This window comes from Pseudoclavibacter sp. RFBI5 (assembly GCF_002931395.1).
In the GTDB taxonomy this organism is placed as follows: domain Bacteria; phylum Actinomycetota; class Actinomycetes; order Actinomycetales; family Microbacteriaceae; genus Pseudoclavibacter.
On sequence record NZ_PSYA01000013.1, the window covers coordinates 1 to 54,744 of the forward strand.

At 68.4% G+C, this 54,744-nt stretch carries 59 protein-coding genes (1 of these 59 only partly in view); 27 read left to right on the forward strand and 32 right to left on the reverse strand.

Annotated elements, in window-relative coordinates; translation table 11 throughout:
* Positions 1 to 39 precede the first annotated feature (39 nt).
* From C5E06_RS15520 to rpmB, 5 genes are all read right to left on the reverse strand, one after another.
* On the reverse strand, positions 40 to 276 hold the full coding sequence (locus C5E06_RS15520; RefSeq protein ID WP_104307505.1) for a helix-turn-helix transcriptional regulator: 237 nt from the start codon (positions 274 to 276) through the stop codon (positions 40 to 42).
* Positions 276 to 899, reverse strand: coding sequence for a DUF2975 domain-containing protein (locus C5E06_RS15525; protein WP_104243804.1), 624 nt, complete (start codon positions 897 to 899; stop codon positions 276 to 278). The genes C5E06_RS15520 and C5E06_RS15525 overlap by 1 nt, the downstream gene beginning before the upstream one ends.
* 445 nt (positions 900 to 1,344) lie before the next feature.
* Positions 1,345 to 1,650 (reverse strand): 30S ribosomal protein S14, encoded by a 306-nt coding sequence (gene rpsN, locus C5E06_RS15530; RefSeq protein WP_068483923.1) that lies wholly within the window; start codon positions 1,648 to 1,650, stop codon positions 1,345 to 1,347.
* Positions 1,651 to 1,652: 2 nt separating this feature from the next.
* Positions 1,653 to 1,823 carry a 50S ribosomal protein L33 gene (gene rpmG, locus C5E06_RS15535; protein WP_068483925.1) on the reverse strand — a complete coding sequence of 57 codons (171 nt, stop codon included), beginning with the start codon at positions 1,821 to 1,823 and terminating at the stop codon, positions 1,653 to 1,655.
* Positions 1,823 to 2,059 carry a 50S ribosomal protein L28 gene (rpmB, locus tag C5E06_RS15540; RefSeq protein WP_068483927.1) on the reverse strand — a complete coding sequence of 79 codons (237 nt, stop codon included), beginning with the start codon at positions 2,057 to 2,059 and terminating at the stop codon, positions 1,823 to 1,825. Before rpmB ends, rpmG begins: the two co-directional genes overlap by 1 nt.
* 195 nt (positions 2,060 to 2,254) lie before the next feature.
* Here rpmB and C5E06_RS15545 point away from each other — a divergent pair, with 195 nt between their 5' ends.
* Complete coding sequence (locus tag C5E06_RS15545; protein WP_104307633.1) at positions 2,255 to 3,610, forward strand: carboxylesterase family protein; 1,356 nt, start codon at positions 2,255 to 2,257, stop codon at positions 3,608 to 3,610.
* Positions 3,611 to 3,634: 24 nt separating this feature from the next.
* On the opposite strand, the gene C5E06_RS15550 is transcribed toward C5E06_RS15545, so the two are convergent.
* Positions 3,635 to 4,363, reverse strand: a complete 729-nt coding sequence (locus tag C5E06_RS15550) for a DUF554 domain-containing protein (RefSeq protein ID WP_104300169.1) — start codon at positions 4,361 to 4,363, stop codon at positions 3,635 to 3,637.
* 299 nt (positions 4,364 to 4,662) lie between these two features.
* Here C5E06_RS15550 and C5E06_RS15555 point away from each other — a divergent pair, with 299 nt between their 5' ends.
* Positions 4,663 to 5,178, forward strand: a complete 516-nt coding sequence (locus tag C5E06_RS15555; protein WP_146081404.1) for a hypothetical protein — start codon at positions 4,663 to 4,665, stop codon at positions 5,176 to 5,178.
* A gap of 129 nt (positions 5,179 to 5,307) precedes the next feature.
* Here the strand turns inward: C5E06_RS15555 and C5E06_RS15560 are convergent, their stop codons facing one another.
* Positions 5,308 to 5,640 carry a VOC family protein gene (locus C5E06_RS15560; protein ID WP_104300171.1) on the reverse strand — a complete coding sequence of 111 codons (333 nt, stop codon included), beginning with the start codon at positions 5,638 to 5,640 and terminating at the stop codon, positions 5,308 to 5,310.
* 156 nt (positions 5,641 to 5,796) lie between these two features.
* Here C5E06_RS15560 and C5E06_RS15565 point away from each other — a divergent pair, with 156 nt between their 5' ends.
* Complete coding sequence (locus C5E06_RS15565; protein ID WP_104307507.1) at positions 5,797 to 6,555, forward strand: hypothetical protein; 759 nt, start codon at positions 5,797 to 5,799, stop codon at positions 6,553 to 6,555.
* On the opposite strand, the gene C5E06_RS15570 is transcribed toward C5E06_RS15565, so the two are convergent.
* Positions 6,531 to 6,767, reverse strand: a complete 237-nt coding sequence (locus tag C5E06_RS15570; RefSeq protein ID WP_104243814.1) for an MbtH family NRPS accessory protein — start codon at positions 6,765 to 6,767, stop codon at positions 6,531 to 6,533. The two genes, C5E06_RS15565 and C5E06_RS15570, sit on opposite strands and share 25 nt — an antisense overlap.
* A 235-nt stretch (positions 6,768 to 7,002) precedes the next feature.
* Here C5E06_RS15570 and C5E06_RS15575 point away from each other — a divergent pair, with 235 nt between their 5' ends.
* The 4 genes from C5E06_RS15575 (at position 7,003) to C5E06_RS15590 (ending at position 11,217) form a co-directional block, all read left to right on the forward strand.
* A complete protein-coding gene (locus C5E06_RS15575) occupies positions 7,003 to 8,469 on the forward strand; it encodes a YdiU family protein (protein ID WP_104307508.1) in 1,467 nt (488 codons plus the stop codon).
* A 66-nt stretch (positions 8,470 to 8,535) separates the two neighbouring features.
* On the forward strand, positions 8,536 to 9,852 hold the full coding sequence (locus tag C5E06_RS15580; protein WP_104307509.1) for a sensor histidine kinase: 1,317 nt from the start codon (positions 8,536 to 8,538) through the stop codon (positions 9,850 to 9,852).
* A complete protein-coding gene (locus tag C5E06_RS15585) occupies positions 9,846 to 10,562 on the forward strand; it encodes a response regulator transcription factor (RefSeq protein ID WP_219820228.1) in 717 nt (238 codons plus the stop codon). Before C5E06_RS15580 ends, C5E06_RS15585 begins: the two co-directional genes overlap by 7 nt.
* Before the next feature lie 115 nt (positions 10,563 to 10,677).
* Positions 10,678 to 11,217 carry a MarR family winged helix-turn-helix transcriptional regulator gene (locus tag C5E06_RS15590; protein ID WP_258067695.1) on the forward strand — a complete coding sequence of 180 codons (540 nt, stop codon included), beginning with the start codon at positions 10,678 to 10,680 and terminating at the stop codon, positions 11,215 to 11,217.
* On the opposite strand, the gene C5E06_RS15595 is transcribed toward C5E06_RS15590, so the two are convergent.
* A complete protein-coding gene (locus C5E06_RS15595; protein WP_104243822.1) occupies positions 11,214 to 11,597 on the reverse strand; it encodes a hypothetical protein in 384 nt (127 codons plus the stop codon). The genes C5E06_RS15590 and C5E06_RS15595 overlap by 4 nt on opposite strands.
* 171 nt (positions 11,598 to 11,768) lie before the next feature.
* On the opposite strand from C5E06_RS15595, the gene trmB reads away from it, so the two are divergent.
* Positions 11,769 to 12,509 (forward strand): tRNA (guanosine(46)-N7)-methyltransferase TrmB, encoded by a 741-nt coding sequence (gene trmB, locus C5E06_RS15600; protein WP_104300181.1) that lies wholly within the window; start codon positions 11,769 to 11,771, stop codon positions 12,507 to 12,509.
* Here the strand turns inward: trmB and C5E06_RS15605 are convergent.
* Entirely contained in the window at positions 12,487 to 14,103 is a 1,617-nt protein-coding gene (locus C5E06_RS15605; protein WP_104307510.1) for a DHA2 family efflux MFS transporter permease subunit, read from the reverse strand. The genes trmB and C5E06_RS15605 overlap by 23 nt on opposite strands.
* Before the next feature lie 276 nt (positions 14,104 to 14,379).
* On the opposite strand from C5E06_RS15605, the gene C5E06_RS15610 reads away from it, so the two are divergent.
* From C5E06_RS15610 to C5E06_RS15620, 3 genes are all read left to right on the forward strand, one after another.
* Positions 14,380 to 15,894 carry a dicarboxylate/amino acid:cation symporter gene (locus tag C5E06_RS15610; RefSeq protein WP_104243828.1) on the forward strand — a complete coding sequence of 505 codons (1,515 nt, stop codon included), beginning with the start codon at positions 14,380 to 14,382 and terminating at the stop codon, positions 15,892 to 15,894.
* 656 nt (positions 15,895 to 16,550) lie between these two features.
* Entirely contained in the window at positions 16,551 to 16,922 is a 372-nt protein-coding gene (locus C5E06_RS15615) for a DUF2834 domain-containing protein (RefSeq protein WP_104307511.1), read from the forward strand.
* Positions 16,923 to 17,177: 255 nt separating this feature from the next.
* Complete coding sequence (locus tag C5E06_RS15620; RefSeq protein ID WP_104307512.1) at positions 17,178 to 17,627, forward strand: hypothetical protein; 450 nt, start codon at positions 17,178 to 17,180, stop codon at positions 17,625 to 17,627.
* Here the strand turns inward: C5E06_RS15620 and C5E06_RS15625 are convergent.
* Together C5E06_RS15625 and C5E06_RS15630 are read right to left on the reverse strand one after the other, a co-directional pair.
* Positions 17,566 to 18,594, reverse strand: a complete 1,029-nt coding sequence (locus C5E06_RS15625) for a S41 family peptidase (protein ID WP_104307513.1) — start codon at positions 18,592 to 18,594, stop codon at positions 17,566 to 17,568. The two genes, C5E06_RS15620 and C5E06_RS15625, sit on opposite strands and share 62 nt — an antisense overlap.
* A gap of 96 nt (positions 18,595 to 18,690) precedes the next feature.
* Positions 18,691 to 19,668 carry an aldo/keto reductase gene (locus tag C5E06_RS15630; RefSeq protein ID WP_104307514.1) on the reverse strand — a complete coding sequence of 326 codons (978 nt, stop codon included), beginning with the start codon at positions 19,666 to 19,668 and terminating at the stop codon, positions 18,691 to 18,693.
* Between the two features lie 102 nt (positions 19,669 to 19,770).
* Between C5E06_RS15630 and C5E06_RS15635 the strand changes: the two genes are divergently transcribed.
* The 3 genes from C5E06_RS15635 to C5E06_RS15645 all read left to right on the forward strand — a co-directional run bounded on the left by C5E06_RS15635 (position 19,771) and on the right by C5E06_RS15645 (position 23,394).
* Positions 19,771 to 20,661, forward strand: coding sequence for a helix-turn-helix transcriptional regulator (locus tag C5E06_RS15635; protein WP_104300617.1), 891 nt, complete (start codon positions 19,771 to 19,773; stop codon positions 20,659 to 20,661).
* Positions 20,662 to 20,770: 109 nt separating this feature from the next.
* The gene (locus C5E06_RS15640; protein WP_104307515.1) at positions 20,771 to 22,384 is read left to right on the forward strand and encodes an FGGY family carbohydrate kinase; all 1,614 of its coding nucleotides are present in this window, start codon (positions 20,771 to 20,773) and stop codon (positions 22,382 to 22,384) included.
* Positions 22,381 to 23,394: an NAD(P)-dependent oxidoreductase gene (locus C5E06_RS15645; RefSeq protein WP_181059545.1), complete on the forward strand. Its 1,014-nt coding sequence runs from the start codon at positions 22,381 to 22,383 to the stop codon at positions 23,392 to 23,394. The genes C5E06_RS15640 and C5E06_RS15645 overlap by 4 nt, the downstream gene beginning before the upstream one ends.
* A gap of 53 nt (positions 23,395 to 23,447) precedes the next feature.
* On the opposite strand, the gene C5E06_RS15650 is transcribed toward C5E06_RS15645, so the two are convergent.
* Entirely contained in the window at positions 23,448 to 24,443 is a 996-nt protein-coding gene (locus C5E06_RS15650; RefSeq protein WP_104243842.1) for a sugar-binding transcriptional regulator, read from the reverse strand.
* Between the two features lie 77 nt (positions 24,444 to 24,520).
* On the opposite strand from C5E06_RS15650, the gene C5E06_RS15655 reads away from it, so the two are divergent.
* From C5E06_RS15655 to C5E06_RS15675, 5 genes are all read left to right on the forward strand, one after another.
* Entirely contained in the window at positions 24,521 to 25,825 is a 1,305-nt protein-coding gene (locus C5E06_RS15655; protein ID WP_104307517.1) for an MFS transporter, read from the forward strand.
* A gap of 34 nt (positions 25,826 to 25,859) precedes the next feature.
* Entirely contained in the window at positions 25,860 to 26,492 is a 633-nt protein-coding gene (locus C5E06_RS15660) for a class II aldolase/adducin family protein (protein ID WP_104307518.1), read from the forward strand.
* A gap of 25 nt (positions 26,493 to 26,517) precedes the next feature.
* Complete coding sequence (locus tag C5E06_RS15665; RefSeq protein WP_104243848.1) at positions 26,518 to 28,053, forward strand: aldehyde dehydrogenase; 1,536 nt, start codon at positions 26,518 to 26,520, stop codon at positions 28,051 to 28,053.
* Complete coding sequence (locus C5E06_RS15670; RefSeq protein ID WP_104307519.1) at positions 28,035 to 29,246, forward strand: MFS transporter; 1,212 nt, start codon at positions 28,035 to 28,037, stop codon at positions 29,244 to 29,246. The genes C5E06_RS15665 and C5E06_RS15670 overlap by 19 nt, the downstream gene beginning before the upstream one ends.
* A gap of 114 nt (positions 29,247 to 29,360) precedes the next feature.
* Entirely contained in the window at positions 29,361 to 30,056 is a 696-nt protein-coding gene (locus C5E06_RS15675; protein WP_104307520.1) for an alpha/beta fold hydrolase, read from the forward strand.
* Positions 30,057 to 30,240: 184 nt separating this feature from the next.
* Here the strand turns inward: C5E06_RS15675 and C5E06_RS15680 are convergent, their stop codons facing one another.
* Positions 30,241 to 30,513 (reverse strand): hypothetical protein, encoded by a 273-nt coding sequence (locus tag C5E06_RS15680; protein ID WP_104243854.1) that lies wholly within the window; start codon positions 30,511 to 30,513, stop codon positions 30,241 to 30,243.
* Between the two features lie 125 nt (positions 30,514 to 30,638).
* Here C5E06_RS15680 and C5E06_RS15685 point away from each other — a divergent pair, with 125 nt between their 5' ends.
* Positions 30,639 to 31,019 carry a multidrug efflux SMR transporter gene (locus C5E06_RS15685; protein ID WP_104307521.1) on the forward strand — a complete coding sequence of 127 codons (381 nt, stop codon included), beginning with the start codon at positions 30,639 to 30,641 and terminating at the stop codon, positions 31,017 to 31,019.
* Positions 31,016 to 31,342 carry a multidrug efflux SMR transporter gene (locus tag C5E06_RS15690; RefSeq protein ID WP_104243859.1) on the forward strand — a complete coding sequence of 109 codons (327 nt, stop codon included), beginning with the start codon at positions 31,016 to 31,018 and terminating at the stop codon, positions 31,340 to 31,342. The genes C5E06_RS15685 and C5E06_RS15690 overlap by 4 nt, the downstream gene beginning before the upstream one ends.
* Positions 31,343 to 31,361: 19 nt before the next feature.
* Here C5E06_RS15690 and C5E06_RS15695 read toward each other — a convergent pair whose 3' ends face one another.
* Positions 31,362 to 33,362, reverse strand: coding sequence for a glucose PTS transporter subunit IIA (locus C5E06_RS15695; RefSeq protein ID WP_219820229.1), 2,001 nt, complete (start codon positions 33,360 to 33,362; stop codon positions 31,362 to 31,364).
* Between the two features lie 154 nt (positions 33,363 to 33,516).
* Positions 33,517 to 34,398, reverse strand: coding sequence for a MurR/RpiR family transcriptional regulator (locus C5E06_RS15700; RefSeq protein ID WP_104307523.1), 882 nt, complete (start codon positions 34,396 to 34,398; stop codon positions 33,517 to 33,519).
* A gap of 138 nt (positions 34,399 to 34,536) precedes the next feature.
* Between C5E06_RS15700 and murQ the strand changes: the two genes are divergently transcribed.
* Positions 34,537 to 35,457, forward strand: coding sequence for an N-acetylmuramic acid 6-phosphate etherase (gene murQ, locus C5E06_RS15705; protein WP_104307636.1), 921 nt, complete (start codon positions 34,537 to 34,539; stop codon positions 35,455 to 35,457).
* 68 nt (positions 35,458 to 35,525) lie between these two features.
* Here murQ and C5E06_RS15710 read toward each other — a convergent pair whose 3' ends face one another.
* From C5E06_RS15710 to C5E06_RS19405, 5 genes are read right to left on the reverse strand one after another with little or no spacing between them, the layout of a single operon-like run.
* The gene (locus C5E06_RS15710; RefSeq protein ID WP_104307524.1) at positions 35,526 to 36,359 is read right to left on the reverse strand and encodes an SDR family NAD(P)-dependent oxidoreductase; all 834 of its coding nucleotides are present in this window, start codon (positions 36,357 to 36,359) and stop codon (positions 35,526 to 35,528) included.
* Positions 36,352 to 37,005, reverse strand: a complete 654-nt coding sequence (locus tag C5E06_RS15715) for a TetR/AcrR family transcriptional regulator C-terminal domain-containing protein (RefSeq protein WP_104307525.1) — start codon at positions 37,003 to 37,005, stop codon at positions 36,352 to 36,354. The genes C5E06_RS15710 and C5E06_RS15715 overlap by 8 nt, the downstream gene beginning before the upstream one ends.
* Positions 37,006 to 37,055: 50 nt before the next feature.
* Positions 37,056 to 38,147, reverse strand: coding sequence for an alcohol dehydrogenase catalytic domain-containing protein (locus tag C5E06_RS15720; protein ID WP_104307526.1), 1,092 nt, complete (start codon positions 38,145 to 38,147; stop codon positions 37,056 to 37,058).
* 2 nt (positions 38,148 to 38,149) lie between these two features.
* On the reverse strand, positions 38,150 to 39,637 hold the full coding sequence (locus C5E06_RS15725) for a cytosine permease (protein WP_181062583.1): 1,488 nt from the start codon (positions 39,635 to 39,637) through the stop codon (positions 38,150 to 38,152).
* Entirely contained in the window at positions 39,634 to 39,807 is a 174-nt protein-coding gene (locus tag C5E06_RS19405; RefSeq protein ID WP_181058060.1) for a hypothetical protein, read from the reverse strand. The genes C5E06_RS15725 and C5E06_RS19405 overlap by 4 nt, the downstream gene beginning before the upstream one ends.
* Positions 39,808 to 39,960: 153 nt before the next feature.
* Between C5E06_RS19405 and C5E06_RS15730 the strand changes: the two genes are divergently transcribed.
* Positions 39,961 to 40,791, forward strand: a complete 831-nt coding sequence (locus tag C5E06_RS15730) for a nitrilase-related carbon-nitrogen hydrolase (RefSeq protein ID WP_104243873.1) — start codon at positions 39,961 to 39,963, stop codon at positions 40,789 to 40,791.
* Between the two features lie 27 nt (positions 40,792 to 40,818).
* Here C5E06_RS15730 and C5E06_RS15735 read toward each other — a convergent pair whose 3' ends face one another.
* Positions 40,819 to 41,088 (reverse strand): hypothetical protein, encoded by a 270-nt coding sequence (locus C5E06_RS15735; RefSeq protein ID WP_104307528.1) that lies wholly within the window; start codon positions 41,086 to 41,088, stop codon positions 40,819 to 40,821.
* 114 nt (positions 41,089 to 41,202) lie between these two features.
* Between C5E06_RS15735 and C5E06_RS15740 the strand changes: the two genes are divergently transcribed.
* Entirely contained in the window at positions 41,203 to 42,183 is a 981-nt protein-coding gene (locus C5E06_RS15740; protein ID WP_104307529.1) for an aldo/keto reductase, read from the forward strand.
* Between the two features lie 43 nt (positions 42,184 to 42,226).
* On the opposite strand, the gene C5E06_RS15745 is transcribed toward C5E06_RS15740, so the two are convergent.
* The 8 genes from C5E06_RS15745 to C5E06_RS15780 all read right to left on the reverse strand — a co-directional run bounded on the left by C5E06_RS15745 (position 42,227) and on the right by C5E06_RS15780 (position 50,450).
* Positions 42,227 to 42,685 (reverse strand): Fur family transcriptional regulator, encoded by a 459-nt coding sequence (locus C5E06_RS15745; RefSeq protein WP_104307530.1) that lies wholly within the window; start codon positions 42,683 to 42,685, stop codon positions 42,227 to 42,229.
* 1 nt (position 42,686) lies between these two features.
* The gene (locus C5E06_RS15750; protein WP_104243881.1) at positions 42,687 to 43,523 is read right to left on the reverse strand and encodes a metal ABC transporter permease; all 837 of its coding nucleotides are present in this window, start codon (positions 43,521 to 43,523) and stop codon (positions 42,687 to 42,689) included.
* Between the two features lie 2 nt (positions 43,524 to 43,525).
* Entirely contained in the window at positions 43,526 to 44,434 is a 909-nt protein-coding gene (locus tag C5E06_RS15755; RefSeq protein ID WP_181063005.1) for a metal ABC transporter permease, read from the reverse strand.
* Entirely contained in the window at positions 44,431 to 45,240 is an 810-nt protein-coding gene (locus tag C5E06_RS15760) for a metal ABC transporter ATP-binding protein (protein WP_104307532.1), read from the reverse strand. Before C5E06_RS15760 ends, C5E06_RS15755 begins: the two co-directional genes overlap by 4 nt.
* The gene (locus C5E06_RS15765) at positions 45,237 to 46,334 is read right to left on the reverse strand and encodes a metal ABC transporter substrate-binding protein (RefSeq protein ID WP_258067702.1); all 1,098 of its coding nucleotides are present in this window, start codon (positions 46,332 to 46,334) and stop codon (positions 45,237 to 45,239) included. The genes C5E06_RS15760 and C5E06_RS15765 overlap by 4 nt, the downstream gene beginning before the upstream one ends.
* Positions 46,335 to 46,827: 493 nt before the next feature.
* Entirely contained in the window at positions 46,828 to 48,258 is a 1,431-nt protein-coding gene (locus tag C5E06_RS15770; RefSeq protein WP_104243889.1) for a dihydrolipoamide acetyltransferase family protein, read from the reverse strand.
* Positions 48,259 to 48,291: 33 nt separating this feature from the next.
* Positions 48,292 to 49,257, reverse strand: a complete 966-nt coding sequence (locus tag C5E06_RS15775) for an alpha-ketoacid dehydrogenase subunit beta (protein WP_104244172.1) — start codon at positions 49,255 to 49,257, stop codon at positions 48,292 to 48,294.
* Positions 49,258 to 49,319: 62 nt separating this feature from the next.
* On the reverse strand, positions 49,320 to 50,450 hold the full coding sequence (locus C5E06_RS15780; protein ID WP_258064849.1) for a thiamine pyrophosphate-dependent dehydrogenase E1 component subunit alpha: 1,131 nt from the start codon (positions 50,448 to 50,450) through the stop codon (positions 49,320 to 49,322).
* A gap of 189 nt (positions 50,451 to 50,639) precedes the next feature.
* Between C5E06_RS15780 and C5E06_RS15785 the strand changes: the two genes are divergently transcribed.
* Positions 50,640 to 51,062 carry a phage holin family protein gene (locus tag C5E06_RS15785; RefSeq protein ID WP_104243893.1) on the forward strand — a complete coding sequence of 141 codons (423 nt, stop codon included), beginning with the start codon at positions 50,640 to 50,642 and terminating at the stop codon, positions 51,060 to 51,062.
* A 9-nt stretch (positions 51,063 to 51,071) separates the two neighbouring features.
* Here C5E06_RS15785 and C5E06_RS15790 read toward each other — a convergent pair whose 3' ends face one another.
* Positions 51,072 to 52,538: a hypothetical protein gene (locus C5E06_RS15790; RefSeq protein ID WP_104307535.1), complete on the reverse strand. Its 1,467-nt coding sequence runs from the start codon at positions 52,536 to 52,538 to the stop codon at positions 51,072 to 51,074.
* On the reverse strand, positions 52,535 to 52,888 hold the full coding sequence (locus C5E06_RS15795) for a hypothetical protein (RefSeq protein WP_104307536.1): 354 nt from the start codon (positions 52,886 to 52,888) through the stop codon (positions 52,535 to 52,537). The genes C5E06_RS15790 and C5E06_RS15795 overlap by 4 nt, the downstream gene beginning before the upstream one ends.
* 198 nt (positions 52,889 to 53,086) lie before the next feature.
* Between C5E06_RS15795 and C5E06_RS15800 the strand changes: the two genes are divergently transcribed.
* Both C5E06_RS15800 and purB read left to right on the forward strand, forming a co-directional pair.
* The gene (locus C5E06_RS15800) at positions 53,087 to 53,641 is read left to right on the forward strand and encodes a low molecular weight protein-tyrosine-phosphatase (protein ID WP_308471438.1); all 555 of its coding nucleotides are present in this window, start codon (positions 53,087 to 53,089) and stop codon (positions 53,639 to 53,641) included.
* On the forward strand, positions 53,638 to 54,744 hold the 5' portion of the coding sequence (purB, locus tag C5E06_RS15805) for an adenylosuccinate lyase (RefSeq protein ID WP_104243901.1). The gene runs 276 nt beyond the window's last position; 1,107 of the gene's 1,383 nt are visible here — the first part of the coding sequence; it begins with the start codon at positions 53,638 to 53,640; its stop codon lies beyond the right edge, outside the window. Before C5E06_RS15800 ends, purB begins: the two co-directional genes overlap by 4 nt.

Here is a 54,744-nt window from a genome sequence, read left to right on the forward strand (position 1 = left end):
GGCTGGAGGAAACTGCCCTAATCACGGACCGGGCGGGGCTCAGCTTGGCGGGAGGTAGTCGAGCAGCTCGCCCGGCTTGCACTCGAGGACCGCGCAGAGCCTCGCGAGCGTCTCGAAGCGCACCGCCTTGGCGCGGTTGTTCTTGAGGACTGACAGATTGACCACGCTGATCCCCACACGTTCCGAGAGCTCCACGAGCGTGATCCCGCGCCTCGCCATGATCTCCCCGAGGTGGCACACGATGTGGTTCGGCTCCTGGAAGGGGTCCGGCACCATCAGACGAGCCCTTCCTGGTCCTGCTGCAGGCGAGCGCCGCGGCGCATGATGAGGTTCACGACGAGCACGATCACGAGGATGAGCAGGAACGTCCACGTCTGGTCGAGGACCGTCGGCTCCGGGGCGTCTCGTCCGTCCCAGCCGAGCTTCGCAATCGTCCAGTTCGTGCCGAGGAGTTCGAAGAACCCCGGTGCGGCGAGGGCCGCGATGACGAGCCCCGACGACCAGTCGAGGAGGCGGATGCTCTTGCCGCCGAAGAAGTCGCCCTTCGCGAGGTTCCTGGCGAAGAGGAGGAGCATCCACACGGCGGCGAGGCTCAGGAGCGCACCGATGACCTGGCCGATGAGCAGCAGCACGAGGGCGCCGGTGGGGATGAGGTCGCTCGCGACGAGGATCGTCGAGGCCCCGTCAAGCGGGACGTCGGCACCGACAGGAGTGGGGAGCGAAACTGCCGCTCCCTCGAACGATGCGTTGACACGCACCTGGCCGTCGACGAGGAAGCCGATGACGTTCTCGAGCGGCTTGAGGACGACGAGTCCGGCGGCGGCGATGCCGAGCGGCCACAGGTAGCCGAGTTCCTTCGCTTCGCGGTCCGAACCTGTCGCGTTCTGTCGTGCGTTCATGATCTTCCTCCATATCGTTTCTCGATATGCATAACGATAAACGATATGGCTGGATGCGCAACCCCGGCCTCGTAGCTCGTTTCGGGATGCCCTCCACACTTCCGGATGCATTGCAACCCATCCGGAGGCGCGCAAGCCATCTCGAGAGCGAGAGTGCGCCGGAGGTACGCGGCGCGCCGGAGGGCTGCGTGAGCCCGACAGGGAACGTGCGTGAGCCCGCGAGGGATCGCAAGTGGCGGGAGGGGGCCCGAGAGTTGCCCAGGCCAGGATGCGAGAGCCCCGGGCACGAGACCGAAAAACGCGACCGGGCCGCCGTTCCGCGCCCAAGCACGCAAAACAAGCACGCACGAAACTCCAGCGGCCCAACCCCCGCACGCACGAAACCCCCGAGCGAAGACGCTCGGGGGTTTCGGAAAGCACTACGCCATTGCTGGCGGGCCGGTGGTTACCAGCTCGACTTCGTGATTCCTGGCAGCTCGCCACGGTGTGCCATGTCGCGGAAGCGGACACGCGAGATGCCGAACTTCGAGACGTGGCCGCGGGGGCGTCCGTCGATGCTGTCGCGGTTGCGAACGCGGACCGGCGAAGCGTTGCGGGGAAGCTTCTGGAGGCCGACGCGAGCTGCCTCGCGCGACTCGTCGGTGCCGTTCGGGTCGACAAGCGCCTTCTTCAGCTCTGCGCGGCGTTCCGCGTAGCGCTCGACGATGACCTTGCGCTGCTCGTTCTTGGCGATCTTGCTCTTCTTGGCCATGTTTAGCGCTCCTCTCGGAATTCGACGTGCTTGCGGATGACCGGGTCGTACTTCTTCAGCACGAGGCGGTCAGGCGTGTTGCGACGGTTCTTCTTCGTCACGTAGGTGTAGCCCGTTCCAGCGGTGGAGCGGAGCTTGATGATCGGACGTACGTCCTGGCTCTTCTTCGCCATTAGAACTTGACTCCCTTCGCACGAAGCTCAGCGACGACGGACTCGATGCCGCGTGCGTCGATGACCTTGATGCCCTTAGCCGAAAGCGTCAGCGTGATCGTGCGCTTCATGGAAGGCACGAAGTACTTCTTCTTCTGGATGTTCGGGTCGAACCGACGGTTGGTCCGTCGGTGCGAGTGCGAGATGTTGTGACCGAATCCGGGAACCGCCCCGGTCACCTGGCACACTGCTGCCATTGTTTCCTCCGTAGATACCGCGGGAACCAGAAGGCCCCGCCCAAGATCTCTTGTCTGCGTCGATGGCGGTTGCACACCAACACGGTCGCGCCAGAGGGGAACCCCGGCGCACCAAGGGTCGAGCTTAGGCGACACGCCCGGGGAAGCGCAAGCCTGCATCGGGAGAAGCGCTACGACGGGATGCAAGACTCGAGCATGGTCTCCTCCCCCGGCTTCTCCCCTCCCTGCGGCCCGATCACCGGCTGGACGGAGGACTGGCCCGGTGGCCGGCAGATCGTGCGGGCAACGGGCATCCGCTACGCGAGGGCCGACAGGTTCGGGGCCCCGCGGCCAGAACCCGACCACGGCGAGACCTTCGCTGCGACGAGCTGGGCGCCCGCGTGCCCGCAGGCGCCCATGCCCGTGCTCGAGGAGGTGCTGGGGAGCGGCATCGACGAGCTCGGCGTCGACGAGGACTGCCAACGGCTTTCGATCACGCTGCCCGATGATGTGGGGCCCGGGGAGCAGCTGCCCGTGATGGTGTGGATCCACGGCGGCTCGTATGTCTCTGCCGCCGGCGACGCTGCGGCGATGGACCCGGCACCGATCGTCGCCGAGCAGCGTGTGGTCGCCGTCAACGTCACGTTCCGACTCGGCCTGTTCGGGTTCCTCGGGGGCACGGATGCACGCCCCGCGAACCTGGGGCTGCTCGACATCCTCGAGGCGTTCCGCTGGGTGCAGCGCAACATCGCGGCGTTCGGCGGCGATCCGCGTCAGGTGACCGCCTACGGGCAGTCGGCCGGCGCGCACGCGATCGTGCAGCTGATGGCGCTGCCGGAGGCGGCGAGCCTGTTCCGGCGGGCCATCATCCAGAGCGCGCCCCTCAACGTGGCGGGCGGGCGGGAGGAGATGCAGGGCAGGATGCTCGACGCGACGGGCGACCTCACGACCGCGAGCCCCGTCAGCGAGGTGGTGCGGGCGCAAGCAGCCGCGCTGCGTGCCTCGTCCGCGTACGGATTGCAGGGGGCGATGTCGTTCAGCCCGCAGCACGGTCAGCATCCGCTGCCCGACGATGCCGGCGTGCTCGCCGGGCGGGACGCGAACGCTGCGGCGATCGACCTGCTCATCGGCTTCACCGCGGAGGAGGCACTCCTCTTCGTGCCGCGCATCCCGGCCACCAAGCGCCTGAGCGAGCTGCCGATCGTCGGGAAGCCGCTCACGAGGGCCGTCGTCGCTGCGCTCACGTGGCTCGTCTACCGACGCGACGCGGCGACGTTCGCGAAGCGGCACGTGCGCGCAGGCGGCCGAGCATCGACGTACGTCGTGAGCTGGAAGGCGCCGCACAACGTGTGGGGTGCCTGCCACATGATCGAGCTGCCGCTGCTGTTCGGCAGCGAGAAGACGTGGCATCGGGCACCGCTCGTGCGCGGCGCGAGCTGGGCGGAGATCGATCGCGAGGGCAAGCGGCTGCGCGCCGTCTGGGGCGACTTCGCCCGCGGAACCCTGCCGACCGGCACCGACAGCATTCCCGGGGTTGCGACCTTCCGGCGCCTCGCGACCCGCGGGGGCTGACCGCAGCCCACGGGGCGCGCACCGTTAGGAGAGGAAGGCCAAGGCCACGGGGGCGATGACCAGCGCTGGCAGCAGGTCGCCGACGGGGATGGGCTTCAGGGGGACCAGGCGGACGCCGAGCGCGATCAGGATGAGGCCACCCACCGCCGAAAGCCCGTCGATCTGGGCGTCACTGAAGACGTCGCCCGCGAGGAATCCCACGAGCGTGAACGCGCCTTGCAGGATCGCGACCGGGATGGCGGCGAAGAGCACGCCCTTCCCGAAGGTCGAGGCGAAGGCCATCGCAGCGAAGCCGTCGAGCACGGCCTTCACGTAGAGCTGGTCGGCGCCGAGTCCCAGACCGTCGGAGATGGATCCGAGGATGGAGAGCGGGCCGACGCAGAAGAGCAGCGTCGCGGTCACCATCCCGTCGACGAAGCGACCGTCGCCGTTCGCGTCCGAGGTGAGGCGGCGTCGCACCCAGCCGGCGACGCCTTCGAGCCGGTCCTCGATGCGCAGCCAGGAGCCGAAGAGCGCGCCGAACACGAGCGACAGCAGGATGACGATCATCGCGAACGGACCAGCCGCGTCCGCGAGCGCCTGAGAGCCCATGTCGGCGACGCTCATCCCTCCGAGGACGATCACGAACAGCCCGAGGACGGCGGTGACGGTCGCCTTCGTCCGATCCTTGAGGCGGTCGCCGAGGAGGATGCCGAGCAGGCCGCCGACGAGGATGAGTGCGACGTTCAAGAGCGTCCCGGACCCGATGATCACGGTCCGATTATCGCGATGCCGTGCGCCGTTTCCGAATCGCGAGCCCCTTGACCCAGCTGGAGCGGCTGCCGCCGTGCCGAAAGTGATCCAGCGAAAGAGAAATATTCCTCAACGGATCGAAGAATATTCGCTAACTCGCGCTGGACTCACTCGCTGTTGAGAATCCTGACAGACTCGGCGTCGGGGCCTCGACGTCGACGCATCGGCGGGGGAGGTCTCGCGAATTCGGGGGGATTTTCATGACCGATGCGGCTTCAGATCGTCGCGCCCTGCTGCACGCCGGAGCGTGGGGCGTCCCGGTGCTCGCCGTCGCGGCGGCGGCGCCACAAGCGGCGGCAAGTGCCGGCACCGGTGGCGGCTGCAACGACTTCAGCACGGGAGTGTGCAACGTCGATTTCGCGTTCGTCACCGACCCGCCTGGCATCAACGAGATCGGCATTCGGAATCTCACCGACGTTGGACAACGCGTCGAGCTGCGGCACTACTCGTCAAGCGAGCCGGTCACCTTCACCGTCAGGGACACGTTCGGCGAGCTCATGGAGTTCACTCCGTTCCTGCCGGAGACGGCATCGTGGAGCCATGCCTTCGCCAGTGGTGCGTGCGTCAGCTTCGAGACGATCGCCATCGAGACCGGTATCGGCCTGTACACGCTGGATCTGCCGCCGGGAGCAGAGCTCATCCTCGGCGGCAGCATCGACATGCCCTCCAACGCACCGTTGTGCCTGTACACCGGGAAGGTCTGGTTGCGGGGCGACGACCCGTTCACCTGTGTCGCCAATTACTGGCTGGAGTGCACTGCGGACGACGACGTCTGATCCAGGGAGAGGGGACTCCTGCCCTTCAGCTTGCCGGTCGGCGCTCCTCCGGCGGGCTTCACCGCGACGGTGCGGCCCGTGGGGACGGTCTGAGTCAGCTGACAGCTGGGCGGATCGCTGCGGCCGGGGTCATGGCCCGGGCTCGATCACCGAGAACACGTAGTAGGTGTGGCCGGGCGCCGAGACCTCGACGACCCTCCCGCCCGGGATGTCGCGTGGCTCGCCCGTCACAACCGTCGGATGCTCGGCTCGCCACGCAGCCACGTCGTCGACGAAGTACATGGGGCCCGCTGCGCCCCAACCGGGCTCGTCGTCGAGCATCAGCTCGATCTCGAGCTCCGGCATCTGCAGCGACACCGTGTGCTCGCCCTCGCGCCACGCCTCCTCCCAGCCGAGGTCGAGGTAGTGCTGCACGGCGGCTTCGAGGTCGTCGACGGGTTGGAACTGGAACGTCAGGATCACGGTGCTCTCCCCGGTGGGCGTGCTGGCTCGGTGCTCCGAATGTAGCCGTCGATGCGCGAGGGGCGCCATGCGCCGATTCCGAATCGTGATGCACGCGAGGAGCGTCGATATGGTTCCGTGACCGGATGCGGGCCGCCGGGTTCGTAGGGTCGGTGCATGCCTTCTCGACGTCTCACTCCAGCGACGATCGTCTGCGCCGCGCTCGCGGTGCTGCTCGTCGGATGCGCGCCCGCGGACGCCCCGAGCGTCGTGGGTTCCGCATCCACCCCGGCGCAGACCGCGAGCGCCAGTGTCGAGTCGGCGCCCTCGGAGACTGCACCCTCCCAGGCGTCGCTCGAGGGCATCCCGATGCAGGAGATGACCCAGCAGCCGGTGTCCGTGCAGATGACGCAGTGCCTCACGCAGCACGCGAAGTGGATCGACCTTCCCGCGGGCACGACGTCGCCTGACCTGTACACGCGCATCTCGGCGTATGAGCAGGAGCTGCTCTTCCTCCTGCCCGATGCGGTCGGCGGCTTCGACAACGTGGACGTCGCGGCCGACCCCAGCCCGCGCGGCACGGTATCCGTCTTCGTCGTCGGATCCGCGGAGGCCGGCGACGAGGCTGCAGCCGCATGGACGGCGCTGCGCGACGCATCACCGGAAGTGGAGGCCGCCGCGGCCGGCATCGAAGCGGAGGGCGCATCCTTCGCACCGGAGCTCGTCGAGTACTCCTACGCGGAGCTCTGCACGTCGAACCTGGCGATCCTGTCCGTCTGGATGGAGAACGACAAGGGGCTCGTCTCCGCCCGCATGGACGTCGAGCTGAATCGCAACATCCTCGGCATCGAGCCTGAGCACTTCTCGGACGAGTACCGACAGGAGCTGCTTGCCCTTGGGCCTGCTGGCATCTACGAGTTCGAAGAGGTCCGGTAGTCGCGACCCGGCGGTTGTCTCGCCACGTAGGCGCGGCAGTCCTCCGCGGTCGCCGGGCCGAAGACGCGGACCCACCCGGTGGGGGTCTGGGCGAAGTCCGGCCAGAGCGAGTGCTGCCGGTGCTCGTTCCTGACCACGAACACCTGCTCGCCCGAGTCCTCCCAGGCGCTCACCACGCGCGGAGGGACGTGCAGGAGTGGCGGACGTCGCATCGATCGTGCATTCCGGACCTCGGTTCAGCGTTCACTCGTGCTCCGAGACGGAGCGTGGCACTGTGCCGCAGCGGGGGCTGCGCAGGGGAGCGCGACCGTACGCCCGGAGCCAATGAGTGGGGTGTGAAGTAGGCAGGCGGGCTACCCTCGAGGCGGCCTGCCGATCGCAGCTCTCAGCGCCACCCAGCCGCGCGCTCCCACGCAGCACCCCGCCGCTGCGCCTACTGTGTCCCGCATGACTGCGACAACGCACGAGGGCCTCCTCTTCGGGAATCGCTTCGCGCGCGAGTTCCCCGAGCTCGCCCTTCCCTGGGAGGCCGAACCAGCCCCTGCACCGCGATTGCTGCTCCTCAACGAGGACCTCGCCGGGGAGCTCGGCTTCGAGCCGGCGTTCCTCAGCTCGGAGGACGGCGTCGCGATCCTGCTCGGCACCTCCGTTCCCGAAGGGGCCACCCCGGTCGCGCAGGCCTACGCGGGCCACCAGTTCGGGCAGTACTCGCCGCGCCTCGGCGACGGCCGTGCGCTGCTCCTGGGAGAGGTGACGGATGTGCGCGGACGGCTGCACGACATCCACCTCAAGGGCTCCGGCCGCACCCCGTTCTCTCGCGGCGGCGATGGGCGCGCCGTGCTCGGTCCCATGCTGCGCGAGTACCTCGTGAGCGAGGCGATGCACGCCCTCGGCATCCCGACGACCCGCGCGCTCGCGGTGACCGCGACGGGACGCCACGTCCAGCGCGACGACATCGAGCCTGGCGCGGTGCTCACGAGGGTGGCCAGCAGCCACCTGCGCGTGGGCTCGTTCCAGTACGCGCGGGCCACCGACGACCTGCAGCTGCTGCGTCGCCTCGCCGATCACGCCATCGCCCGGCATTACCCGTCCGTGGCGGGCGCCGAGGCCCCCTATCTCGAGTTCTTCGAGCAGGTGGTGGCCGCACAGGCGAGGCTCGTCGCGCAGTGGATGCTCGTCGGCTTCGTGCACGGGGTCATGAACACGGACAACATGACGATCTCGGGCGAGACGATCGACTACGGGCCGTGCGCGTTCATCGACACGTTCGATCCAGAGGCGGTCTTCAGCTCCATCGATCACCGCGGGCGGTACGCCTTCCGGAACCAGCCGCCGGCCGCTGCCTGGAACCTCGCGAGGTTCGCGGAAGCCCTCCTGCCACTCTTCGCCGAGGACGAGGACGAGGCCATCGCTCTTGCTGAGCGCAGCGTCTCAGCGTTCGGCCCTGCCTACGAGGATGCCTGGAACGCAGGGATGCGGCGCAAGCTCGGCCTGGGCGAGGAGGTCGACTCGGAGGCGAGCGATCGTCTCGTCACCGAGCTGCTCGCGCTGCTGCAGAAGAGCGGGGCCGACTCCACCTCCACCTTCCGTGCGCTCAGCGCGTACGCGCGCGGCGACCGCGCACCCGCTCTCGCCGCGTTCGGTGAGGCTGCCCCCTCGTTCCGCACCTGGGCTCAGGCCTGGCTGGCGCTCGCGCCGAGCGCGGGCGCGATGGACCAGGTCAACCCCGTGTACATCCCCCGCAATCATCTTGTCGAGGAGGCCCTCGCCGCCGCAGACGCCGACGACCTCCAGCCGCTCGCCGATCTCCTCGAGGTCGTGACCAGTCCCTACGACATTCGAGCGGGCCGCGAGCGCTACGCGGCCGGGGCGCCGGCGGACTTCGGCGCCTACCGCACCTTCTGCGGCACCTGAGTCGGGCTGCCCGAGTTCAACCGAACGGCCGATCCGCATGTCGGTGGTGGTTCCTAGACTCGCTGCATGACCGTTCCGCTGCCGAAAGCTCCGCCCCTCGTGGACGAACTGGCCCTCGACGGCGTGGAGACGGCTGGTGGGCTGACGCAGAGCGACCTGCGGTCGGCTGAAACTCCGGTGGAGAACCGACGCTGGAAGCCGTGGATGCGCGCGGTGACCATCTCGCTCGGCTCGTTCCTCGGCGGGGCGCTCCTGTTCGTGCTCACGCTCGCGCTCCAGGTGGAGGATCCCGCAACAGATTCGGAATCCGGCGCATTCATCGGGTTCCTGATCGTCAACGTGGTCGTCGGCCTCGCGGCCTGCATCGCCATCGGCCCGGTTCGCGGGTCCCGCGCTGGAAACCTGTGGATCGTCGCGGTCGGCATGGCGAGCTCGTTCGCATTCGCAGCCTGGCTCGTCGCCGTCATGCGGCTCGGAGCCAGGCGTTCGCTGCCCATGGATGTCTCGGTCGTCGCGATCGTCGTGGTCGGCGGAATCCTCTGGGACTGGCTCGAATCGAGCATCACCGGCCGCGCGCCCATGGACGCACCGATCTTCTACATCGTCGTCGTCGCGCTCTCTACGATCATCGCCCTGCTCTTCGGCCGGTCACGGGGCACGCGAGCCGCGCTCATCACGTCGCTGCGGGCCCAGGCCGCCTCGGCTGAGCGCGAACGCGCGGCCCTGGCCCAGAGCCGCGCCTCCGACATCGAGCGCGCACGCGCCGAGGAGCGCGCCGCCATCGCCCGCGACATGCACGACTCCATCTCCCACGACCTCGCGGTCGTCGCCACGCAGGCCGGCGCGCTCGCCTACCGCAGCGATCTGTCACCCGAGCTGGTCAGGGAGACGGCCGCCACGGTTCGCGAGTCCGCTGCGCGAGCGAACACGCAACTCCGGGAGGTGCTGCAGGGCATGCGCGAGCCGAGCGAGACCGGGCGAGACGACACGCCACTCCCTGACCTGGACGGGCTCGCGTCCCTCCTCGTCGACGGCATCCCCGCACACGCGCCGCCTCAGATGACCTGGCTCACCGTCGGGCCAGGAGACCTCTCGAAGCTCTCCGAGGAGCGCATCCGCGCGCTCCACCGCACCCTCTCCGAGCTGTTCGTCAACGCTGGGAAGCACGCACCGGGAGCGGAGGTGCGCGTCGAGCTCGCCGGCGGCGACACCGAGATGGCCATCTCGGTCGCGAACGCCGTCCAGCAGGGGCAGGCTCCCGCGCCGGGCACCGGCTACGGACTCATCGGCGCTCGGGAGCGCATCCACCTCGTGGGCGGCACGCTCGAGGCAGGAACTCGCGCAGACGGCGACTTCGTGGTGGAGGTGAGGCTCCCGTGGTGAACCCCGACAGCATCCGCGTGCTCATCGTCGACGACGAGGCGGGCATCCGTCTCGGCCTGCGCCTGCTCATCGATGGCGCAGAGGGCATTCGTGTCGTCGGCGAGGGCACCAACGGCGAAGAGGCGCTTGCGCTCGCCGCCGAACAGCACCCCGACGTGATCCTCATGGACGTTCGGATGCCCGGGCTCACCGGCATCGACGCCGTCGAGCGACTCACCGCCTCCGGTTCGAGGGCGAAGGTCGTCATGCTCACGGCGTTCGACACCGAGGAGTTCCTCCTGGATGCGCTCCGGGCAGGCGCGGTCTCCTTCCTGCTGAAGGACGCCCCACCCGAGGACATCGTCGGGGCGGTGCTCGACGCCGCGCGAGGCAAGGCCGTCTTCTCGCCGAGCGCCCTCGACCGGCTCGTACGCGCGGCCGCGAACGGCTCGAAGGATGGCGCTCACCACGGCGACAGCGTCGGCACAGGTCAGCGCCCCGCTCGCGACGCACGGGGCGACGAGCTCCTCGCGAGCGTCACGAGCCGAGAGCGGGAGATCGCCCGCTACGTCGCGCAGGGCATGACCAACGCGGAGATCGCTGCCGCGCTCTACGTCAGCCAGGCGACGGTCAAGACGCACCTCGCGAGCCTGTTCTCGAAGCTCCACGTCACCAACCGCGTCCAACTCGCGCTGCTCACCCTGGAGTGGGACGCCGCCGGCAGAGTCTGAGCGACCGGCTGGCGGCGCCTGACCGGGGGCTGACCGGCGCCTGACCGTGACGGGTGGCCGCATGCTCCCTGCGTGTACTCTGGGCGGCACCACGGAGATCAAGGGGAGCGCTGCCATGCCGAACATCTCTGCCGCCGAGCGCGACGGCCAGGACGACGGCCAGAGCCCCACCCCGACGGCCGAGCAGAGCCCGGCGCTGCTGCTGAGCATGGCGCTCACCGAGTATGCCGAAGCACGATCCGCGTCGCAGAGCGGGGCACGCCGCTCGCTCGGCATCGGCGAGATGGATGCTCGTGCCCTCGCCTACCTCACGGAGAACCCGGGCGCCAGGCCCAGCGCCCTTCGCGCGCACCTCGGGCTCACGTCCGCCGGTGTCTCCACCCTGTGCGACCGCCTCATCGAGCGGGGCACGATCCATCGCGACACCGACCCGAGCGACCGCCGCGCGAGCCTGCTGACCGTCATCGTCGACCTCGACGCGGAGCCGTGGAATCGCCTCGGCGAATTCGACCGCGACCTCGCCGCGGCCATCGCGGCCGAGGCCGAGCCAGAGACGCTCCTGCGCCTGGCGGAGCTGCTGACACACGCCCTCAGCGTCGGCAACGAATCGAGCGCAGATGCCGGCGCAGACGCCGCCGCACACGGCCAGAGCTAGGAGGTCGCCTCAGCCGACACGGGAGTGCGCCCGGTCTGCGAGTGGAGTTCGGCGACCAGCACGATCGACTTCGCCTGCAGGAAGGTGCAGAGCGCTGAGACGACCGCGAGCTCCTGCGAGAGCGCGTGCACGTCGGCGGCAGACAGGTGGAGCGTGTGCTCGCGCGGTTCCATGGTGACCGACCAGCGCGGGCTCTCCCGCGTGCCCGGCTGCAGGTAGACGTCAGTGGGCACGTGCGTCAGCTGCACCCGGACGAGGCCGGTGTCGTGCCCTTCATCGCCGTCCTGCACGATGACGTTGACGACGCCGGGCTCGACATAGCCGAGGCCCTCGAACTCGCGAGCCCATGACTCGAGCACTTCCTTGCTGCGATACGGCATCCTGAACCTCCGAACCGGGGTGATCTCTTCCACTCCCCAGCATCCACCATCCGCGGCGTCTTCACCGCCTTCCCGCCTGCCCCTGGCGGAGGCTGGCACACTTTGCCGCGTCAGGGAGCCTTCGAAGGCGCCGACTCTCGGGCCGCCGCCCGCATCGCCTAGGTTGGTCGGGTGTCAGACGAAGCAACCACCCAGCCGGCGCAGGATCCCTCGCATCGACCGATCTTCTCGTTCTCGCGACGCAGCGGCCGCCTCACCGACGGCCAGCAGACGTCGTGGGAGTCGCTCGGCCCGAAGTACCTCGTCGAGGTCGAGCGCGCGGAGCTGGACTTCTCCGTGAGCCCGACCTTCCGGGTCGACCCGGCCGAGCTGTTCGGCCGGGATGCGCCGCTTGTCGTCGAGGTCGGCTCGGGCACCGGTGAAGCGGTTGTGGCGGCGGCCGCCGCGCATCCCGAATGGAACTTCCTGGCGGTCGAGGTGTTCGTGGCGGGTCTCGCGCGCACCCTTCGGCGCGTCGAGGACGCGGGACTCTCGAACGTGCGACTCGTCGAGGCGAACGCCGTCGAGGTGCTCGAGCACATGCTTCCCGCGGGCAGTGTCGAGGAGCTCTGGATCTTCTTCCCCGACCCGTGGCACAAGGCGAAGCACACGAAGCGTCGGCTGGTGCGCGATGGCTTCGGTGCCGTCGCAGCAAGGTCCCTCCGCGCCGGCGGCCGCATGCGGCTCGCGACGGACTGGGAGGACTACGCGTTCCAGATGCGCGAGGTGCTGGATGCGGCTCCCGAGTTCACGAGCGAGCACCCGGGCAGCTGGGCCCCGCGCTTCGAAGGCAGGACCCTCACGGTGTTCGAGCGGAAGGCCGAGAAGGCCGGGAGGCGCATCCACGACCTCAGCTACGTGACGGCGGGCTAGCTTCCGCCTGAGACGACTCCTCGTCCTCTCGCTTCCCCGATCCGAGCCGGATCGTCGCGGCGAGTCCGAGGGCCAGGAACGCGGCGGCGGTGAACGCTGACGCGCGGGTGCCGTCGGAGAGCGCTGCCTTGGCGTCGTCGGCGAAGTCGGCCGTTGCTGGGTTCTCGCCGAGGCCCGCGATCGCGCCGCCGGCAGAGTCGACGACCGCCGAGACCACCTGATCTCGCTGCTCGGCGGGCACCTGGGCGTCGTCGAGCGAAGCGCCAAGGGAGGCGCCCGTCGTGGTGAACAGGATGGTGCCGAGGATGGCGACGCCGAGCGCCGAGCCCACCTGCCGGGACGTGGACTGCGTGCCGGACCCCTGCCCGGAGAGCTCGACGGGCACATCCTGCAGCACGACACCCGTCAGCTGCGCCGTGGCGAGCCCGACACCGAAGCCGTACACGAACAAGGCGGGGATGAGCCAGCCCCACTGCGCATCCGGGGCGATGATGAACCCCGCCCAGGCAATGCCGACGATCTCCGCGAGGATGCCGACGCGCACGATGACCACCGCGCTGACCTTGCCACTGCTCGCCCCCGCGAAGCCGCTCGCGACGAACGAGCCGGCCGCGAGCGCCAGGAGCACGAACCCGGTCTGCAGTGCATCGAAACCGAGCACGAACTGCAGCCACAGCGGCAGCGACAGGATGATACCGAACTCCCCGAGGGCGACGACAAGGGCCGCCACGTTGCCGTTGCGGAACGACGAGATGCGGAAGAGGGAGAACTCGAGGAGCGTCGACTCGCCCCGACGGGAACGGGACACGCCTCGCACGATGAAGAGGGCGAGCGCCACGGCCGAGATGGCGAACGCCACCGGCACCGGCGAGATGGGGAGGGGCCACTCGAACGACCCGATCGTGAACGTCTCGTCGACCGCCCACCAGCCGTAGGTGCGCCCCTCGATGAGCCCGAAGACGAGCGCCCCGAACGTGACCACGGAGAGGGCCGCGCCGACGAGGTCGATGCGCTTCTGCGTCGGCTCCCGCGACTCGTTCACGAAGAGCAGGACGCCGACGACGATGATGATGCCGAGCGGCACGTTGATGCCGAACGCCCACCGCCACGAGAACGCAGTCGTGAGCCAGCCGCCGAGCAGCGGCCCGACGGCCGCCATGCCGCCGATCGTCGACCCCCAGACGGCGAACGCGATGCCCCGCTCCCGGCCGCGGAAGGTCGCGTTGATGATCGACAGCGTGGTCGGCAGGATCATGGCGCCGCCCACACCCTGCACGAGGCGGGCGAGGATGAGCAGCCCGCCGGTCGGCGCGAGCGCGGCAGCCACCGAGGCGAGCGCGAAGATCACGACCCCGATCAGCATCAGCCGCCGTCGCCCGACGCGGTCGGCGAGGCTGCCGAACAGGAGCAGCAGCGACGCGAACACCAGCGTGTACGCCTCCTGCACCCACTGGACCTCGGTCGACGTGATGCCGAGCTCCGTCACGATCGACGGCACGGCGACGTTCACGATCGTCGAGTCGACGATGATGAGCGCGACCGCGACGCTGATGAAGACCAGACCAACCCACCGACGACGCGCTGACTCCGCCATGATGCTCACTTCTTCTGCTGTGGAACGAGGAGGACGAGGTGAGACTACGCCCGCGATTCTGGAACTTTGCTCAATTGTTTAACTACTTTCGAGGCCGAGATGAATGAGGTGATGGTGCCGTTTCATTCCCTCCCTGACCGTTCATGACATCCTCCGGCGCACCATTTGTTGCGTGTCACGAAGCGTCACACCCTGGCCAGACCAATGGTCCAGGCGTAGCCTCGCTCAGTTCGTGAGAAATCTCGCGAGCTGAGAAATCGCATCGGGAGATCTTCCATGTCGGCCAACACCCCAGGCACACCCACCTCCGAGGTGGCATCCAACGCCACCGGAGCAGAGGACACGCCGCGCCCCAAGAGCCGCGCGCGCAAGCTCCTCACCTCGTTCGGATTCCAGATCCTCGCCGCCCTCGTTCTGGGTGTTGTCCTCGGACTCGTCGCCCGCAACCTCGGCGACGACGCTGAAGGCAACCCGAACGGGCTCGCGGCGACGCTCGACACCATCGGCAGCTCGTACGTCACGATCCTGACGGCCGCCGTCGTCCCGCTCATCCTGACCGCCGTCATCTCGAGCATCGCGCAGCTGCGACTCGTGACGAACGCGGCGAGGCTCGCGGGCCAGACGCTGCTCTGGTTCGGCATCACGGCACTCATCGCCGTGACGATCGGCATCACGCTCGGCGTCACCATTCAGCCGGGCAACCGCGTCGACCAGTCGCAGCTCGAGACGGGCGAGCCCTCCTCCGTCGGCACCTGGTGGAACTTCCTCACGGGCCTCGTGCCGCAGAACTTCCTCGGCATGGGCGTTCGCTCGCGCGTCGACGCCGAGACGGGCGACGTGACCTCGACGATCGCGTTCAACGTGCTGCAGGTCATCGTCATCGCTGTCGTCATCGGCATCGCGGCCCTTCGCCTCGGCAAGCGCGCCGAGCCGTTCCTGGAGTTCACGGCCTCTGCCCTCGCGGTCATCCAGAAGGTCCTGTGGTGGATCATCCGCATCGCCCCACTCGGCACGCTCGGGCTCATCGCGAGCGCCGTCGTCGACTACGGCTGGGAGAAGCTCACGAGCCTCGCCTGGTTCGCGATCGCCATCTACGTGGGCCTCGCCCTCGTGCTGTTCGTCGTGTACCCGATCCTCGTGAAGGCGCACGGCCTCTCGGTCGGCCGCTTCTTCTCCGGCGTGTGGCCGGCCGTGCAGCTCGCGTTCGTGAGCCGCTCGTCCATCGGCACGCTCCCCCTCACGCAGCGCGTCACCGAGCGCAACCTCGGCGTGCCCCGCGAGTACGCATCCTTCGCCGTGCCGTTCGGCGCGACCACGAAGATGGACGGATGCGCCGCGATCTACCCGGCCATCGCCGCGATCTTCGTCGCCCAGTTCTTCGGCATCGAGCTGTCGATCATGCAGTACATCCTCATCGTGGTCGTCTCCGTCGTCGGTTCGGCCGCGACGGCCGGCACGACGGGTGCGACCGTCATGCTCACGCTCACCCTGTCGACGCTCGGCCTGCCCCTCGAGGGCGTTGGCCTGCTGCTCGCCATCGACCCGATCCTCGACATGGGCCGCACCGCGACCAACGTCGCCGGCCAGGCACTCGTGCCGATGATCGTCGCGAAGCGCGAGGGCATCCTCAACGAGAAGCTCTACAACGCGCCCCGCGGCGACGTCGCCTTCTCCGACGAGACCGACGAGGAGGTGGAGGAGACCATCAAGCGCTCCACCGCCTCGACGTCGGACCGCGAGCAGGACGAGTTCGAAGGCGCGACGCTGCAGGACGCGGAACGCCGCAGCTAGCAGCACCGCAGCGATCAACGGGCGCTTGCCCTCGGAACCCCCAGCGGGCTTCCGGGAGCGGGCGCCCGTTCTGCGTCTGCGCCGCCAGCCCGCGCAGCGCAAGCGCCGGCCCGCCCAGCCCCGACCGCCTGCCCGCGCCATCCCCCACCGCGCCGCCTGCCCGCGCCATCCCCCACCGCCGAGAGCTGACTTGTGGTCGCTTCCAGCAAGTCTTGACGACCACAACTCAGCCCTCGGCCGCGGGACTCGCATCGAGGCCCGGGATGAGGTCGGGACAGGTTCGGGATGCGCGGGGCCGGGCCATCCCCCACCGCCCAGAGCCGGCTTATGGTCGCTTCCAGCAAGTCTTGACGACCACAACTCAGCCCTCGGCCGCCGCGCTCGCATCGAGGCCCGGGATGAGGTCGGGACAGGTTCGGGATGCGCGGGGCCATGACAGATTTGGGATGCGCAGACGCGGGATGCGCGCGGCCGCGCCATCCCCCGCCGCCCAGAGCCGACTTATGGTCGCTTCCAGCGAGTCTTGACGACCACAACTCAGCCCTCGGCCGCGGGACTCGCATCGAGGCCCGGGATGAGGTCGGGACACGTTCGGGGTGCGCGGGGCCGGGACGGGGGCTCTGGATGCGCGGCGCCGGGCGTGCGATTCTTGCCGCATGCGCGCATCCACCTGGACTCCCCTCGCGATCGTCTACCTCCTGCTCGCCATCGTCGGCGGTGCCGTGACGTGGACCTTCAACGTCATCGCTGGCATGGAGGGCAGCGCCTTCATCGGCGACTACTTCGGCAGCGGTCCCGCCGTCACGTCGATCGTGATCGACGTGCTCGTCGCCGCCACGGTTGGCGTCGTGTTCATCATCGTCGAGGGCCGCCGCCAGGGCATGCGGCGCCTGTGGGTATACATCCTGTGCTTCGGCGTGGCGTTCGCGTTCGCCCTGCCGCTGTTCCTCGCGATGCGGGAGCGGCACCTGGCGTCGAGACGCCGCGCACCTGGTCTGACCGGCCGTGCGGACTTTTCGCAACGGTGATGGGTTTTTACCCATCACCGGTTGCCGAAACCCCGCACGCGCATCCGCAGAACCCATCACCGTTGCGAGCACCCAGCACGAGGTGACACCTCCCACTGGGACGCAGCCCAGTCGTCACGGGACAGGAGCACGGCTCGTTCCCCCTCGGGCTCCGCAACGTCAAACCGGTGCTTCCGCCCTGGAAAAGCGGCTCATGGCACCGGACCCAGCACCTCTCGTGCGCAGTGCACGGACGGGCCGTCGTGGCGAGTGTCGATGGAGGCCGCACTCGTCGATGGAGGCCATGTTCGCGGCATCGCGCCTGGTACCCGCGGTGAGCTGGAGCGCGTCGCGACGGGCGATCTGCGACTCGGTGAGCACAATCACGTCGGCGGCGGCGCGCTCCTCGTCCTCACCCGAGCCGTGCGCAACCTGGACCCTGCCGCCCGCTTCGCGCTGCGGCTCGGCTTCGCGGTAGCGACGGCTGTCCTGGTCGGTGCGGCTTTCGTCGTGCTCTCGCAGCGCTTCGAGGTGCTGGACCTCAACACCGGGCCGGCCCCGTGGATCGAAGGCTGGCTGACCAGAGGCGGCACCGCCTCCGTCGTGCACCTGATGCTGATCGTGCTGGTGGCGATGCTGGTCGCCGGGCGCGACCGAGACACAGTCAGACTGCCGCGCACTGCCCCGCAAGCCAGTCGTGGGCCAGCGCCGGGGCCTCACCCGTGAGCGCGGACACGTCCGGCTGGATGGGCTCTGGCATGACCGCGCCGGTTCGGTCCGTGTAGCGGGAGGTCGTGAGGAGGATCTCGGAGCCGTCGGCGAGCATGAAGCCGTCGACGCCGGTCGCGAGGCCGTTGCTCTTCTCCCCGAAGGTCGTCACGTTGCTCTGCCCGGTGAACGCGGTCAGCACCATCTCAGTGGCCGACGCGGTGTAGAAATCCTGCAGGACGGCGATCGGCTTGCCGTCGAAGACGTTCGTGTCGATGTCCACTTCTGCATCGAAGCGCAGCTCGTGACCGTCGTCTGACGTCGCGCTCTCCGTGGTCACGGTGATCGCGCTGTGTGTGCCGTCGCGGTCCACGAATCCCGCGACGTCGTTCGTGTCGAAGAGCGGCGAGACCGCGCCGAGCATCGGGAATGCGCTGCCGCCCCAGTTGCCGCGCAGGTCCACGACGAAGCCGCACGTCTCCGTGTCCGCGAGCGCGGCCAGCCCCTCGACACCGGCGCGCGCATACTCCTCGGCGAGCTGACCGTCGTGCCCGATTGCCGACACGGTGATCGTGACGGTGCGCCCGTCCGTCGCCTTGACCGTCGGCGGGGCGCTCGGTGCTTCCGCGTACAGAGCATCCCGCTCGTCCGCGGGGAGCAACCTCGCGTGCCTTCCTCCGGCGTCGCCGGCAGCTGCCGCGATGAGTTCGTACGCCTCCTCGAGGTCTTCCGCCTGCGCGCCCGCCGCGATGAGGGCATCCCGTTCGAGCGACCAATCCCCGCCCGAGTAGAGGCCGTGCTCTTCCAGGATGTGCGCGGCCTCTTCGACGAGCGCGGCCGGGCTCACTGGCGAGGGCGGACTGGGCGTCGGCTCCGGAGCTGCAGAGCACCCGGAGAGCCCCACCGCGAGTGCGGCAACCACGGCAAGCGAGACGCTGGCGCGCAGAGTTCGCGTGCCTTGACCTCCGCGGGCGACGCTGCTCATGCTTCCACCCTACGATCTCGTCGATTCGCGTCAGCGGGGCCGCGGCGAGCCACGTATGCCCGGCTTCTCACGACCCCGCTCCTCACTGCGTACGACTCACTGGTCGATGGAGGCCATGTTCGCGGCGTCGTGCCTGGCACCCGCGGCCGGCTCGAGCGCATCGAGGCGAGTGATCTGCGACTCGGTGAGCACAATCTCGTCGGCGGCGGTGTTCTCCTCGAGGCGGCTCACGCGGCGTGTACCCGGGATGGGGGCGATGTCGTCGCCGCGCGTGAGGATCCAGGCCAGCGCCGTCTGGGCTGGCGTCGCGCCGATCTCCTCCCCGATCGCACGGACCTCGTCGACGATGCGCAGGTTGCGCTCGAAGTTCTCGCCCGTGAATCGCGGGTTCGTCTTGCGCCAGTCGTCGTCCGCGAAATCGGCGACCGAACGGATCTGACCGGTGAGGAGCCCGTGGCCCAGCGGGGAATACGGCACGAATCCGATGCCGAGTTCTCGAAGCAGCGGGAGGATCTCAGCCTCCACGTCACGCGTCCACAGCGAGTACTCGGTCTGCAGCGCGGTGACGGGATGCACGGCGTGCGCCCGCCGGATCGTCTCGGGGGATGCCTCCGATAGCCCGAAATGCAGGACCTTGCCCTCGGCGACCAGCTCGGAGACGGCACCCGCCGTGTCCTCGATGGGAGTGTTCCGGTCGACGCGGTGCTGGTAGTAGAGGTCGATGTGGTCGGTGCCGAGTCGGCGCAACGAGCCTTCGACGGCGGCACGGATGTTCTCTGGGCTGCTATCGGCACCCGGCCGCCGCTCGGCGTGGGAGTAGAGACCGAACTTCGTCGCGATCTTGACCTCGTCACGGCGCCCCTTGATCGCCTCGCCGACGATCTCCTCGCTGAGGAAGGGGCCGTAGATCTCTGCCGTGTCGATGTGGGTCACGCCGAGTTCGAGCGCTCGGTCGATGGTCGCGATCGATTCGGAGTGGTCGAGCGCGCCCTCGCTTGTGTAGGTACCCGCCATGGTCATGGCGCCGAGTCCGATGCGGGAGACCTCGAGGCCTCCGAGAGTGATGTGCTTCATGGAAAGCAGTCAATCCGCATCCATCGACGACAGCGCGGCCCTGATGTGAGGTGCACTGACAGGGCCCCTCTGGGCAGCGAGCTGCGGCGTATGGTCGCTGGCATGGACATCCATGACGACCTGAGCGCGTTCCTCACCTCTCGACGCGCGAAGCTCACGCCGTCGCAGGCGGGGTTGCCCGACTTCGGTGGTCGACGCCGCGTTCCTGGGCTTCGCCGCGAGGAGGTCGCACTGCTCGCGGGGATGAGCGCCGAGTACTACAAGCGACTCGAGCGAGGCAACGCCGGCGGTGTCTCCGAGGCCGTGCTCGACGGCGTGAGCCGTGCCCTGCACCTCGACGAGGCCGAGCATGCGCACCTGCACGAACTGGTGAGGGCGGCCAATGAGGGCACGCGCCCGCAGCGACAGCGCCGCACCAAGAAGCAGCAGCTCAGCGCAGCCATGCAGCAGACCATCGACGCCATGTCGACGGTCCCCGTGTTCATCCAGAACGGCAGACTCGACGCGATCGCGACCAACACGCTCGGTCGTGCGCTGTTCGCCCCGATGTTCGAGGATGCCCGCTCGCCTGTCAACGCGGCCCGGTTCCTCTTTCTCGACGAGCGCTCGCATGACTTCTACCGCGACTGGGAGGGCAACACGCGTCAGATCGTGGCACTCCTCCGATCCGAGGCTGGCCGCTCCCCGCACGACCGCAACCTCAGCAACCTCGTTGGCGAGCTCTCCACTCGCAGCGAGCTCTTCCGCAGGCTCTGGGGAGCTCACGACGTGCGCGAGCACCGCGACGGGCTGAAGCGCGTGCACCACCCCGTCGTAGGCGACCTCGACCTCACCTACCAGAGCATGGATCTCGCCTCTGACCGCGGACTGCTCATGCTCGTGTTCTCCGCAGAGCCGGGGAGCGCATCCCACGAGCGCCTGCAGTTGCTGTCGAACTGGGCGTCGACGCATCCGGATCCCGCGAGCGCGGAGGCTGCGAACCGCGCGCTCTGAACCGGGGGGCGCCGAGAGCTATCCGGAGGCCACAGCGGTTGCGGGACATGTCGACTTCGTCCATACTGAACATCTGATCGCAATGACGCACTAATGTTCGGAGCTACGAATGCAAGGACGCATCCAAGCCATCCTCGGAATCGACGCGGGAACCACCTCAGTGAAGACCGTCGCCTTCGCCCTCGACGGCACGATCCTTGCCGATGCGAAATCCAGTGTTCGCATCCACAGAGACGACGACGGCCGCGCCGAGGTCGATATGGCCCTCGTCTGGCAGGCCGCGGCCGCGACCATCACCGAAGTCGTCCACGAGCTCGGAGACACCGACGTCATCGCGATCGGCGTCACCGGCCAAGGCGATGGCGCTTGGCTGGTAGACAGCGACCTCCATCCGATGCGACCCGCAGCACTCTGGCTCGATGGACGGGCGAACGCACGCCTCGCCGACTGGCTCGAGGACGGTCGGGCAGCGACCGTCAACGACATCACCGGCTCCCCCCTCTTCGCCGGTGCACTCCCCCTCCTCGTCGACGAGCTCCAGGAAACCGGTGCACTCGACAACGACCGCCTCGGGTACCACCTGAACTGCAAGGACTGGCTGCGCTGGAACCTGACTGGCATCGTCGCCACCGACCCCAGCGAAGCTTCCCGCACCTACCTCGACACAGCCGTTGGCGCCTACTCGGATGAACTCCTGAGAGCCCTGAGCCACGAGCGGCTCCGGAACGCCCTACCTCCGGTGCAACCGCCAGAATCAGTCGGTGGGACGCTCCTCCCCCAGGTCGCGGAACAGCTCGGCCTTCCCGCCGGAATTCCCGTCGCCATAGGCCTTGTCGACACGGCCGCCGCAGGGGTCGGACTCGGTGCGATCGGCGACGGCCAGGGCTACGCGATCCTGGGAACAACCGGGTTCATAGGCGTGAACCACCCGTCCCGCACCGAAGTAAGGACCCGCGAGAGCATCGTGCTCTTCACCGGACGCGGCAGCCAAGTGCTGGAATCGATGGCCCCAATGACCGGGACACCGAACCTCGACTGGGTCAGAGACACGCTGGGGCTCACCCACGAGCACTGGGCGGCCGTGGAGTTGCAGGCCGACGTCGTCCCTCCGGGCAGCGGCGGTGTCATCTACCTTCCATACGGGGCCCCGAGCGGCGAACGCGCACCCTTCTTCGACCCGGCGGCTTCGGCGGGCTGGCTCGGGATGAGCATCACCACAACTCCCGCGCAACTCCTCCGAAGCGTCTACGAGGGCCTGGCGTATGCACTGACGGAGTGTCTCGACATGCTCGGCCTCGACGGTGATCTTCTCGTCTGCGGTGGTGGGTCGGAATCGAACCTGCTCTGCTCGGTCCTGGCCGATGTCAGCGGTCGCAGCATCATCCGACAGCAGGCCCCAGAGGTCGGAGCCCGGGGCGCCGCCACCCTGGCGCTTCTCGCGGGGGAACACGCATCGAGCCTGGAAGACGCCGTCCACATGTTGGCACCCGCCTCGAGCACCTTCACCCCTTCCCGTGAGCGAGCCGAGATCTACCGAGACGCCTACACGACCTTCATCGAGACGCGCGATGCGCTGAGGCCGGTCTGGCCCCAGCTGCGCGCGTTGCGCGAGCGATCAACGGCTCTTGCCGTGTCCACCGAGTATCCGAAATCCGAGCCACCACGACCCGCGCCCAGCCACCCAACCAGAAGCACGCACGTCCACCAAGGAGGATCCCTGTGACCGACTCCCGCCCATCCGTCTTGATCACCGCACCGTTTGACGCGCACCAGCTGGCGCTGCTGCGGACCAGCTTCGAGGTCACCAGCATCGCCCCTTCGATGGATGGCACCTCCCTGGCCCATCGAGGCATCGACGAGCAGCTCGCGGCCGCGGAGGTGATCGTCGCAGAGCTCGACCTCATCGACGAGGCGACACTGGCCCTTGCACCGAACCTCGCGGCCGTGGTCTCCTGCAGGGCAAAACCCGTCAACGTCGACCTTGACGCGTGCTCTTCCCGGGGAATCCCCGTGATCACCACACCCGGCCGCAATGCAGAGGTGACCGCCGACCTCAGCTTCGCCCTCCTCATGGCGACTGTGCGCCACGTGTCAGCGTCTGAGCGCTGGCTACGCGCCAAGAATTGGACAGAGAGCGATGTCTTCGAACCCTACGAACGCTTCAGGAGCATCGGCCTGGGCGGGCGAACGCTCGGAATTCTCGGCGGCGGAGCCGTCGGCCGCAGAATGCTCCGACGTGCACTCGGGTTCGGGATGAAGGTCAAGGTCTACGATCCGTTCCTCCCAGCTGACGCCTTCGGATCAGACGCGGTAGTCGCCACCCTCGACGAGGTGATGTCGACCTCGGACATCGTGACGGTCCACGTGCCCCTCATGGCAGAGACGGAAGGACTCATCGGCGCGCGGGAGCTTGCGCTGATGAAGAGCGATGCGTTCCTCATCAACGCGGGTCGTGCGGCGATCATCGACGAACAGGCGCTGATGGCGGTCCTCCGCGAGCACCGCATCGCGGGCGCAGGCTTCGATGTCTTCTACCAAGAGCCACTCCCCTACGACTCCGAGCTCTTCGCGCTCGACAACGTCACGATGACACCTCATATTGCCGGCGCCTCCGACGATGTCATCGCCGAGCACTCGCGCATCGCAGCCCACGCTCTGCAGCTCTGGCTCGCCGGAGAGCCGCTCCCCGGCGTCGCGAACGCCAAGGCTCTCACGACGGCAACCGCATCCTGACGCCCTCGTGCGCCCTCCGTTCGCACGCTGAACGGAGGGCGCTTCTCGCCGACTCAGCGGAGAAGCGCCGCGGCAGTCTCCGAGTCGGTCACGAGCATGTTGATCAGGCCACTGCCGAGCGCAGCACGGAGCGCAGGCAGCTTCGTCACGCCATGCGCCATGACGAGCCTCCGCGGGATCGTGCGCATCTGCTCGAGCGTCAGCCCGACGATGCGCTCATCGAGAGCGCCGAGGACGGCCTCACCCTGCGCATCGAAGAATCGACCAGCCAAGTCTCCGACAGCACCCTGCGCCGTGAGCGCGGCCCTCGCATCAGCATCCAGCGACTTGAGCAGGAGCCCCTGGTTCGCCTCGGTTCCACCGAGACCCGCGACCAGCACACCCGCCCCGCACGCAAGACGCAGCACCTCTTGCACGCCGGGGTCGGCGTACGCACTCTTCGCCGCGTCAGCTGACGCCGCAAGGAGCGGGGCGGGCAAGTGGAATGCCTGTCCACTGGTTCGTCGACCGAGCGTCGATGCGAGCTCATGCGGGTTCGCGCCATTGACGAGACCGCCGCCACTTCCGGCGATCGGCACGAACTTGGCACCGAGCGCCTGCTCCGGCACCTGGGCGGCGACGAGCGCCACAGCGGTCGAGATCCCGAGCGCGACGACCGCATCCTTCTCGATGACGCTGACGAGCGCTTCGGCGCCGACGGCCGCGAAGGCCCGGTCGGCTTTCGCGGAATCGGCCACACTCGGTGCGACCCACGCCTGGCGAAGGTCGTAGCGTGCCGCCAGGTCACGCTCTTCGTCAGCGAAGAGGGAGTCCTGAACGTGCACGACGATCTCGACGAGGCCGGATTCGCGCGCCTCTGCGAGCAACCTGGTGACGCGAATTCGAGACAGGCCGAGCGCGTTCGCGATCTCCTGGTGAGTGAGGCCGTGTTCGTAGTACATCCGTGCAACGCGTCCCAGCAGCATGCCGCAATCCTCCCATGGAGCTCCGCCACGGTCGCCGATCTCGTTCTCGATCGAGTACTTGACACGGCCGGATTCGACGCCCACTATGTGTGGAGCATAAGTTCACTGTTGTGAACAAATGTACACCACTAGCCAGTACGTACTCAATGAGGAGTCTCCCTATGGCAATCAGTTCTCCCTCCAGTACCGAGAGTCGGTTCGCGCGGCTCCTGCGCACGCAGGGCATCGCTCGCCCCATCGCGTGGGGATTCGTCGCGCTGACGATCTTCATGATCGGCGACGGCATCGAGGCGGGCTTCCTCTCGCCGTACCTTGATCAGCAGGGCTTCGACGCCGGACAGATCACCGCACTCTGGGCGACGTACGGCATCGTCGTCGCCGCAGCCGCCTGGCTCAGCGGTGCGCTGGCTGAAGCCTGGGGTCCGAAGCGAGTCATGATGCTCGGCTTCGGTATCTGGGTCGTCTTCCAGGTGCTCTTCCTCGTCTTCGGAGTAATGGCCGAGAACTTCAGCATCATGTTGCTGGCCTTCGGCATCAGGGGCCTTGGCTACCCGATGTTCGCGTACGGATTCCTCGTGTGGGTCACGATGGGAACGCCGGAGAACGTGATGGGCAAGGCGGTCGGCTGGTATTGGTTCTTCTCCACCCTCGGCCTCGGCGTCCTCAGCTCCTACTTCGCCGGGGCGATCATCCCGGTCATCGGAGAGCTGGCGACACTCTGGCTCTCGCTTGCATTCGTCACGGTCGGCGGCCTCATGGTCGCTCTCCTCCTCCGCAACCCAGTCAGCAAGAAGGTCACGGTCGCGAACAGCGTTCGGGGTGTGGTGAGCAGCATCACGATCGTCGGCACGAACCCCAAGATCGGCATCGGCGGCATCGTGCGCCTCATCAATACCCTCTCGTTCTACGCGTTCGTGGTCTTCCTGACGACGTACATGGTTCGAGACGTCGGGTTCGCAGTCGCCGAGTGGCAGGTCATCTGGGGCACGATGCTCGCCGCCAACGTCGCCGCCAACCTCATCTCCGGCTACCTGTCTGACTGGATCGGGCGCGTCAACGTCGTCGCCTGGGCCGGCGGCATCGGCTGCTTCGTGACGATCCTCGCCCTGTACTACGTGCCGACCGCAATCGGCCCGAACTTCGCAGTCACCATCGCCATCGCGATCGCCTACGGACTCGCGCTCGGCATGTTCGTGCCACTTTCGGCAATCGTTCCCCTCCTCGCCCCCATGCACAAGGCAGCCGCCGTCGCCATCCTCAACCTCGGCGCTGGACTCAGCCAGTTCATCGGCCCAGTGATCGCCGGACTGGTGACCCCGATCGGGATCCAGGGAACGATCTGGGTCATCGCCAGCCTGTACCTCGTCGGGTTCGTCCTGACGTTCATGCTCAAGCCCTCGAAGCCAGGCGTCACGGCGGACCAGATGTCGTCCGCCTCATCGACACCTGCCCCCATCGCCACCTGATCCATCCACATCTCGCCAAAACTCGGAGTGACACATGACCACACAACAGCGCGTCGAAGCGCTCACTGCAGAACTCAGCGAAACGGGACTCGGCGTCGTCGAGCGGGGCCTGGCCCTCGCTTCCGGAGGCAACCTCTCGGCACGCGTCGACGACACCACCTTTGTCGTCACCGCGTCAGGCACCTGGCTCAACCGGCTCACCCCCGACGACTTCACTGTGATGAACCTCGCCGGAGAAGTCGTAGCCGGCAACCCTTCTCCTTCCAGCGAATGGAAGTTGCACCAGCGGACGTACGAGGAGCGCCAGGACATCAACTCCGTCGTGCACGTTCACCCCCAGCACACTGTTCTCCTCGACGCGCTGGGCCACGAGATTCGGCTCATCACACTCGACCACGCGTACTACGTCCGCTCGATCGGCACCACGCCGTACTACCCGAACGGCTCCGACGAACTGGCCGATTCCGCTGCTGAGCAGGCAAAATCCCACAACTGCATCGTCATGGGCAACCACGGCTGCTCTGCGCTCGGGGAGACCATCTCCATGGCCTACCGCCGTGCGCTGAACCTCGAGGAGGCAGCGACCGCGACGTACAGGGCGCTTCTCCTTGGAGATACGACAACCACGATGCCGGCCGACGCATTCGCCGCATTGCACCACGCGTGACCGGACAAGACAACTGGAGGACTTCATGACGCACCTCAACCAGCAGGCCCCGAACCTCGAAACCGCGCTTGGCCCCGACCTGAGCAGTGCCACGCGTGTCTTCCTCGCTGCACCCCCTCGCCTGCTGATCGACGGCGAGATGGTGGAAGCGCACTCTGCTCGCACGACGGACGTCGTCGACCCGGGCACCGGGCGCGTGATCGCTCGAGCCGCTGCCGCGGATGCAGTGGATGCGGATCGTGCAGTCCGCGCGGCTCGCCGGGCTTTTGCCGACACCTCACCGTGGCGCCGAATGAGCGCGCTGGATCGAGGCCTCGCGATCACTCGCTTCGCACGCATTCTCGAGGAACACCGCGAAGAGATCATCGACCTCGAGGTCATCGACGGAGGCAAGCTTCGCCGTGACGTGGAAGCCGGCGACTTCCCGCTCGCCATCCGTCATCTCGACTACTTCGCCGGCTGGACCTCCAAGATCGAGGGGAACACGATCCCCGTATCGATCCCAGACGCGATGGTGAGGACGGAGCGAGAACCCGTCGGAGTCGTCGCGCAGATCGTGCCGTGGAACTACCCACTTCTCATGGCCATGTGGAAGATCGCCCCCGCATTGGCCGCCGGGTGCACCATCATCCTCAAGCCAGCCGAGAACACTCCGCTGAGCGCCCTGCGCTTCGGTCAACTGGCGCTCGAAGCGGGCATTCCGCCGGGCGTCCTCAACATCCTGACGGGATATGGGGCTGAAGCCGGGGAAGCCCTCGTCGATCATCCCGGCGTCGACAAGGTCGCTTTCACCGGCTCAACGGCAGTCGGAACTCGGATCGCACAGCGGGCGGCCCCCATGGTCAAACGCGTCACACTCGAGCTCGGCGGCAAGAGCCCGAACATCGTCTTCGACGACAGCCCGGTACCGGAGGCCGCGCGAGGCGCCGCATCGGCGATCTTCTCGAACGCTGGACAATCCTGCTCAGCAGGCTCACGCCTGTACATCCAGCGCGGCATCTTCGAGGAGGTCGTCGGCGAGCTCGCAACGATCGCCGCGTCGCTGCGTGTCGGTCACGGTCTTGCAGAGCAGTCGCAACTCGGTCCGCTGATCAGTCGCACGCAACACGAGCGCGTCCGCGGATTCATCGACGGCGCCCTGCAGCAGGGCGCCACAGCCGCCGCGGGCGGATCGCAGCTTCCCGACGGCGTCGACTCGGCGGGCTACTACGTGCGGCCGACCATCCTGACGGATGTCGACGACACCTTCACGGCAGTTCGGGAAGAGATCTTCGGTCCCGTCGTCGTCGCGCAGCCGTTCGACGACGTCGACGAGATCGCCAGGCGCGCCAACGACTCCCCCTATGGATTGGCGGCTGGAATCTGGACACGCGACATCGGCCGAGCGAATCGCCTCGCTCGGCGCCTTCAAGCAGGAACCGTGTACATCAACATGTACGGCGCCACCGACGCGGCCGCCCCTTTCGGCGGGTACAAGATGTCCGGCTACGGCCGCGACATGGGGCACGCGAACCTCGAGTCCTACCTCGAAACGAAGACGGTGTGGACCAGCCTCGACTGATCATCGCGCTCTGGCAGATCTCGGTCGGTATCGTCGTCCAGATCCTGGCGATCTCGTGCTGGTTCGCTACAGCCGCCGCCGTCCCGTCGCTCACCATCGAGTTCGATCTTGATGCGACGGGGCGGACGCTGCTGGTCGTCGCGGTGCAGGCGGGGTTCGCGCTGGGCGCGGTTGCCGTAGGGCTTTCTCGCATCACCGATCGTCTCGACCCCCAGCTCCTGATCCCTGTCGGCTCGCTCGCTACCGCGCTTGTCACGCTCTTGCCGTTGCTCGCTTCCGAGAGCCTCGCGCTGCTTGTGGCTTCTCGAGTGCTTGTCGGCGTCACACTCTCCTGCGTCTACCCCGCAGGGATGCGTGCAACCGTGTCCTGGTCGACACCGCGCTGGCGGGGCCTGGCGGTCGCAGGTGTCGTCGCCGCACTCACGCTGGGGACTGCAGCGCCGCATCTGCTTGAGGCAACGCCGGTTGAGGATTGGCGAGGTGTGCTCGTCGCCTGCAGCGCCTCAGCCACCGTTGCAGCGCTCCTCGGCCTCACCCTGCGGACGGGAAGCCACGCAGCTCGGCGCTCATCCGCTGGCGACGTGCCAACGGAGAGGTCCGAGCGAGCGAGCGCCCTCACAACCTCGCCGCTCGGTTCGCGACAGCAGCAACGCATCACCTTGGCCTACATCGGCCACATGTGGGAGGTCTACGGACTCTGGGTCTGGCTTCCGGCGCTGCTTCTCACCCTTCCCGGGTGGATCGGACAGCAGATAGGCCTCTGGGCGTTCAGCATCGTCGGGCTGGCTGGCGCTGTTGGCTGCGTCATCGGCGGGGTGGTCGCGAGCCGCTACGGCAAGCGAGTCGCGGCGCGCTGGTCAGTTGGGATCTCGGCCACTTGCGCCCTCGCGACGCCGGCTCTGGTCGCACTCCCGGTCGCATTCGCACTCGTCATCCTCGCCGTCTGGAGTGCATCCGCGATCGCCGATTCCCCCCTCTACTCCGCCATGGTCGGGGACGCCGCTCCCCCGCAGCAGGTCGGCAGCGCCATCGCCACGCAAATGGGTCTGGGGTATTTCCTCAGCATCGGTGCGATCGCCCTCGTCGCAGCTCTGGCCAGCGTCGTCGGCTGGCAGTACGCGTTTGTTGTGCTGGCGATCGGGCCGATCGCGAGCTTCGTCGCGCTTCGGAAGCCGGCACGCTCACAGTCCTGAACGAACGACTGCGTCGGTTGGATCGGCGAGCACGAGGAAGCTGACTCCCGGGTTCTCGACTGACGTCATCCACTCTCATCCGACTTTGTCGGTGGTCGCCGTTAGCGTCGCAGCATGAACATCATCCTCATTCCCGGCTTCTGGCTCACGGGCGATTCCTGGGCCCCCGTCACACAGGCCCTCGAAGCGGCTGGCCACACCGTGCATCCCCTGACTCTGCCTGGCAAGGGCGCCGGTGAGGACCAATCCGGCGTCGGCCTTCGCACCCACATCGAGGCCGTCATCGCGCTCGTCGACTCGCTCGACGGCGACGTCGCGGTCGTCGGGCACAGCGGCGGCGGAGCCGTGGCCTACGGCGTCGTGGATGCGCGACCCGAGCGCGTCGCGAAGGTCGTGTACGTCGACTCCGGCCCGCTCGCAGACGGCGGCGTCATCAACGACGAACTGGAAGCATCCGGCGCCACCCTCCCGCTGCCCGACCGCAGCGCCTTCGGAGAGCCCGAGCTGGTCGACATGAGCGAGGAGGTCTGGAAACGGCTCGAGGCAATCGCCGTGCCCGAACCCGCCGGCGTCGCGACCGAGAAGCAGCAGCTGAGCGACGAACGCCGCTACGACGTGCCGGCTGTCGTCATCACCAGCACCATGCCGGAACCACTGCTCCGGCAGTTCATGGAGGGCGGCCACCCCTACGTCGCAGAACTCGCTCGCGCACGCTCAGTTCGCATCGTCGAACTCCCGACGGGCCACTGGCCGCAGCTCACGAAGCCCGCAGAACTCGCCGCTGCCGTCGTCGACGCCGTGACGGACTGAGAACGACAAGACGCCGCATCCCGAGCACCGGCGGGTCAACCTCACCGAGCAGACATCACCGGGTGGATGTTGTCGCGCCGACGTCACCGCACAAACGCCAGCGCGTCGAACACGGAGGGGCCAAAAGAGGAGCGGGATAGAAAGAAAGAGGGGCTAGAAGATGAGGGAGAGAAGGGGCAGGGGGCTAGAAGAGGATCTGGACGACGGCGAGCAGCGCGACTCCGCCCAGGACAGCCGCGAGCACGGCGACACCGATGCGCATCTGCGGACGTCGCCGCGAGCCGATGCTGCTCGATGTCTGCGCGAGCTGCGTCGCGGCTATCAGCTCCGGTGACCCGGCCGGTGGGAGCTGCTCCGTCACACTCGCCGGGTCGGACGCAGGAACGTCGATCGAGTAGTCACTCGGGTCGACCCGCTCCGGCAGACGCTCGAACCTGCCGTTCGCTGCAGTACCCATGTCGCTCCTCCGCTCCATCGTCGCCCGCACCACTTGCCGCCCTCACCCCACGCTATCGAGCCCGGGTCCGAGAGCCCCGGGAGCTGCCGCTTCTGTCCGTCATCCGAACCTGCGAGAATCCGCGCATGCGCAAATGGCTGCTCCTGGCCGCGGCGATCTCGTGCGAGGTCACCGCATCCCTCTCCCTCAAGGGGGCACTGGATGCCCCCGCTCTGTACGCGGTCGTCGTCACCGGGTACCTGGCTTCGTTCGCGTTCCTTGCACTTGTGCTGCGCGCCGGCTTGCCCCTCGGCGTCGCCTACGGCATCTGGGGTGCCCTGGGGGTCGCCCTGACCGCCCTGCTGTCGGCGCTGCTCTTCGCAGAACCGCTCACCGCACTCATGGGCCTCGGCATCGTGCTCATCATCGGCGGCGTGCTGCTCGTCGAGCTGGGATCGCAGCGCGCGCACGACCGCGCCGAACGACTGAAGGATCAGACGCAGAGGGCCGCCGGGGTGTCCGCGTGACGCTCGGCTGGCTCTTCCTCGCCGGCGCGATCCTCACCGAGGTCGGCGGCACGCTCTCCCTGCGGAAGACCGTCGACGGCAGCCGCCTCTGGTACCTGCCCGTCGCCGTCGGCTACGTGACCGCCTTCACACTGCTGTCGCTGACCTTGGCGCAGGGGGTCCCGCTCGGCGTCGCCTACGGCATCTGGGCGGCCGTCGGCGTCGCACTCACCGCCGTGCTCAGCCACTTCATCTTCAAGGAGCCGTTCACGTGGATGATGGCGGCCGGCATCGCCCTCATCGGCGCTGGGGTGCTGCTCGTCGAGGTGGGTGGCCAGCACTGAGCACCGGCCACCTCACGTTTCAGCTTCGGGCTGACGTGGCGGCGGCAACCGCTTCGACGGTGAGCGGCGGGCCGCCCTGGGATCGGCGCTCCACGATCGGGAATGCTGCGCCGTTCAGCACCACCACGGGGGTGGCGAGCGAGCGGACCCGGGCACGCACGGCGTCGAGATCCACCTTGACGATCACGTCACCGGCCTCGACGACGTCACCCTCCGCTCGCTTGAGGTCGAACCCCTCGCCGTGCAGGTCGACGGTGCCGAGGCCGATGTGCACGAGGACCTCGAGCCCTTCGGGGGTCGTGACGCCGAACGCGTGGCCGGTCGGGAACAACGCCGTGATGGTTCCGGATACGGGGCTGCGGAAGTCGCCGGACGTCGGCTCGACCGCGAAGCCGTCACCCATCGTGCCCGCGGAGAACGCCTCGTCCTCGATGTCGGAGAGGCGGATCACCGTTCCTTCGACCGGGGCGAGGACGTCGATGCGCTGGCCTGCAACGCCTGCCATGCTTGCCCCGCCGGCCTCGGCAGCCGTGGCCGCAGCGCCCTCCAGCGCGGCCTCGTCGCCGAGCAGCTTGTTCTCCTCGTTGCCCTGATCCGCGTTGTGCTCGGCGAGGAGCGCCGGCGTGAATCCCCAGAAGTAGGTGATCAGGAAACCGGAGATGTACCCGGCGAGAAGCCCGACGACATACGCGAGGATCGCGTATCCCTGCCCGTTGTCGCTCTGCAGCAACGGCAGCAGCGCCCACCCAGAGGGGCCGATCGCCGTCGCGCCGAAGGCACCCGCGAACTGGTTGAAGGCTCCGGCGACTGCACCGCCGACGGCACCGCCGAGGCAGGCGGTGAGGAAGGGGCGACCCAGCGGCAGCGTGACCGCGTAGATCAGCGGCTCCCCGACGCCCAGGATGCCGACGGGGAGGGCACCCTTGATCGTCGTCCGCAGGGACCTGTTCCGGTTCAGCCTGAAGTAGATCGCCAGTGCGGCGCCGACCTGGCCCGCTCCCGCCATCGCGAGGATCGTGAGCAACGGTGTGAAGCCCACCTGCTCGATGAGCGTCGCGTGGATGGGAATGAGCGCCTGGTGGAGTCCGAGCATCACGAGCGGCAGGAAGAGCCCGCCGAGCACGAACCCGGCAAGGAGACCGGAGTTGTCGAGCAGCCAGATCGCGCCCGTGCCGATGGCACTCGCAATGTTGCCCGCGACGAACATAAACACGAAGATCGTGGCGAGTCCGGAGATGAGGAGAGCCAGCGTCGGCGTGACGAGGATGTCGATGGCATCCGGGATCTTCCCGCGCAGACTGCGCTCGATCCAGGCGCAGAGCCCGGCGGCGAAGATAGCCCCGATGACGCCGCCCTGCCCGGGTGCGAGCACGATTTCGCCGAGGACGGGGAGGCTGTACTGCACGTCGCTGATGCCGGCGAAGACGATGATCGCCGCGACGGCGCCACCGAGCGCGGGTGTGCCGCCGAACTCCTTGGCGGCGTTGATGCCGGCGAAGATCGGCAGGAACGCGAAGAACGCCGAGCCGATGACGGTGAGAGCCGGAACCACCGCCTCGACGAACTCAGGAGCCGTCCCGACCGTGACCCAGTTGACGAGGAGCCCGCGAACGGCGGCCACGATGCCGGCTCCGATGAGCGCCGGGATGAGCGGCACGAAGATATTGGCGATCTTGCGGATGAAGTTCTTGAACGGGGTGTTGTTGCGCTGCTTCTGACCAGCCTTGATGGCCGCGCCACGCGCGGCGAGGGCCTCGGCGTCAGCACCTGAGGCACCGAGCGCTCGACGGAACCCGTCGGTCACCTTGGTGACCTTGCCTGGTCCGAGCACGACCTGGTAGGTGTCGTCATCGACAACGCCCAGCACGCCGGAGAGCGATGTGATCGCGCCGTCGTCGACCAGGTCGTGGTCGACGAGAGAGACCCGCATCCGCGTCATGCAGTTCTCGACGCCGGCGATGTTGCCTGGGCCACCGAGCAGCTTCAGCAGCTCGCTGGCGAGATCGTCGTTTGCGCTCATGGGCATCCTCTTCTCGCGACGTTGCTCGAATTTTGAAGAACAGTACCAGGATGAACGCGTAAAAGGTAAAAAAGTTCCCCACCAGTGCGAACTGCGGGGCCCACCAAGGCGCGCCTGGGCGCCGCACGGCACCGAGGCCGCTCGTCGCAGCACCTCAGCCCCGCGGGACCGCCCGATGCGTCTTCTCGATGGCCGCGACAGAACCCTCGTAGTCGACCTGCGCGACCCCGGTGAAGACGCAGTCGACGACCATGAGCTGCGCGATTCGACTGCCGAGCGCCGCGGAACGCAACGGGGTCTCCCGGGCAGCGGTGCGCAGGACGATGTCGGCGAGACCGGCAAGCGATGACCGCTCATGGTTCGTGATCGCGATCGTCGTCGCTCCGGTCGACTTCGCGATGCGGAGGAACTCGACCACCCCAGCGGTCTCGCCTGAGTGCGAGATGGCGATCGCGACAGACCGATCGTCCAGCACAGCCGCGGCCGTCCATGCCGCATGGGCCTCCGGCCACTCGAGGGCGATGCGCCCGATTCGAGAGAGCTTGCGCTGCAGGTCGACGCCGACCACGGAACTCGCCCCGATCCCGTGGATGTCGACACGGGCGGCGCCCGCGATGGCCGCGACGGCGTCCGCCAGGGAGTCGATATCGAGGACCTCGGCGGTGTCCGCGATCGAGAGCGTCTCGTTCATCGCGATCTTGGCGACGACGTCGGCGAGCGAATCGCTCGGTGAGATGTCTGCCGCCGGTGCGACCCCTCCGCTCGAGGCGAGGCGTTCTCGCAGGTTCTGCTCGGTGAGGTCGTGGCGCAGATCGCGGAAGCGCGCGTATCCGGCACGTCGCGTGAACCGCACGACCGTGGTCGTCGAGGTGTCGGCGAGCTCCGCGATCTCCGCCATCGACTTCGACGCGAAACCCTCGGGGTCGGCGAGGAGCGCCTCGGCGATGCGACGCTCCGATGGCCGGAGCGAGGGCAGCAGCGCCCGAAGTTCGACCAGTACAGTGCGAGAGTTCGCCTCAGTGCCTTGAGTGCTCACGATCCACCTGCTTTCCGAGGACAGCGTAGCGAGGCTCCACCGCACCGCGCCGTGGAAGTTTATTTACTTACCCACCGCATCTCGTGTACTTTCATAACTCAGGTTCGCATGGTGGCGAGCCGAGGATCGGAGACGAGCATGCCAGACACAGAGATCTCGACACTCGCAGCGCTCTCGACCGAGGGGCGCAACCCGCGCAGCATGGAGCTCGACACGCTCGAGACCGAGCAGATCCTGCGCCTCATGAACGACGAGGATGCGACCGTCGCCGGAGCCGTCCGCTCAGCGCTCCCCGTCATCGCGCGAGCCGCCGATCGCATCGCGGAGGCGCGACGTGCCGGCGGGCGACTCATCTACCTCGGGGCTGGCACCAGCGGCCGAATCGGCCTCCTCGACGCGGTCGAGTGCCCGCCGACCTTCGGCACCTCCCCCGAGGATGTCCTCGGCGTCATGGCCGGCGGGTCGCAAGCGTTCGTGCGCGCCGTCGAGGGCGCCGAGGACGACCCCGAACTGGCTGAGCGGGAACTCGACGCGGTCGCCCTGCGGGCAGAGGATGTCGTCGTGGGGCTGGCGGCGAGCGGACGCACGCCGTACGTCATCGGCGGGCTCAAGGCCGCCAGGCGCCGCGGCGCCGCGACCATCTCCATCGCCTGCAACGCGGGCGCGCCCATCAGCGCGGAAGCCGATATCGCGATCGAGGTCGTGACCGGGCCGGAGGTCCTCACGGGGTCGACCAGGCTCAAGGCTGGCACCGCCCAGAAGCTCGTCTGCAACATGCTCTCGACGGCCAGCATGGTCCGCGGTGGCAAGGCCTACGGCAACCTCATGGTCGACGTCCGCCCATCCAACGCCAAGCTGGTCGACCGGGCTCAGCGCATCGTCGCCGAGGCGACGGGGGCATCGCGCGCCGACTCCGACGCTGCGCTCGCATCGGCGAGCGACCACGCGAAGACCGCCGTGGTCATGCTGCTGGCCGACTGCGACGCACAGCGGGCCACCGCCCTGCTCACCGAAGCCGAGGGAAGCGTGCGCCAGGCGGTCGAGCTCGCCGCAGGCTGAGCCCGGCGACCGAGAGCTGAGCTGAGCTGAGCTGAGACACACCGCCCACAGGTCGACGGCCCTGCTCGTCACCGGGCGTCGAGGCCCACCAGCTCCGCGCTGCGCTTCCACAGGCCCTCGATGAGGTCCTCGTCGAAGATCTGCGGATTCACGTTGGTCGCGTGGTGCCGTTCGTCGTAGTACTCCCCCGCCTGCCAGGTCACACCGGGTTGCCCGGCGATGAACCACTCGAGCGTCTCGCCGCCCTTGGCCGCGCTGATCGTGAAGAGCTTCGCGAGCGGCGTGCGGTAGAGCAGGCGCATGAGGCTCGTCGAGTCGGAGGAGAAATTCGTGCCGACGACCCCGGGGTGGAAGGCGACGCTCGCGACGGGCCGTCCCGCCAGGCCTCGGTGCAGCCCCTTGGTGAAGAGGATGTTCGCGAGCTTCGCGTCGCCGTAGGCCTTGTTCGCGCTGAAGCGGGCGTCGTTGTTGAGGTCGTCGAGATCGATGCGACCCATGAGCCGCGCCGCGATGCTCGCCGTGTTCACGACGGCCCCCACGCTGACCTGGTCGAGCAGGAGGTTCGTGAGCAGGAACGGTGCGAGGTGGTTGACCTGCAGGGTCAGCTCGTGACCGTCGACGGTGCGCGTTCGGTCGCCGAAGATGCCGCCGGCGTTGTTCGCGAGCACGTCGATCGGGCCGACCTGCTCGACGAGTCTTGCCGCGAGCTCCCGCACTTCGTCGAGGCGGGAGAAGTCGGCGACGAAGCGCTCCGCCCCGATCTCCTCGGCGACGGCAGCCGTCTTCTCCGCGTTGCGCCCGACGACGACCACGCGCCACCCCTTGGCTGCGAGGGCCCGCGCCGCCGCAGCTCCGATCCCGTCCGAGCCGCCCGTGATGACGACCGTTCGCGCCTCAGCCACGAGCGTTCGCCTCCAAGACGCTCTCGAGCCGCGTGATGATCGCCTCGAGTCCGAAGTCGAAGGCCAGCTCGAGGCGACGCGACGGCTCGAGCGACGTCGTCACGCCGTGGAGGACGGGGTGCGCGATGGGGTCGGCCGGCCACGGAATGGGCGGGGAGGCCGCATCCACGACCCGCCCGAAGGTGAGCCCTTCGAGCACGGCGATCGCGACGAGCGCCTGCTCGTCGGTGAACCCCACCGCGCGGAACGTGATCGCGATGGCCTCGTAGACGTCGAGCGTCTCCTCGTCGCTCACGGGTTCCTGCACCATGATCGGCAGGGCGAGCGGATGCTTCGCGAGGGCCGAGGTGTAGTCCTTCGACCATCGTCGGACCTGGTCCTGCCAGCTCAGGGCGGCGAGCGCCGCGAGGTCCTCGTCGGTGGCATCCTCGAGCCCGATCGCGAGCGAGAGCTCGGTGCTGATGAGGCTGCGGATGCCGTTGACGATGCCCGCCCGCCCCTGCACGTGGTGGTACATCGACGAGGCGCTCACGCCGAGCTCCTTCGCGAGGACCGGGATGGAGAAGTCACCTTTTCGGTCGATCTGGTCGAGCGCAGCCAGACAGATCTTCTCGGGCGACAGGATCGGTACCCGCGGACGAGCCATGGTCACACTCCCAGTTCTCGATCCACGGCAGAGCGTGGAGATGGATCGGTCTAGAAGACTATGACGCTTCTCGCGCGCTCGCCTCTCCGCATGGCATCGAACGCGTCGTTGACGTCGCTCAGCTGGATGCGTTCGCTGATGAGCTTGTCGACGGGCAGGCGCCCGGCGAGGTAGAGCGCGGCGAGCTTCGGGAAGTCGCGGCCGGGCACCGTGGAGCCGTAGTTCGTGCCGATGAGGCGCTTGCCGGTCTCGGCGAGCATCAGGGCGTCGATCGAGACCGGGGCGTCGACCGGCGGGAGTCCGACGATGACGGCGGTGCCGCCCGGCGCGATGAGGCTGGGCAGGGACTCGATGGTCTGCACGCGTCCGATGGCCTCGAACGCGTATTCGGCGCCGCCACCCGTGATCTCAGCCACCTGGGCGGCGAGATCGGGCCCAGGCACGATCGTGTGGGTCGCCCCGAGCTCGCGGGCCGCGGCGAGCTTGTCCTCGTTGAGGTCGATGGCGATGATGGGGTTCGCTCCCACGAGGTGCAGGCCCATGATGATGCTCTGCCCGACGCCACCGGTGCCGATGACAACCGCTGACTCGCCCGCGTCGACGGAGGCGTCGTTGACGACCGTGCCGATGCCGGTGGCGATCGAGCAGCCGATGAGGCTCGCGACGTCGAACGGCACCTCACGGGGAACCTTGATGGCCGCCGACTCCGGCACCACCGCGTACTCGCTCATCGTGCCGGCCGTGAGGTACGGGTACACGGGTTCGCCGTCGAGCGACAGGGGCGTCGTGCCGTCGGGGAGGAGGCACTCCTCGCTGCGGCTGCCCGTGCACACGTAGGCGCGACCGCTGAGGCAGGCGGTGCACCGGCGGCAGGGGTAGAACCAGCTGAGAATGACGTGGTCGCCCGGTTCGACGTCGACGACGCCTTCGCCGATGGCGATGACCTCGCCGGCACCCTCGTGGCCCATGACGGTGGGCGATGGCAGCTGCCAGTCGCCGTCGAGCACGTGCCGGTCGGAGCCGCAGACGCCGGACGCGCCGAGCTTCACGAGCACGGTGCCCGGCCCCGGCTCAGCGACCTCGATCTCGCGGATCTCGAGCTGGTTGCTTCCCTCGAAGTGAACTGCCGCTTGTGCGCGCATGGTCAGACCCCTTTCCGGGTGGTCGTCTGGTGAGTGGTCGTGGCTTCCGTGTCCGAGAACGCGCCGACGCCGCGGCGCCGGTAGAGCAGCTGGGCGAGCAGCAGGTACACGCCGCCCGAGAGCACGGTGGCTGGGGCCGAGGCGGTGAGGATCAGGAAGAGCGGATGCGTCTCGAGGGTCACCGGGTTGTAGATCCACAGGTAGAACGCCGCACCGACGACGACCGAGATGATGCCGGCCCAGTTGACGCCGCCCGTGAAGTGGTAAGCGCTCTCGCCTCGGAGCCGGTAGAGGTCGGGGAGGCGAACCCACTGGCGTCGGAGCACGAAGTAGTCGGCGAGGATCGCCCCGCACATGGCGGCCAGGAAGGCGCCGGAGATCGTGACGAACACCATGAACTGCTGGTACATGAAGTCCGGGAAGAACGTGAGGATCGCTGGGAGCACGAAGAACGAGCCGCAGAGCAGCGGCCAGGGCACGCGCCCGAGGAGGTTGCCGCTCGCCTGCCTGATCGCGAGCACCGTCGAGTAGACGATGGAGGACATGCTCGTGATGTTGGCGAACGAGATGAACAGCAGCATGAACGCGCCGAGGATCGGACCGCCGAGGGGGAGCATCCACACCGTCGGGTCGGAGTCGCCGAGGGTGAGCGCCGCGGCCATGCCGACGACCTGGGCGACGAGCGTGCCGACGATGAGGCCGGTGAACGCGGGCCAGAGCGCCGCCTTGGGCGAGCGGGTCATGCGCGCCATGGAGCCCATCACGGGGTACCAGGAGAAGCCGACGGCGACGTTGAACTCGACGGCCAGCATGAAGTTCAGCTGCGATTCCTCGAACGGGGCGAGGGGCTCGGCTGCGAAGAGCGCCTCCCAGGACGTGTTCGACACGAGGAAGAACAGCATGAAGACCGTGACGAGCACGAGGCCCGGGGCGACGAAGCGGTTGAGCTTGCCGATCGTGACGGGGCCACGCGACAGGATGAGCCACGCGATGAGGATCGCGACGAGGCCGACAACCGTGACGAGGAGGCTGCCAGAGCCGAAGTCGGTGCCTGCGGCACCGTTGGCGACCTGCGTGACGGCGCGGCCGACCATGATGGCGAGGAGCGACGACCAGCCCATCTCGGTGACGAGGATGACCGTGAAGACGAGCACGCCCACGCCGATGAGCCCGAACACGGGGCGGAGGATCGTGTACTGCTCGACGCCGAAGCGCGCGCTCGCCGCCGTGGCGGCCGGCACCATGATGCCGAGGCCGATCGCGTTGCCGATGACCATCGCGGCGATGCCGTCCTGGAAGCCGACGAGCAGCGCGGTCGAACCGCCGACGAGGAACGCCCAGGTCGCGATCGCGAGGCTCAGGTTCACCCAGCTGTAGTCCCAGCCGGACCAGATGCGCTCCTTCTTGAGGAGCGGCAGCGAGCCGAACGTCGCCGCCTGGTCGAGTTCGGCGGATGCACCCTCGACCTTTCGCCCGGCGCCGCCGCTCACAGGATCACCACGAGGGCGCCAGCGGCCACGAGGGCCACGCAGGTGAGTGCGAAGAGGCCGATGTCACGGCCGCTCAGGGGTTCGTGCGCGATGTCGCCGGCTTCGGCGGTCGCGATAGAGTCGAGTCGTCTCGCGAGATCTGCCGTGATCTCCGGGTCGCGCATGTCCATGGGTCCAGCCTTCGTCGTCGAATCCAGAAGAACCGAATTACTTTCGGTTTCGGCTATCCTGAGGCTGCTCCCCCGGCCATGTCAAGAACTACTTTTCGAGAGACACGGCAGGCTCGAGATCCGAGCGACCACGACGACGATGTGAGGCTGGCAATGGCGCTGATTTCCGTACTGCAGGCACAGGGCGCCGTCGGCGCCGTCGAGGAGAACCTCGACCTCCTCCGCTCCTTCGCCGGGCGAGCGGCCGAGGCTGGCACCGACATCCTCGTCACGCCAGAGCTCTTCGCCACCGGCTACGCGCCAGAGCGAGTCGCCGGCGAGGACGGCTCGGCCATCCGCGAGCAGATCGCACGCATCGCCGCCGACTCCGGCATCGCGATCGTCGCATCCACGGTCGAGCACACCATCGAACGCTCAGCCGGGTTCGCCGCCAACGCCACGACCGAGCGCCGCTTCATCTCGGCTTCGCTCTTCGCGAGCGACGGCAACGAGCTCACCCGCTACCGCAAGTCGAACCTCTTCGGCGCTGAGGAGCAGCGGGTCTTCGACCTCGGGGATGCCGCCGCCGAGGTCGTCGAGGTCGCGGGCCTCAGGGTCGCGCTCGCCATCTGCTATGACATCGAGTTCCCCGAGATCGCTCGACGTGCCGCGGTCGCGGGCGCGGAGGCACTGCTCATCCCGACGGCCGTCCCGTCGACGGGCGACGTCGCGGGCGACCTGCCAGGGCACTCGTACAACGCCGAGGTCATCTCGACGCACATGGTGCCCGTGCGGGCCCTCGAGAATGGGCTGTACATCGCATACGCGAACCACTCGGGTCCGGGATTCACGGGGCTCAGCTGCATCGCGAGCCCCTACGGCAACACTCTCGCCATCGCCGGTCGCGACGACACCGAGCTGCTGAGCGCTGAGGTCACGCCCTCGGAGGTGGCGAAGTCCCGCGAGGTCAACACGTACCTGAAGGACCTCCGCGACTTCCGCTAGCCCCGCACAGTTCTGCCAGCTGCACGCCTACCGGTCGCTCGTCGGCCCGATCGGCTCGGACGCCGAGCCGTCCTGAGTGTCGGGCCGCGCCGCATCCCTCGACCGTCGGCGGGCCGCCGTCTCGCGGCCCAGCTGCCGCCCGCCGAAGACGACGAGCACGAGGCCGACGACCAGCGACGCGATGCGCACCCAGACGGGAAGATCCGCGATGAGCGCCGGGCCGGCGAAGATGAAGGTGGCGGCAACGAAGTACCAGACGGCGACCTGCTGGGGAGCGGCTTCCTGCTCGGGCTTCATGCCCACAACCCTACGAGCGGCAACTGGACGCGACGTCGACGAGTCGGCTGCGGGTGTCATCCGCGGCCACGGGTCATACGGGCCTAGGTCAGGTGCGGCGCGTTAGCATCGGGGATGCTTCAGCGAACCCTCGGCCGTACCGGCCGCCCAGTGTCCATCGTCGGCCTCGGCACCTGGCAGCTCGGCGCCGACTGGGGTGACGTCGACGAGCACGCAGCGCTCGACGTCCTCAGCGCCGCCGTCGAGAGCGGCGTCACCTTCTTCGACACCGCCGACGTCTACGGTGACGGTCGGAGCGAGACGCTGATCGGAACGTTCCGACGCGAGAACCCGAACGCCGACGTCTTCGTCGCCACGAAGATGGGACGCAGGGGCCCACAGGACCCCGCCGAGTTCACACTCGACAACTTCCGGGCCTGGACGGACCGCTCGCGGAGCAACCTGGGCGTCGACACCCTGGATCTGGTGCAGCTGCATTGCCCGCCGACCCCCGTGTTCTCGAACGATGCCGTCTACGACGCTCTCGACACACTCGTCGCCGAGGGTGCGATCGCCGCCTACGGCGTCAGCGTCGAGACCGCGGATGAGGCCCTCGCCGCGATCGCCAGGCCGGGAACCGCGTCCGTGCAGATCATCTTCAACGCGTTCCGCCTGAAGCCGCTCGACCTCGTGCTGCCGGCAGCGCGCGAGGCTGGCGTCGGCATCATCGCCCGAGTGCCCCTCGCCTCCGGCCTCCTGAGCGGCAGGTACACGCAGGACACGACCTTCTCGGCCGACGACCACCGCACCTACAACCGCGACGGCAGCGCCTTCGACGTCGGGGAGACCTTCTCAGGCGTCGACTTCGGCACCGGCGTCGAGGCGGCCCAGGCGTTCGCCGCGGCGCTTCCCGAGGGCATCTCCCCCACCGCGGCGGCCATCGCCTGGGTCGCAGCGCAAGACGGGGTGACGAGTGTCATCCCCGGCGCACGCAACCGAGCGCAGGCGGAGTCGAACGCATCCGCCGCCTCGCTCGAGCTGCCCGCGGATCTCGACGCGAACGTGCACGAGATCTACGACCGGTTCTTCCGCCAGACGGTCCACGCCCGGTGGTGAGCGGCTTCGCGGGCGGCTCCACTGCGGGGTCGCCCCGCGCGGTTTAGGCGGACGCCGCAGCTGCAGCCGTGCACTTCGGGCACAGGCCGAAGATGTCGACGACGTGCCTCGCCTGCGTGTAGCCGTGCTTCGCGGCGACGCTCGACGCCCACTGCTCGACGGGGTCAGCCGTGATCTCGACGGCCGCTCCGCAGTTGCGGCAGATGAGGTGGTGGTGGTGCTCGCCCATGACGCAGGCGCGGTAGACGACCTCCCCCTCGGCGTTCTGCAGCGAGTCGGCCTCCTCGCTCTCGCTCAGCGTGCCAAGCGTGCGGTACACGGTCGCCAACCCGATGCGCTCGCCAGCCGCCGACAGCCGCTGGTGCAGCACCTGGGCGCTCACGAACTCCGACGACTCGGCCAGAGCGCGGCGCACGGCCTCGCGCTGACGGGTGTTCCTCTTGACGGGGGCCGCGGCAGCACCGGCGGTCGCGCCGCCCTCACCGTTCGTCTCGTCGCTCATATCAGCCGACCATACCGGGGGCGGATGCGCGTTGCGAGACGCCCTGCGCGAACCGGTCGACGACGCCCTTCGCGAGGAGCGCGATGACGAAGATCGCGACCGCCGTGAGCGCCATCGACCCGCCGGCCGCGAACGACAGCGACCGGGACACCTGCAGGCCGACCACGGCGGCGGTGACGCCGAACGCGCAGGACAGGGCGAGCATCCACCCGATGCGCTTCGTGAGGAGCCTGGCCGCCGCCGCGGGAGCCGCGATCATGGCGATCGCCAGGATGGACCCGATCGCCGGCATCGCGACGACCACCGTGAGCGTGATGAGCGCCAGCGCCACGAGATCCCAGACTCCCTCGCGGAAGCCGGCCGCGCGGAAGCCGCGGGCGTCGAAGCTCGAGAACAGCAGCTGCTTGCCGAAGAGCGCGTACACGCCGAGGACAATCACGAGCGCCGCACCGAGCAGCCACACGTTGGTGGGGTTCATGGCGAGGATCGACCCCGTCAGGTACGAGTCGACGCGCACCGACTGGCCGCGGTTGAGCGACGCGAAGAGCATGCCGAGCGCGTAGCCGAAGCTCAGGATGATGCCGGCCGCCACCTGCTTGCCCTGCCGCGGCACTCGCGAGAGCGCGGCCATGAGCGCCACGAGCAGCAGGCTGAAGATGGATGCGCCCACGACGATGTTGATGCCCACGACGGCCGCGAAGACACCGCCGGGGAAGGTCGCGTGCGTGAGGGCGACGGTGTAGAAGGCACGCTGGCGCAGCAGCACCAGCACGCCGACGAGACCGCTGAGGAGGCCGACCAGCGTGCCCGTGAGCAGCGCGAGAGCGAAGTAGTCCATGGCTACGAGACCACCCCGGCAGCGGATGCGGGGGCACGGCCAGCAGCGGCGGCGGCGCCTCGGCGGCGGGCGGCGGCGAACGCGGTGAGCCCCGTCACGATGACCACCACGAGGTACAGCGCGACGAGCACGAGCACGAGCACGGCGCTCGGGGAAGCCTGGATGCCAGCATCCAGCGACAGCCAGAGGCCAGCCCAGAGGCCGACGAGCCCGCAGCCGACCGACACGAGGAGCGAAACCACGGCGATCGCCCAGACTCGACGCGTGACGAGGCGAGCGACGGCGACCGGCACGATGAGGAGGGCGAGCACAAGCAGGTTGCCGACCGCACGTGCGGCTGCGACGACCACGAGCGCGATCGCGATGTTCAGCGCCAGCTCGTAGGCGAGCACCCGCATGCCGGACGCCTGCGCCTGCTTGCGGTCGAAGGAGACGAGCAGCTGCTCCTTCCAGGTGCCGAGGACCAGCAGCACGGCGGTGCCGCCGAGCACGCAGATCGCGACGATGTCAGCGCTCGAGACCGTGAGGAGCTGCCCAAAGAGGAGATGCTCGAGTCCTGACGCGTAGTCGACGCTGCGCGAGACGATGACGATGCCGAGGGAGAACGCACCGGCGAGGACCACGGCGATGGTCGCGTCTGAGCCGATGCCACGCGCCGAGGCGATGGTCAGTGCAACCGTCGCGATCAGGGCCGCGATGCCGGCGCCGACGTAGACGCCGTCGGTGCCCGCCGCAATGAAGCCGATCACGACGCCGGGGAACACCGAATGCACCAGGCCGTCGCTGAGGAACTCGAGGCCGCGCAACGCGAGGGCCGTGCCGACGATGGCACTCGCGACCGCGAGCACGATGATGGCGACGGCCGCGCTCTGCACGAACGGCAGCTGCAGCAGGACGGAGAGATCGGTCACACCCGGGCCCGCTCGTGATCGTCGCTGTCGTCGCCGCCCGGCGCGCAGACCGTGCCGTGGGCGCCGCCGTGCGCCTCGGTGTCTGCGGACGTGCCGGAGAACGCCGCCGCGAGCGCCGCATCCGTCAACGCCTCCGAGATGGGCCCGCCGGCGATCTGCCTGCCGTTGAGCAACAGCACGTGGGAGCACACCTCATGCGCGAGCTCGAGGTCGTGCGTGGAGACGACGATGCCGACCCCCGTCTCTCGGAGGCGGCGCAGGGTCGCGATGAGCGCATCCCGGTTGGCACGGTCGAGGCCGTTGAACGGCTCGTCGAGGAGGATGAGCCTCGGCTCGGTGGCGAGCGCCCGAGCGAGCAGGCCGCGCTGCCGCTGGCCACCCGACAGCTCCCCGAAGGTCGTGTTGGCGAGCTCGGTGAGCCCGACCGTCTCGATGGCGCGACGCACGATCTCGCGGTCAGCGGCTCGCGGCCACCGGAGCAGCCCGATGCGTCGGTAGCGGCCCATCATCACGACCTGGCGGAGCGAGACGGGGAAGTCGGGGTCGATGTGCGTCGACTGCGGCAGGTAGCCGACCTCGGACGCACGAGACCCCGGAGCCGAGCCCAGCACCTCCGCGGTGCCGCTGGTCGACAGGAGGCCGAGCAGCGACTGCAGCAGCGTCGACTTGCCCGCGCCGTTCGGGCCGAGCAGCGCGACCGCGTCGCCCTCCCTCAGCTCGAATGACACACCGGTCAACGCAGGCGCCTCCCTGCCGTAGGCAATGGAGGCGTCGCGGTACGAGACGAGCGGGGTTTGATGCGTCACTGCTGCGCGAGCACCTCAGGCACGTCGGTCGCGGTGGCGCCCCAGGAATCGATGATCATCTGAGTATTGTGCACCGTCGCACCGACATACGTGCCCGTCGGGGTTCCCGGCTCGCCGAGCGCATCCGTCGCCAGCGCCTCCTCACCCGAGAACACCTTCGCTCCGGTCTGCGCCGCGATGGTCTCCGCGTTCTGCGGGGAGAGCTGCGTCTCGGTGAAGATGGCCTTCACGTTGTGCTCCTTGATCTCGGCGATGAGGGAGTCGATCTCGGCGGCACTCGGCTCGGCGCTGTCGTCGAAGCTCGGCATGATCGAGCCGACGAACGTGATGCCGTACTGGTCGAGGTAGTAGTGGAGCGCGTCGTGGTTGGTGACGATGACCCGCTCGGCCTCGGGGACGGCGTCGACGTTCGCTGCGATCCACGTGTCGAGCTCGGTCAGCTCGGCGTCATAGGCGTCGGCGTTCGCCTGCACCGCGGCGGCGTCGATGCCGGGGAGCTCCTCGAGGTGCGTGGCGATCTCGGCCGCCATGAGCTTCGCGTTCGCGGGTGAGGTCCACGTGTGGGGGTTGCCCTCGGCGTGCTCATCCTCAGCGTGCGCCTCGCCCTCCGCGTGCGCCTCCTCCTCGTGGCTGTGCTCTTCGCCCTCGGCGTGCGTGTGCTCGTCCTCAGCGTGCTCTTCCTCACCGTGCTCGTGCTCGTGGCTGCCCGACAGCGTGACGTTGGCGGAGGCATCCACGACCTCGCCCGCGTAGCCGCTCGACGAGACGGCCGCGTCGAGCCACTCCTCGAGTCCAGCCCCGCTCGAGACGACGAGATCGGCCGAGCCGAGCGCGACGAGGTCGGCGGGGGTCGGCTCGAAGCTGTGCGCGCTCATGCCGGGCTGCAGCAGCTGCGTGACCTCGACGTTCAGACCCTCGGTGAGCTCGCGGGTGAAGTCGGCGACCTGCGTGGTGGTCGCGACGACGGTGAACGACTCGCCCTCCGCGGTGGGTGCCGCGGCGCTGTCGGTGGCCGCGGTCGGACCGGAGCAGGCCGCGAGCGCGAGGGTGGACAGGCCGGCGAGGGCGATGAGGGCAGGAGGGCGAAGGTTCACCCGTGGAGTGTAATTCGTACTGAGAATCAATGTCAATTGCGCGGGCTGGGAATTGCGGTCGGTAGCTCGGCAGCTGGGTGGCTGGGCACAGAGTTGTGGATAGACGCTGCTACGACCCGCGCCAACGACACCCCGCCACAACTCTGCGCAACGCGGCGAGCGTGCATCCCCGTCCGCCCTCACCTCACGGGCCGGGAACCGAGCCCGCGCCCGGGCGCCCCGGCGGCTGGGTGGCTCGGTGACTGAGCACAGAGTTGTGGATAGACGCTGCTGCGAACCCCGCCAACGACCTCCCGCCACAACTCTGTGCAACGCGGTGGGCACGCGCGGTGGCATGCGCGAGGGCACGCTTCCCCGGAGCCGGCGCAACCAGTGACCAGAGTTGTGGCGAAGTGCGCCTCGGCGAACGCGGAACCGCGTTTAGCCACAACTCTGGCCGCCGTTGCGGGGACGGGCGGGCGCGCGGACGCGTCCGACCGCGGCCAGCCGGGGCTCAGTCGAGCAGCAGCGCAGGCTCCTCGACGATCGTCGCGACGTCGGCGAGGAAGCGGCTCGCGACGTCCCCGTCGACCAGGCGGTGGTCGAACGAAGCGCCGAGCGTCGTCACCATGCGGGGGCGAACTTCATCCTCGAACACCCACGGCTTCAGCTTGATCGTGCCGAGCGCGAGGATGCCCACCTCGCCGGGGTTGATGACGGGCGTGCCCGTGTCCATCCCGAACACCCCGATGTTGGTGATCGTGAAGGTGCCGTCGCGCATCTCCGTCGGCGGCGTCTTCCCGTCGCGGGCGCGATACGTGAGCTGCTCGATGGCCTGCGCCAGCTGGTGCAGGGTCATGGCGTGCGCATCCTTGATGTTCGGCACGATGAGCCCACGCGGGGTCGCGGCGGCGAGGCCGAGGTTCACGTAGTGCTTGACCGTGTACTCCTCGTCGGTCCACGCGGCGTTGACCATCGGGTTGCGGCGGATCGCCCACATCACGGCTCGCGCCACGATGAGCAGCGGCGACACCTTCACGCCGGCGAAGTCAGGCGACGCCTTGAGGCGCTTCACGAACTCCATCGTGCGCGTCGCGTCGACGTCGGTGAAGAGCGTCACGTGCGGTGCCGTGAACATCGACGAGACCATGGCGTTCGCCGTTGCCTTGCGCACGCCCTTGACGGGGTGCTTCTCCTCGCGGACCTCGCCCCAGATGGGGGTCTCGAGGTTCTTGAAGACACTCGCCTGCTGCGCGTGGCGGATGACGTCGTCGCGGGTCGTCTCACCGGCGAGCCCGGTGGGCTCGACCTGCGACAGGTCGACGGCGAGGTCCTTCGCGAGCTTGCGGATCGGGGGCTTCGCGATGATCGGCGACGCGGATGCGGCGGGCACCGACCCGGGGCGGGCCTGCGTCCGCGCCACCCCAGGTGCTGGAGCGGGAGCCTGCGCGGCCGGGCGATGCGACGGCTGAGCCGGGGCGGGGATCTGCGCGGGGCGCGTCGGCTGGGCTGGTACGGCCGACTTCTTGCGTCGGCGCGTCGTGGGCGCGTCACCGAGTCCGTAGCCGACGAGCACCGAGTTGGCGCCGGACTCGGCGCCCTCGCTGGAGACGGTGGAAGCCGCATCCGCCTGTGCCGCGTCGAACTCGAGGTCGGCAGCTGGTGCCTCCGGGGCGGCGGGCGCCTCGGAGCTGCTCGAGGACCCAGCGGTCTCGATGGAGAGGATGTGCTTGCCCACGTCGACGGTCTGGCCCTCGCTCGCGAAGAGCTCGACGACGCGCCCCTCGAAGGGGCTGGGCAGCTCGACGATCGACTTGGCCGTCTCGATCTCGCACAGCGTCTGGTTCAGCTCGACGCTGTCGCCGGCCTTCACGTGCCAGGAGACGATCTCGGCCTCGGTGAGTCCCTCGCCGACGTCGGGGAGTTCGAAGTTCTCGGTGCTCATTGGTGTGCTTGCCTCTATCTGTGCGGGCTTGGTTCAGTACTCGAGCGAGCGGTCGACGGCTTCGAGGATGCGGTCTGCGTCCGGCAGGTAGCTCGCCTCGAGCTTCGCTGGCGGGAAGGGAACGTTGAAGCCCGACACGCGAAGCACGGGCGCCTCGAGCGAGAAGAACACTCGCTCCTGCACGGTCGCGGCGATCTCGGAGCCGATGCTGGCGTTCGAGGGGGCTTCCTGCGCGATGACGAGGCGACCCGTCTTGCGGACGGACTCCACGATCGGCGCGTAGTCGATGGGGCTCAGCGAGCGGAGGTCGATGACCTCGAGACTGATGCCCTCGGCCTCGGCGACCGCCGCCGCCTGCAGCGCTACCGCGGTCATGGCGCCGTGCGCGACGAGCGTCACGTCGGTGCCGACGCGGGCGACTCGGCTCGCGTGCATCCCGGCAGCGGGGGCGGCGAGGCTGACCTCGCCCTTCTGCCAGTACTTGCTCTTGGGCTCGAAGAACATGACGGGGTCGTTGCTCTTGATGGCCTGCTGGATCATCCAGTACGCGTCGTTCGGCGTCGACGGGGAGATGAGACGGAGTCCGGCGGTGTGCGCGAAGTATGCCTCTGGGCTCTCCTGGTGGTGCTCGACGGCGCCGATGTGCCCGCCGTAGGGCACGCGGATGACAACCGGCATCTGCAGGCGGCCCTCGTTGCGGTTCGTGAGCTTCGCGAGCTGCGTCGTGATCTGGTCGAAGCCGGGGAAGATGAAGCCGTCGAACTGGATCTCGCACACGGGCCGGTAGCCGCGCATGGCGAGGCCGATGGCGGTGCCGATGATGCCGGACTCCGCGAGCGGGGTGTCGAGCACGCGGTTCTCGCCGAAGTCGCGCTTCAGGTGCTCGGTGACGCGGAAGACGCCGCCGAGCGTGCCGATGTCCTCGCCGAGCTGCACGACCTTGTCGTCGTCTTCCATGGCGCGGCGCAGGCCGGCGTTGATGGCCTTCGCGAGCGGCATGGTGACCGTCTCCGGCGCATCCGCCTCCGACTCGGGCGTTGTGGTGCTCGTGGCGACGTCGGTCATCGGGTTGCCTCCTGGCTCGCGTTGTCATCGAAGGACGCCTCGTACCGGCGCAGCCACTGCTTCTCTTCCTCGAGCTGCGGATGCGCGTCGCTGTACACGTTCTCGAACATGGAGTCGTTGTCGGGCTCTTCGATCTCGAAGACGCCGCGGCGCACGTCGGCCGCGTAGTCCTTCGCTGCCTCGTCGACGCCGGTGAAGAAGTCCTCGCCCACGTCCTGCGCGCGCAGGTACGCGCCGAGGCGGGCGATGGGGTCGCGGCGGCGCCACGACTCCTCCTCGTCCTTCGTGCGGTACTTGGTGGGGTCGTCCGTCGTCGTGTGGGCGCCCATCCGGTAGGTCTCGGCCTCGATGAAGCCGGGGCCACCGCCGGCGCGTGCCCGCTCGAGGTGCGCGCGGGTGACGGCGAAGCTCGCCATGACGTCGTTGCCGTCGATGTGCGTCGAGGGCATGCCGAAGCCGCCCGCGCGCTTGTAGAGCGGGTTGTTGGCCTGCACGGAGACGGGCACGGAGATGGCCCACTGGTTGTTCTGCAGGAAGAAGACGAGCGGCACCTGGTAGCTCGTCGCGAAGATGTAGGCCTCGTTGGTGTCGCCCTGGCTGGTCGCGCCGTCGCCGAAGTACACGACGGTCGCCTCGTCCTTGTCGAGGTCGCCGGTGCCGGTGGCGCCGTCGAACTTCTGGCCGAGCGCGTAGCCGGTCGCGTGGAGGGTCTGCGAGCCGATGACCAGCGTGTAGGGGCGCACGCCGTGGCCTTCCGGCGACCATCCGCTGTGGGTCACGCCGCGCAGCAGGCGCAGCACGTCGACGAGGTCGACGCCGCGCACGAAGGCGACGCCGTGCTCGCGGTAGGAGGGGAAGACCGCATCTTGCGGGCGCATGGCGTAGGCGGAGCCGATCTGGGCGGCCTCCTGTCCCTCGGCGGGGACGTACAGGGACAGCTGTCCCTGGCGCTGCAGCATGGTCGACTCACGGTCGAACGCCCGCACGTAGCTCATGTCGCGATAGGCGCGAAGGTAGTCCTCCGTGGTGAGCAGCTCAAGCTGCTCCAGGAAGGGCTCGGCGGCCTTCGTCGGCTTCACCTCTCCCTCTGGAGTGAGGATCTGCACGGTCTCGTCGCCTGGAGTCACGTCGTGTGGCGCCTTCCTGCTGTTCCGATCTCGCATGCGGTTGCCCGAGATTTCGCCAGTCTAGTTCTCCACCCCATGGCCGTTCAGGAGAAATCCTCCAACAGTTCGGGCCGACCCTGCACGGCATCGACGACACGAGGCGGGCGAGCGCCCCAGCCGCTTCACCGCAGGATCGGGGAGAATGGGGGCATGCGAGCCATCTTGAGCATCCTCATCAACGCCGTGGCCCTCTGGGTCGTGACCCTCATCCTGCAAGCGCATGTCCAGGTCATCCCGTTCGAGGAGTCGACTTGGGGCGTCATCGGCACGCTCGCACTGTTCGGGCTGATCTGGGGCGTCGTGAACGCCGTGGTGGGCGGGGTCGTGCGTGTCGTCGCGTTCCCCCTCTACATCCTCACGCTCGGCCTCATCTCGTTCATCGTCAACGGATTCCTGTTCTGGCTCGTCGGGGTCATCAGCGACAGCATCGGCTTCGGCATCGAGGTCTCCGGCTTCTGGTGGGCGGTGCTCGCAGCGCTCATCATGTCGGTGGTCACCGCGGTGCTCGGCGGCTGGGTGCGCGGTGCCGACTCGAAGCTCAAGAGCGATGAGCGTCGCCGTCGGGAAGCCTGATCGAGGCGTTCAGATCTTGATGTCGTCTGGCTTGAGGTTGCTCGTGATGGGCGCGAACTTCTCCTCGATGAGACGATTCACCTCGTCGATGGCCTCACCGGGTTCCGGAAGCGGGTCGAGCCGGTCAACCGTGTAGAGCCTCGACTCGTCGAGCTCGAAGCCGTCGTAGACGTCGAGGAGGTCCGTGCGGGCCGCATCCAGGGAAGGCACCCCGCTCGCGTCGGCCATGCCGGCGGTCTCGAGGTAGCGCGTCTGCGCGTGGGCGGCGAGCGGGTCGTCGTCGAACGGCGTCACCGCATCGGCCTCGGCGAGCACGACCGTTGAATCCTCGCCATCCGGGGCGAGCCCCTGCAGGCCGACGATCGGGTCTTCCCGGTGCTGGATCTCGATGATCGGGGCTCGGCTCCCGGGCGACGCATCATCGCCCCGACCATCAGCCTGCTGGTGCTGCAGCTGCGCCCTCAGCCGTTCGGCGTCGATGGGACCCCCGATCGAGACGAGGCCCTTCGTGTCGAACCTCCCCAGCCCGGCGATCGACGCAGCGACGAGCGCACCCTGCGAGTAGCCGGCGAACACGACGGCATCGCCCGGCTCGATACCCGCCTCTGCCATCGCAGCGAGGACGGCGGACACCGACTGCGAGTCGATCCCCGCATACGCCGCGAGGTTGCCGGCCAGGTCGAAGGGGTTCCCCGTCGTGCCGTACGACTGGTTCGAGGTGCCCGTGATCGCGACCTCGTAGAGCTGGGCTCCGGCCGCGTCGACGTAGCTCGTGACGCGCACCTGCGGCCCTCCGTCGACCGAGGGAGGGATGGCGGCGACCAGCGACTGGAGTCCCGTGGGAGCGGCATCCCGGCCATCGAGCGGAGCGCTGGCGCTCCCCACCCTGAAGCGATCGCTCGGGGTCAGCCCCGCCACACCTGCCCCGGCGAGCGCCCACGACACGAGAGTGCTGCCGTCGGCGCCGGGGACCGGCGGGAGGCCGAGCATCCCGAGCGCGAAGTCGTCGGCGTTCTCCACGGTGACGCGGATGAGCTCCTGCACCCGCGGGTCGCTCAGCGTCGGAGCCTCCCCCGCAAGAGCCGCGAGCGCCGCGATTCCAGCCGCCGGGCCGAGGAGCGCGACCGTCAGCGGCAACGAGCGTCCGAGGAAGCTGGCGGCGCTTGCGCCCGCTGCTTGGACGACGGCCGCGGAGACCGCCTCGGCCCGCTCGTACAGCTCGGCGGCAAGCTGGATGCGCTCGCCCAGCGAGGACAGCTGGGTTTCCAGCGGCGCCCCTCCGAAGAAGGCGACCTCGGCCTGCGCCGCCGCTGCAGCGAATGTGAGGCCCGAGCCGCTCAGCCATACGGACGGCGGCAGCCACTCCTGACCGGCGAGGATCGTGCGGAGCGCTTCGAAGTCGTCGGCGAAGAGCCCGGCGCGCACGGCGACGGCGCGGACGTCGCTGGGCCCGACGACGACAAGCTCGCCGCTCATCGGGCCCCCAACGCCTCGAGCTCGAGACTTAATGCCCCATGCGCTCGGCGGTACTCGGCCTCGGCGAGCCCTGCGGCGGTCGCGACGAGTCCGATCGCGTCGGCGAGGAGCTCGGCCTCGATGGCAAGGCAGCGCTGCGCTGGCGAGCTCCACGCGTCGGAGACCGCGAGCAGCCTGAGGCCCGTGCAGATATCGGTGGTGCCCGAGCCGAAGGCGTACAGGGCGCGAGCGTTGTCGAGGGCGATGAGCTGCAGGGCGTGGATGATCTGCTCCCTCGCGGCATCGACGAACGGCAGTGTCTGGCCGATCGTCGACGGTGCGATGGGAACGAAAGACGTGGTCTCTGGCATTCGCGGTGGTCCTCTCGTGCGTCGGAGACTCCGATCCTGCGGCGGCAGGAGAAGCGGCGACGCATGCACGCCCACGGGTGTGGAGGGACGCGCATCCACAGGCCGGATGCCTGCAGAGTGCGGCTTCGCTCCGACGGGCAGCGAAAGAGCGGGTGAACACGCACGCGAACCGGTGCTGAATGCGTGACAATGGGCGTCATGGCGAAAAACAGCAAGGACGCGGTCTTTCGCATCATCTTCGTCTGCACCGGCAACATCTGCCGCTCCCCGATGGCGGAGGTCATCTTCCGCGACATGGTCGAGCAGATCGGCCTCGGCAGCGCCGTGAGCATCAGCTCGGCGGGAACCGGCGAATGGCACGTGGGCGAGAAGGCGGACCCCCGCACGCAGTCCGCGCTCGAGCGGGCCGGGTTCACGGCGGAGAACCATCGCGCGAAGCAGTTCGAGGTCGACTGGTTCGACACGTTCGACCTCATCATCACCTTCGACCGCGGCCAGCGGCGCATCCTCAAGGCGTGGGCCTCCGACGACGAGCAACGCTCGCTCGTGCAGCCCCTCCTCACCTTCCACCCGGCGCCCCCGGGCGGGATCACGGAAGTCCCAGACCCGTACTATGGCAACGATCAGCTCTTCGACCACGTGCGCGACTTGATCACGAGCGCGTGCGAGGAGCTTCTTCGTCAGATCGAGCCGGTCGTCCGGGCAGCGCTGACGGCGCGCGCCGGATCGTCCTCGTCCCAAGGAGCACAATGAGCCCCCTCCCTCCCCAGATGCTGAGCCCCCTCGACTCGCGCTACCGCAAGAGCGTCGAAGGTCTCGGCGAGCACCTCTCCGAGGCCGCGCTGAACCGTGCCCGCGTGCACGTGGAGGTCGAGTGGCTGCTGTTCCTCACCGACCGTGAGATGTTCGGCTCGCACAAGATCGATGCAGACAAGGCCGCAGCACTGCGTGCCCTCGTCACCGACTTCGGCCAGAAGGACATCGACGAGCTGGCCGAGGTCGAGGCTCGCACCCGTCACGACGTGAAGGCCGTCGAGTACTACGTGCGCGCCCGCCTGGAGGAGCTCGGGCTGAGCGAGCTCGCCGAGCTCACCCACTTCGCCTGCACGAGCGAGGACATCAACAACCTCTCGTACGCGGTCACCATCCGCGACGCCGTCACCGACGTCTGGCTCCCCTCGGCTTCCGGTCTCGCGGACCGCATCGCGGAGCTCGCCGTCGAGCTGCGGGATGTGCCCCTGCTGTCGCTCACGCACGGCCAGCCGGCGACGCCGACCACGCTGGGCAAGGAGCTCGCCGTGTTCACGCACCGACTGCGCCGCCAGCTGAAGCGCGTCGAGGAAACCTCGTATCTCGGGAAGTTCGCCGGTGCCACGGGCAACTTCGCCGCGCACCAGGCGGCAAGTGTCGACACCGACTGGGAGACGCTTGCCGACGAGTTCGTGAGCGGCCTCGGCCTCACCTGGAACCCGCTGACCACGCAGATCGAGTCGCACGACTGGCAGGCCGAGCTGTACTCGGACGTGTCGCGCTTCAACCGCATCCTGCACAACTTCTGCACCGACGTGTGGACCTACATCTCGCGCGGTGTCTTCCGTCAGATCCCGCAGGCCGGCTCGACGGGCTCGTCCACGATGCCGCACAAGATCAACCCGATCCGCTTCGAGAACGCGGAGGCGAACCTCGAGATCTCGAGCGCTCTCCTCGACTCGCTGGCCTCGACGCTCGTCACCTCGCGCCTGCAGCGCGACCTCACCGACTCGAGCGCGCAGCGCAACATCGGTGTCGCGTTCGGCCACTCGCTGCTCGCGCTCGACAACGTGACGCGTGGACTGCGCGAGATCGCCGTCGACGAG

Coding starts and splice junctions, on each gene's coding strand:
- rpmB (WP_068483927.1), bottom strand. CDS start 2,059: ATGGCAGCAGTGTGCCAGGTGACCGGGGCGGTTCCCGGATTCGGTCAC.
- C5E06_RS15800 (WP_308471438.1), top strand. CDS start 53,087: ATGGCGAAAAACAGCAAGGACGCGGTCTTTCGCATCATCTTCGTCTGC.
- C5E06_RS15595 (WP_104243822.1), bottom strand. CDS start 11,597: ATGCCGTATCGCAGCAAGGAAGTGCTCGAGTCATGGGCTCGCGAGTTC.
- C5E06_RS15520 (WP_104307505.1), bottom strand. CDS start 276: ATGGTGCCGGACCCCTTCCAGGAGCCGAACCACATCGTGTGCCACCTC.
- C5E06_RS15565 (WP_104307507.1), top strand. CDS start 5,797: ATGCCTTCTCGACGTCTCACTCCAGCGACGATCGTCTGCGCCGCGCTC.
- C5E06_RS15795 (WP_104307536.1), bottom strand. CDS start 52,888: ATGCCAGAGACCACGTCTTTCGTTCCCATCGCACCGTCGACGATCGGC.
- murQ (WP_104307636.1), top strand. CDS start 34,537: ATGCCAGACACAGAGATCTCGACACTCGCAGCGCTCTCGACCGAGGGG.
- rpmG (WP_068483925.1), bottom strand. CDS start 1,823: ATGGCGAAGAAGAGCCAGGACGTACGTCCGATCATCAAGCTCCGCTCC.
- C5E06_RS15575 (WP_104307508.1), top strand. CDS start 7,003: ATGACTGCGACAACGCACGAGGGCCTCCTCTTCGGGAATCGCTTCGCG.
- C5E06_RS15525 (WP_104243804.1), bottom strand. CDS start 899: ATGAACGCACGACAGAACGCGACAGGTTCGGACCGCGAAGCGAAGGAA.
- C5E06_RS15640 (WP_104307515.1), top strand. CDS start 20,771: ATGCAAGGACGCATCCAAGCCATCCTCGGAATCGACGCGGGAACCACC.
- C5E06_RS15730 (WP_104243873.1), top strand. CDS start 39,961: ATGGCGCTGATTTCCGTACTGCAGGCACAGGGCGCCGTCGGCGCCGTC.
- C5E06_RS15655 (WP_104307517.1), top strand. CDS start 24,521: ATGGCAATCAGTTCTCCCTCCAGTACCGAGAGTCGGTTCGCGCGGCTC.
- C5E06_RS15660 (WP_104307518.1), top strand. CDS start 25,860: ATGACCACACAACAGCGCGTCGAAGCGCTCACTGCAGAACTCAGCGAA.
- C5E06_RS15635 (WP_104300617.1), top strand. CDS start 19,771: ATGGACATCCATGACGACCTGAGCGCGTTCCTCACCTCTCGACGCGCG.
- C5E06_RS15620 (WP_104307512.1), top strand. CDS start 17,178: ATGGAGGCCGCACTCGTCGATGGAGGCCATGTTCGCGGCATCGCGCCT.
- C5E06_RS15790 (WP_104307535.1), bottom strand. CDS start 52,538: ATGAGCGGCGAGCTTGTCGTCGTCGGGCCCAGCGACGTCCGCGCCGTC.
- C5E06_RS15630 (WP_104307514.1), bottom strand. CDS start 19,668: ATGAAGCACATCACTCTCGGAGGCCTCGAGGTCTCCCGCATCGGACTC.
- C5E06_RS15615 (WP_104307511.1), top strand. CDS start 16,551: ATGCGCGCATCCACCTGGACTCCCCTCGCGATCGTCTACCTCCTGCTC.
- C5E06_RS15770 (WP_104243889.1), bottom strand. CDS start 48,258: ATGAGCACCGAGAACTTCGAACTCCCCGACGTCGGCGAGGGACTCACC.
- C5E06_RS15580 (WP_104307509.1), top strand. CDS start 8,536: ATGACCGTTCCGCTGCCGAAAGCTCCGCCCCTCGTGGACGAACTGGCC.
- rpsN (WP_068483923.1), bottom strand. CDS start 1,650: ATGGCCAAGAAGAGCAAGATCGCCAAGAACGAGCAGCGCAAGGTCATC.
- C5E06_RS15570 (WP_104243814.1), bottom strand. CDS start 6,767: ATGCGACGTCCGCCACTCCTGCACGTCCCTCCGCGCGTGGTGAGCGCC.
- C5E06_RS15720 (WP_104307526.1), bottom strand. CDS start 38,147: ATGCGCGCACAAGCGGCAGTTCACTTCGAGGGAAGCAACCAGCTCGAG.
- C5E06_RS15610 (WP_104243828.1), top strand. CDS start 14,380: ATGTCGGCCAACACCCCAGGCACACCCACCTCCGAGGTGGCATCCAAC.
- C5E06_RS15665 (WP_104243848.1), top strand. CDS start 26,518: ATGACGCACCTCAACCAGCAGGCCCCGAACCTCGAAACCGCGCTTGGC.
- C5E06_RS15785 (WP_104243893.1), top strand. CDS start 50,640: ATGCGAGCCATCTTGAGCATCCTCATCAACGCCGTGGCCCTCTGGGTC.
- C5E06_RS15685 (WP_104307521.1), top strand. CDS start 30,639: ATGCGCAAATGGCTGCTCCTGGCCGCGGCGATCTCGTGCGAGGTCACC.
- C5E06_RS15750 (WP_104243881.1), bottom strand. CDS start 43,523: ATGGACTACTTCGCTCTCGCGCTGCTCACGGGCACGCTGGTCGGCCTC.
- C5E06_RS15740 (WP_104307529.1), top strand. CDS start 41,203: ATGCTTCAGCGAACCCTCGGCCGTACCGGCCGCCCAGTGTCCATCGTC.
- C5E06_RS15605 (WP_104307510.1), bottom strand. CDS start 14,103: ATGGCGGAGTCAGCGCGTCGTCGGTGGGTTGGTCTGGTCTTCATCAGC.
- C5E06_RS15715 (WP_104307525.1), bottom strand. CDS start 37,005: ATGGCTCGTCCGCGGGTACCGATCCTGTCGCCCGAGAAGATCTGTCTG.
- C5E06_RS15675 (WP_104307520.1), top strand. CDS start 29,361: ATGAACATCATCCTCATTCCCGGCTTCTGGCTCACGGGCGATTCCTGG.
- C5E06_RS15695 (WP_219820229.1), bottom strand. CDS start 33,362: ATGAGCGCAAACGACGATCTCGCCAGCGAGCTGCTGAAGCTGCTCGGT.
- C5E06_RS15680 (WP_104243854.1), bottom strand. CDS start 30,513: ATGGGTACTGCAGCGAACGGCAGGTTCGAGCGTCTGCCGGAGCGGGTC.
- C5E06_RS15775 (WP_104244172.1), bottom strand. CDS start 49,257: ATGCCGCTCGCGAAGGCCATCAACGCCGGCCTGCGCCGCGCCATGGAA.
- C5E06_RS15745 (WP_104307530.1), bottom strand. CDS start 42,685: ATGAGCGACGAGACGAACGGTGAGGGCGGCGCGACCGCCGGTGCTGCC.
- C5E06_RS15545 (WP_104307633.1), top strand. CDS start 2,255: ATGGTCTCCTCCCCCGGCTTCTCCCCTCCCTGCGGCCCGATCACCGGC.
- C5E06_RS15625 (WP_104307513.1), bottom strand. CDS start 18,594: ATGAGCAGCGTCGCCCGCGGAGGTCAAGGCACGCGAACTCTGCGCGCC.
- C5E06_RS19405 (WP_181058060.1), bottom strand. CDS start 39,807: ATGGACATGCGCGACCCGGAGATCACGGCAGATCTCGCGAGACGACTC.
- C5E06_RS15735 (WP_104307528.1), bottom strand. CDS start 41,088: ATGAAGCCCGAGCAGGAAGCCGCTCCCCAGCAGGTCGCCGTCTGGTAC.
- C5E06_RS15590 (WP_258067695.1), top strand. CDS start 10,678: ATGCCGAACATCTCTGCCGCCGAGCGCGACGGCCAGGACGACGGCCAG.